Annotated in this window: 53 protein-coding genes, 1 rRNA gene and 1 other annotated feature (1 of these 55 running past the window's edge); of the genes, 51 read left to right on the top strand and 3 right to left on the bottom strand. The window is 50.1% G+C overall.

Translation table 11 applies throughout. From position 1 onward, the window contains the following. From rrf to AC0YNW_RS28445, 13 genes are all read left to right on the top strand, one after another. Nucleotides 1-98, top strand: a 5S ribosomal RNA gene (rrf, locus tag AC0YNW_RS28385); the annotation flags it as partial. A gap of 741 nt (nucleotides 99-839) precedes the next feature. Further along, nucleotides 840-1,586: a GntR family transcriptional regulator gene (locus AC0YNW_RS28390; RefSeq protein ID WP_475834740.1), complete on the top strand. Its 747-nt coding sequence runs from the start codon at nucleotides 840-842 to the stop codon at nucleotides 1,584-1,586. Between the two features lie 19 nt (nucleotides 1,587-1,605). Then, nucleotides 1,606-2,556: a sugar phosphate isomerase/epimerase family protein gene (locus tag AC0YNW_RS28395; protein ID WP_475834741.1), complete on the top strand. Its 951-nt coding sequence runs from the start codon at nucleotides 1,606-1,608 to the stop codon at nucleotides 2,554-2,556. Next, a complete protein-coding gene (locus AC0YNW_RS28400) occupies nucleotides 2,553-3,764 on the top strand; it encodes a M20 family metallopeptidase (RefSeq protein WP_475834742.1) in 1,212 nt (403 codons plus the stop codon). The genes AC0YNW_RS28395 and AC0YNW_RS28400 overlap by 4 nt, the downstream gene beginning before the upstream one ends. A 5-nt stretch (nucleotides 3,765-3,769) precedes the next feature. Then, nucleotides 3,770-4,966 carry a threonine synthase gene (locus AC0YNW_RS28405; RefSeq protein WP_475834743.1) on the top strand — a complete coding sequence of 399 codons (1,197 nt, stop codon included), beginning with the start codon at nucleotides 3,770-3,772 and terminating at the stop codon, nucleotides 4,964-4,966. After that, nucleotides 4,966-6,312 carry an ABC transporter substrate-binding protein gene (locus AC0YNW_RS28410; RefSeq protein ID WP_387479991.1) on the top strand — a complete coding sequence of 449 codons (1,347 nt, stop codon included), beginning with the start codon at nucleotides 4,966-4,968 and terminating at the stop codon, nucleotides 6,310-6,312. The genes AC0YNW_RS28405 and AC0YNW_RS28410 overlap by 1 nt, the downstream gene beginning before the upstream one ends. 84 nt (nucleotides 6,313-6,396) lie before the next feature. Beyond that, a complete protein-coding gene (locus tag AC0YNW_RS28415) occupies nucleotides 6,397-7,281 on the top strand; it encodes a carbohydrate ABC transporter permease (RefSeq protein WP_387480057.1) in 885 nt (294 codons plus the stop codon). A gap of 42 nt (nucleotides 7,282-7,323) precedes the next feature. Next, on the top strand, nucleotides 7,324-8,127 hold the full coding sequence (locus tag AC0YNW_RS28420; protein ID WP_387479992.1) for a carbohydrate ABC transporter permease: 804 nt from the start codon (nucleotides 7,324-7,326) through the stop codon (nucleotides 8,125-8,127). A 21-nt stretch (nucleotides 8,128-8,148) separates the two neighbouring features. Beyond that, nucleotides 8,149-9,204, top strand: coding sequence for a Gfo/Idh/MocA family protein (locus tag AC0YNW_RS28425; RefSeq protein ID WP_475834744.1), 1,056 nt, complete (start codon nucleotides 8,149-8,151; stop codon nucleotides 9,202-9,204). Between the two features lie 29 nt (nucleotides 9,205-9,233). Next, nucleotides 9,234-9,692 carry a RidA family protein gene (locus tag AC0YNW_RS28430; RefSeq protein ID WP_475834745.1) on the top strand — a complete coding sequence of 153 codons (459 nt, stop codon included), beginning with the start codon at nucleotides 9,234-9,236 and terminating at the stop codon, nucleotides 9,690-9,692. Nucleotide 9,693: 1 nt separating this feature from the next. Beyond that, nucleotides 9,694-10,437 carry an MBL fold metallo-hydrolase gene (locus AC0YNW_RS28435; protein ID WP_475834746.1) on the top strand — a complete coding sequence of 248 codons (744 nt, stop codon included), beginning with the start codon at nucleotides 9,694-9,696 and terminating at the stop codon, nucleotides 10,435-10,437. Between the two features lie 30 nt (nucleotides 10,438-10,467). Beyond that, on the top strand, nucleotides 10,468-11,199 hold the full coding sequence (locus AC0YNW_RS28440; protein WP_475834747.1) for a sugar isomerase domain-containing protein: 732 nt from the start codon (nucleotides 10,468-10,470) through the stop codon (nucleotides 11,197-11,199). A 39-nt stretch (nucleotides 11,200-11,238) separates the two neighbouring features. Then, nucleotides 11,239-12,747 carry a xylulokinase gene (locus AC0YNW_RS28445; protein WP_475834748.1) on the top strand — a complete coding sequence of 503 codons (1,509 nt, stop codon included), beginning with the start codon at nucleotides 11,239-11,241 and terminating at the stop codon, nucleotides 12,745-12,747. Nucleotides 12,748-12,869: 122 nt separating this feature from the next. Here AC0YNW_RS28445 and AC0YNW_RS28450 read toward each other — a convergent pair whose 3' ends face one another. Continuing rightward, a complete protein-coding gene (locus tag AC0YNW_RS28450; RefSeq protein WP_387479998.1) occupies nucleotides 12,870-13,514 on the bottom strand; it encodes a YitT family protein in 645 nt (214 codons plus the stop codon). Nucleotides 13,515-13,668: 154 nt separating this feature from the next. Here AC0YNW_RS28450 and AC0YNW_RS28455 point away from each other — a divergent pair, with 154 nt between their 5' ends. The 6 genes from AC0YNW_RS28455 (at nucleotide 13,669) to clpC (ending at nucleotide 19,484) form a co-directional block, all read left to right on the top strand. Continuing rightward, the gene (locus tag AC0YNW_RS28455; protein WP_475834749.1) at nucleotides 13,669-14,106 is read left to right on the top strand and encodes an Lrp/AsnC family transcriptional regulator; all 438 of its coding nucleotides are present in this window, start codon (nucleotides 13,669-13,671) and stop codon (nucleotides 14,104-14,106) included. An 85-nt stretch (nucleotides 14,107-14,191) separates the two neighbouring features. Next, nucleotides 14,192-14,566, top strand: a complete 375-nt coding sequence (locus AC0YNW_RS28460; protein ID WP_475834750.1) for a DUF3221 domain-containing protein — start codon at nucleotides 14,192-14,194, stop codon at nucleotides 14,564-14,566. A 347-nt stretch (nucleotides 14,567-14,913) separates the two neighbouring features. Next, nucleotides 14,914-15,375 (top strand): CtsR family transcriptional regulator, encoded by a 462-nt coding sequence (locus AC0YNW_RS28465; protein ID WP_387480001.1) that lies wholly within the window; start codon nucleotides 14,914-14,916, stop codon nucleotides 15,373-15,375. A gap of 15 nt (nucleotides 15,376-15,390) precedes the next feature. Next, nucleotides 15,391-15,909, top strand: coding sequence for a UvrB/UvrC motif-containing protein (locus AC0YNW_RS28470; protein WP_387480002.1), 519 nt, complete (start codon nucleotides 15,391-15,393; stop codon nucleotides 15,907-15,909). Nucleotides 15,910-15,939: 30 nt separating this feature from the next. Then, nucleotides 15,940-17,025, top strand: a complete 1,086-nt coding sequence (locus tag AC0YNW_RS28475) for a protein arginine kinase (protein WP_387480003.1) — start codon at nucleotides 15,940-15,942, stop codon at nucleotides 17,023-17,025. Further along, the gene (clpC, locus tag AC0YNW_RS28480) at nucleotides 17,022-19,484 is read left to right on the top strand and encodes an ATP-dependent protease ATP-binding subunit ClpC (protein WP_475834751.1); all 2,463 of its coding nucleotides are present in this window, start codon (nucleotides 17,022-17,024) and stop codon (nucleotides 19,482-19,484) included. Before AC0YNW_RS28475 ends, clpC begins: the two co-directional genes overlap by 4 nt. Before the next feature lie 62 nt (nucleotides 19,485-19,546). Here the strand turns inward: clpC and AC0YNW_RS28485 are convergent, their stop codons facing one another. Beyond that, nucleotides 19,547-21,904: a fibronectin type III domain-containing protein gene (locus tag AC0YNW_RS28485; protein WP_475834752.1), complete on the bottom strand. Its 2,358-nt coding sequence runs from the start codon at nucleotides 21,902-21,904 to the stop codon at nucleotides 19,547-19,549. Nucleotides 21,905-22,257: 353 nt separating this feature from the next. Between AC0YNW_RS28485 and radA the strand changes: the two genes are divergently transcribed. The 3 genes from radA (at nucleotide 22,258) to pssA (ending at nucleotide 25,548) form a co-directional block, all read left to right on the top strand. Continuing rightward, complete coding sequence (radA, locus tag AC0YNW_RS28490; protein ID WP_387480005.1) at nucleotides 22,258-23,625, top strand: DNA repair protein RadA; 1,368 nt, start codon at nucleotides 22,258-22,260, stop codon at nucleotides 23,623-23,625. A gap of 12 nt (nucleotides 23,626-23,637) precedes the next feature. Further along, nucleotides 23,638-24,714 (top strand): DNA integrity scanning diadenylate cyclase DisA, encoded by a 1,077-nt coding sequence (gene disA, locus AC0YNW_RS28495; protein WP_475834753.1) that lies wholly within the window; start codon nucleotides 23,638-23,640, stop codon nucleotides 24,712-24,714. 87 nt (nucleotides 24,715-24,801) lie between these two features. Continuing rightward, on the top strand, nucleotides 24,802-25,548 hold the full coding sequence (pssA, locus tag AC0YNW_RS28500; RefSeq protein ID WP_387480007.1) for a CDP-diacylglycerol--serine O-phosphatidyltransferase: 747 nt from the start codon (nucleotides 24,802-24,804) through the stop codon (nucleotides 25,546-25,548). Between the two features lie 95 nt (nucleotides 25,549-25,643). On the opposite strand, the gene AC0YNW_RS28505 is transcribed toward pssA, so the two are convergent. After that, the gene (locus AC0YNW_RS28505) at nucleotides 25,644-26,039 is read right to left on the bottom strand and encodes a nucleoside triphosphate pyrophosphohydrolase family protein (protein WP_387480008.1); all 396 of its coding nucleotides are present in this window, start codon (nucleotides 26,037-26,039) and stop codon (nucleotides 25,644-25,646) included. A 163-nt stretch (nucleotides 26,040-26,202) separates the two neighbouring features. On the opposite strand from AC0YNW_RS28505, the gene AC0YNW_RS28510 reads away from it, so the two are divergent. From AC0YNW_RS28510 to AC0YNW_RS28650, 29 genes are all read left to right on the top strand, one after another. After that, the gene (locus AC0YNW_RS28510) at nucleotides 26,203-27,300 is read left to right on the top strand and encodes a PIN/TRAM domain-containing protein (protein ID WP_475834754.1); all 1,098 of its coding nucleotides are present in this window, start codon (nucleotides 26,203-26,205) and stop codon (nucleotides 27,298-27,300) included. Nucleotides 27,301-27,447: 147 nt separating this feature from the next. After that, nucleotides 27,448-28,152, top strand: a complete 705-nt coding sequence (gene ispD, locus AC0YNW_RS28515; protein ID WP_475834755.1) for a 2-C-methyl-D-erythritol 4-phosphate cytidylyltransferase — start codon at nucleotides 27,448-27,450, stop codon at nucleotides 28,150-28,152. A gap of 1 nt (nucleotide 28,153) precedes the next feature. Beyond that, a complete protein-coding gene (gene ispF, locus AC0YNW_RS28520; protein WP_387480011.1) occupies nucleotides 28,154-28,630 on the top strand; it encodes a 2-C-methyl-D-erythritol 2,4-cyclodiphosphate synthase in 477 nt (158 codons plus the stop codon). Between the two features lie 731 nt (nucleotides 28,631-29,361). After that, the gene (gene gltX / locus AC0YNW_RS28525; RefSeq protein ID WP_475834756.1) at nucleotides 29,362-30,822 is read left to right on the top strand and encodes a glutamate--tRNA ligase; all 1,461 of its coding nucleotides are present in this window, start codon (nucleotides 29,362-29,364) and stop codon (nucleotides 30,820-30,822) included. A 473-nt stretch (nucleotides 30,823-31,295) separates the two neighbouring features. Next, nucleotides 31,296-31,958 (top strand): serine O-acetyltransferase, encoded by a 663-nt coding sequence (gene cysE / locus AC0YNW_RS28530; RefSeq protein WP_387480013.1) that lies wholly within the window; start codon nucleotides 31,296-31,298, stop codon nucleotides 31,956-31,958. Continuing rightward, on the top strand, nucleotides 31,955-33,373 hold the full coding sequence (gene cysS, locus AC0YNW_RS28535) for a cysteine--tRNA ligase (protein ID WP_475834757.1): 1,419 nt from the start codon (nucleotides 31,955-31,957) through the stop codon (nucleotides 33,371-33,373). Before cysE ends, cysS begins: the two co-directional genes overlap by 4 nt. Further along, the gene (locus tag AC0YNW_RS28540; protein WP_475834758.1) at nucleotides 33,370-33,954 is read left to right on the top strand and encodes a Mini-ribonuclease 3; all 585 of its coding nucleotides are present in this window, start codon (nucleotides 33,370-33,372) and stop codon (nucleotides 33,952-33,954) included. The genes cysS and AC0YNW_RS28540 overlap by 4 nt, the downstream gene beginning before the upstream one ends. A gap of 560 nt (nucleotides 33,955-34,514) precedes the next feature. Beyond that, complete coding sequence (rlmB, locus tag AC0YNW_RS28545) at nucleotides 34,515-35,270, top strand: 23S rRNA (guanosine(2251)-2'-O)-methyltransferase RlmB (protein WP_387480016.1); 756 nt, start codon at nucleotides 34,515-34,517, stop codon at nucleotides 35,268-35,270. Between the two features lie 2 nt (nucleotides 35,271-35,272). Next, on the top strand, nucleotides 35,273-35,797 hold the full coding sequence (locus tag AC0YNW_RS28550; protein ID WP_475834759.1) for an NYN domain-containing protein: 525 nt from the start codon (nucleotides 35,273-35,275) through the stop codon (nucleotides 35,795-35,797). A gap of 180 nt (nucleotides 35,798-35,977) precedes the next feature. After that, nucleotides 35,978-36,631, top strand: a complete 654-nt coding sequence (gene sigH / locus AC0YNW_RS28555; protein WP_387480018.1) for an RNA polymerase sporulation sigma factor SigH — start codon at nucleotides 35,978-35,980, stop codon at nucleotides 36,629-36,631. 298 nt (nucleotides 36,632-36,929) lie between these two features. Further along, on the top strand, nucleotides 36,930-37,079 hold the full coding sequence (gene rpmG, locus AC0YNW_RS28560; protein WP_082967189.1) for a 50S ribosomal protein L33: 150 nt from the start codon (nucleotides 36,930-36,932) through the stop codon (nucleotides 37,077-37,079). Nucleotides 37,080-37,097: 18 nt separating this feature from the next. Then, nucleotides 37,098-37,307 carry a preprotein translocase subunit SecE gene (gene secE, locus AC0YNW_RS28565; RefSeq protein WP_116050280.1) on the top strand — a complete coding sequence of 70 codons (210 nt, stop codon included), beginning with the start codon at nucleotides 37,098-37,100 and terminating at the stop codon, nucleotides 37,305-37,307. Between the two features lie 24 nt (nucleotides 37,308-37,331). Then, nucleotides 37,332-37,865 (top strand): transcription termination/antitermination protein NusG, encoded by a 534-nt coding sequence (gene nusG / locus AC0YNW_RS28570; protein WP_028609672.1) that lies wholly within the window; start codon nucleotides 37,332-37,334, stop codon nucleotides 37,863-37,865. 58 nt (nucleotides 37,866-37,923) lie between these two features. Continuing rightward, nucleotides 37,924-38,349: a 50S ribosomal protein L11 gene (gene rplK, locus AC0YNW_RS28575; RefSeq protein WP_387480019.1), complete on the top strand. Its 426-nt coding sequence runs from the start codon at nucleotides 37,924-37,926 to the stop codon at nucleotides 38,347-38,349. A gap of 126 nt (nucleotides 38,350-38,475) precedes the next feature. Next, the gene (gene rplA / locus AC0YNW_RS28580) at nucleotides 38,476-39,168 is read left to right on the top strand and encodes a 50S ribosomal protein L1 (RefSeq protein ID WP_387480020.1); all 693 of its coding nucleotides are present in this window, start codon (nucleotides 38,476-38,478) and stop codon (nucleotides 39,166-39,168) included. 20 nt (nucleotides 39,169-39,188) lie between these two features. Beyond that, nucleotides 39,189-39,349 (top strand) — a sequence feature (ribosomal protein L10 leader region). A 57-nt stretch (nucleotides 39,350-39,406) separates the two neighbouring features. Beyond that, the gene (gene rplJ, locus AC0YNW_RS28585) at nucleotides 39,407-39,910 is read left to right on the top strand and encodes a 50S ribosomal protein L10 (protein ID WP_387480021.1); all 504 of its coding nucleotides are present in this window, start codon (nucleotides 39,407-39,409) and stop codon (nucleotides 39,908-39,910) included. Nucleotides 39,911-39,999: 89 nt separating this feature from the next. Next, on the top strand, nucleotides 40,000-40,362 hold the full coding sequence (rplL, locus tag AC0YNW_RS28590) for a 50S ribosomal protein L7/L12 (protein WP_387480022.1): 363 nt from the start codon (nucleotides 40,000-40,002) through the stop codon (nucleotides 40,360-40,362). Between the two features lie 346 nt (nucleotides 40,363-40,708). After that, nucleotides 40,709-41,305 (top strand): class I SAM-dependent methyltransferase, encoded by a 597-nt coding sequence (locus tag AC0YNW_RS28595; RefSeq protein WP_475834760.1) that lies wholly within the window; start codon nucleotides 40,709-40,711, stop codon nucleotides 41,303-41,305. 347 nt (nucleotides 41,306-41,652) lie between these two features. After that, a complete protein-coding gene (gene rpoB / locus AC0YNW_RS28600; RefSeq protein ID WP_387480024.1) occupies nucleotides 41,653-45,198 on the top strand; it encodes a DNA-directed RNA polymerase subunit beta in 3,546 nt (1,181 codons plus the stop codon). Nucleotides 45,199-45,298: 100 nt separating this feature from the next. Further along, nucleotides 45,299-48,925, top strand: coding sequence for a DNA-directed RNA polymerase subunit beta' (gene rpoC / locus AC0YNW_RS28605; RefSeq protein WP_387480025.1), 3,627 nt, complete (start codon nucleotides 45,299-45,301; stop codon nucleotides 48,923-48,925). 246 nt (nucleotides 48,926-49,171) lie between these two features. Beyond that, nucleotides 49,172-49,408 (top strand): hypothetical protein, encoded by a 237-nt coding sequence (locus AC0YNW_RS28610; RefSeq protein WP_475834761.1) that lies wholly within the window; start codon nucleotides 49,172-49,174, stop codon nucleotides 49,406-49,408. Between the two features lie 87 nt (nucleotides 49,409-49,495). Then, entirely contained in the window at nucleotides 49,496-50,599 is a 1,104-nt protein-coding gene (locus tag AC0YNW_RS28615) for a hypothetical protein (RefSeq protein WP_475834762.1), read from the top strand. 18 nt (nucleotides 50,600-50,617) lie between these two features. Further along, nucleotides 50,618-51,406, top strand: a complete 789-nt coding sequence (locus tag AC0YNW_RS28620; protein WP_475834763.1) for a hypothetical protein — start codon at nucleotides 50,618-50,620, stop codon at nucleotides 51,404-51,406. A 218-nt stretch (nucleotides 51,407-51,624) separates the two neighbouring features. Further along, nucleotides 51,625-52,044 (top strand): 30S ribosomal protein S12, encoded by a 420-nt coding sequence (gene rpsL / locus AC0YNW_RS28625; RefSeq protein WP_387480029.1) that lies wholly within the window; start codon nucleotides 51,625-51,627, stop codon nucleotides 52,042-52,044. A 69-nt stretch (nucleotides 52,045-52,113) separates the two neighbouring features. Continuing rightward, the gene (rpsG, locus tag AC0YNW_RS28630) at nucleotides 52,114-52,584 is read left to right on the top strand and encodes a 30S ribosomal protein S7 (RefSeq protein WP_116050258.1); all 471 of its coding nucleotides are present in this window, start codon (nucleotides 52,114-52,116) and stop codon (nucleotides 52,582-52,584) included. 29 nt (nucleotides 52,585-52,613) lie between these two features. Then, nucleotides 52,614-54,692, top strand: coding sequence for an elongation factor G (gene fusA, locus AC0YNW_RS28635; protein WP_387480030.1), 2,079 nt, complete (start codon nucleotides 52,614-52,616; stop codon nucleotides 54,690-54,692). 120 nt (nucleotides 54,693-54,812) lie between these two features. Beyond that, a complete protein-coding gene (tuf, locus tag AC0YNW_RS28640) occupies nucleotides 54,813-56,003 on the top strand; it encodes an elongation factor Tu (RefSeq protein WP_387480031.1) in 1,191 nt (396 codons plus the stop codon). A gap of 297 nt (nucleotides 56,004-56,300) precedes the next feature. Continuing rightward, nucleotides 56,301-57,314 carry an ABC transporter substrate-binding protein gene (locus AC0YNW_RS28645; protein WP_387480032.1) on the top strand — a complete coding sequence of 338 codons (1,014 nt, stop codon included), beginning with the start codon at nucleotides 56,301-56,303 and terminating at the stop codon, nucleotides 57,312-57,314. A 95-nt stretch (nucleotides 57,315-57,409) separates the two neighbouring features. Next, nucleotides 57,410-57,671, top strand: partial view of an ABC transporter permease gene (locus AC0YNW_RS28650; RefSeq protein WP_387480033.1) — the 5' end (the start) only. Its footprint extends 650 nt past the window's final position; the window shows 262 of its 912 coding nt (coding positions 1-262); its start codon is at nucleotides 57,410-57,412; its stop codon lies beyond the right edge, outside the window.

The following is a 57,671-nucleotide window of genomic DNA, read 5'->3' on the forward strand; positions in this document are numbered from 1 at the left end:
GGGAACCACGCGTTCCCATACCGAACACGACCGTTAAGCCCTTCAGCGCCGATGGTACTTGGACCGCAGGGTCCTGGGAGAGTAGGACGTCGCCAAGCACAAAATGGCCTGTCGCAGATGACTGCGGCAGGTTTTTTGTGCGTTCGGGACTTTGGGTTCGGCGAAGCCCTTGATCCCAAAGTCCACGGCGACGTTCCTCTCCCTGGCTGGGAGAGTGTCCGAACCTCTTCATCGAAGCAACTCGGTGATGTGGGCCCGGCCTTAGAGGTAGGTTCAGACGCCGACCGTGATGTGATAGCTGCGAAGCCTATTCATCCGGTGCGGAATGGACGTCGCCAAGCACAGAAGCCTACCGTAATGGACGGGTAGGCTAATTATTTATTAGGTCAAAAACTAAAGATAAATCAAAAACCTAAGGTCAAAATACCATTCTCCACAGGAGAATGTGAAATACCATAGACTATACTCCTAATCGGCACCTATACGATGCCTCATATAGCTATGAAGAGCATAAATTCAATGAAATAAATCACCTGTAGCAGCTTCCAGCTACAGGTTTTTTCGTTGAAAAGAATGTTATTCTACATCTTTTAAAACAAGAAGATTCAGCTATATCTACGAGAAATACAATAAAATGCATATAAATTTCATTGAATTATTAGAATATTTTAATGATTTAAAGCTATTTGAGCAGTAAGATTGTGCAAATTTAAAATGATTCTGAATATTCGCCATTGAAAAATGATATTGACAAATGTGTGAAGGTTGAAATATATTATTCTCAACAACTGGTATAGACGACTACTTCACTATACGACATTTGAAATCGAGGTGATGCCATGAAAGACTTGAAGGGCTTTATCGATCGTAATAGCGTTCTCCCGCTTTACTTTCAAGTGAAGGAGTATTTGCGCAGTCAGATTCAATCAGGTCATTATAAGCCAGATGAATTGATTCCTTCTGAGCGTGAGCTGTCGGAGGAATTTGAGATTAATCGTTTGACAGTCAGGCAGGCAATTAACGAGCTGGTACAGGAAGGTTTGTTGTATCGTCAGCGTGGAGTCGGAACATTCGTGTCCACGCCGAAAATTGAACAACCGCTTACGAAGTTGACAAATTTCAGCACGGATATGCAGAATCGCGGCGCTGTGCCGGGAGCACAGGTCGTGTCCATACAAGTTATTCCTTCTGCGAAGCAAGTTGCCGCGCAGCTTCGCTTGGAGACAGGCGAGGAAGTGCTGGAGATCGTACGGGTGCGTACGGCAGATGGTGAACCAATGGCGCTTGAACGCTCATACCTTGTGTACGAACTGGCAAGACCGCTGCATGGCATGGATATGGAAAATGTATCGTTATACGAAATGCTGGAGAGGTATTGCGGACTTAAACTTGTGAAAGCGGTTCAAACGATAGAGGTTGCTGCCGTATATCCGGAGGAAGCCGGCATTCTCGAGATAGGACAACATGATGCTGCGATGCTGATCGAGAGGACGACCTACGCGGAAGGCTTAGATCGGCCGGTGGAATATGTAAGATCGCTGTATAGAGGAGATCGCTACAAGTTTACAATCGAAATGAACGTCTAGACATCTGAGGAGGAACACTATGAGTAATCATTTGAAGCTGTCGTTCGAGATTTGGCCAAACATGCCGTGGGGAAGACTGGAGATCGCAGGTCCTGCCTGGAACTCCTGGGGAGACAAATCACTAGAGTGGTGCATAAGACAAATCGCTTCCTATGGCTATGAAGGCTTCGATGTCATCTATCCGAAGATACAAGAAATATTGCCTCATGAATATGACGATACGGTCAAAAAGGTACGCAAGGCGATGGACGAAACAGGACTTGCCTTCTCCTCTATCGGCTGTCATACGACGTTTGTAACACCGCGGTACTTCGACCGCGATGCCGGTATTGCGAAGTTCAAAAGAGCGATTGACGCCGCATCCGATATGGGCGCTGGCACAGTCGTGACGCTAATTGGAGACGGTTACTATGATCCGCCGCTATACAACCTGATGACACGGAAAGAAGCTTGGCATCAAGTCGTCACAGCGACACAAGAGGTTGCGGATTACGCCAAAACAAAAGGAATCGACGTCAGCATCGAGCTGATCCAGGGTACGATCATCAACAACATCGACGATATGCTGAAGCTGTTTGAACTGGTTGATCGCCCGAATGTATATGCTTGTGTGGATGTCGGAACGTTCTACACGACCGTTAAGCCTCGTATGCCGATCAAGGAAGCGATTCGCAAGCTGGGCGACCGAATCCGCGTAACACATGTGAAAGACGAAGTCGGTTTCCCGAACATTATGCAATCCCAGCACGTATGGTTTGGCGCTGGTTTTGTCGATTTCCGCGAAATGGCGGAAGCGCTTAAAGAAGTCAATTTCCAGGGCTACAACTCAGTCGAGTGGGAAGGCTTCCAGACAGGCGGCCTATACGGTGTCGGCGATCCTTCAGGCGTAAGCATGACAGACTTCGACAGAGTGGCTGAAGAATCGAAGGAATATCTTGAAGAATTCGGCTGGGGAAAACAAGACAAATGAACAAGGTAATCGCCGCTTCAGTCTCTGGGGAGATCGAAGATCTATTAGCACAACTTATTGCCATTGAGAGCCATAGCGAGGTACCTGAACAGGAGATGCGGTTAGCCGTATATATGCAACAATGGTTTCAAGACCAGGGGATCGAATGCGAGCTGAAAGAGGCGATCCCCGGTCGTCCCAACCTGATTGCACGGATCGTTGGGAGTGGAGGAGGCAAGTCCTTGCTCCTCAACGGTCATCTTGATACAGTTCCCCCCTATAGTATGCATAATCCATTTAAAGCAACTCTAATCGGAGATCGGCTATATGGCAGAGGAAGCGTAGATATGAAAGGCGCGCTTGCGGCGATGATGATGACCCTGGTGTCTATCCACCGCAGCGGAGTCAGCTTGGCTGGCGATGTGATCTTCGCAGGAACAGCAGGAGAAGAAATGTATAGTCCTGGTGCCTACCGCCTGGCACGCAGCGGTTTCCGGGCTGATTACGCCGTTGTCGGTGAGCCGACAGGGATGAGAGTCGGCATTGCGCATAAAGGGGTAGCCTGGTTCGAAGCGGACTTTGTAGGCCGCTCCGTTCATGGAAGCGTACCCGAGCAAGGCGTCAACGCAATCTACCGGGCCTCGCGTTGGATCAACTACATTCAGGATCATTATTTGCCGGAATTGAAGCTTCGCACTCATCCACTACTTGGCTCTCCATCTCTGAATATCGGAATGATTCAGGGAGGCGAAAGACCGGTAATCGTTCCGAACCACTGCGCGATCGGCTTCGAGCGGCGATTGCTGCCCGGAGAGTCGGCTGAATCGGCTCTGGCAGAGCTGGAATTGACACTAGCCGCCGTTCGTGAAGAGTATCCTGACTTTGAAGGGAAAATTCGCGTCTCGGACAATTTCCACGGTGTACCACATGGTCCAATGGGGACGAGCGCAGACAGCTTGCTGGTAAAAACGATGCTGGAAGCTTATCAAACAGAGTTTGCAACTGAGGCCTTGGAAGGGGCAGAGCCGATAGGCCTGCAATTCTGGACAGACGGAGCGCTTCTGCAAGAGGCATGTCCTGAAATTATCGTCTGTGGTCCCGGCAACATTGAACAAGCCCATTCCAACGAAGAATATATCGAGCTTGGGCAGCTCCACAGCGCTTATCGCATGTATGTGCAAGCCGCACTGGCGATTGCGGGACATGCTGCATTGGAAGAGGAGGCGTAGCACCTATGAATAGGTTCTGGCCCGTATGCTGGTATTGCGGCGAAACCTACGAGATAGAGCCTATCTATACTTGCAGACATTGCAAAGGCACTATGGATATTCACTATGAGTATAAGGAAATATTCAGCAAAGCCTACTTCGAGCCATTATCGAACGCAGCGGGGAGCGACATCTGGAGATTTCGAGAGCTGCTTCCGATATGGCCGGAACGGAGTACGGTCACGCTTGGCGAAGGCGGAACACCGCTTATCCGCACTAACAATATACTGAATATTGTGAATAATCAATCTTTATGGTTGAAGCTGGAATCGGTTAATCCGACATTGGCATTCAAGGACAGGCCGCTCGCGGTAGCCATGACAGCAGCTGCGCAATTTGGTCTGAAAGAGGTTGTATGCGCTTCAACTGGAAACACCGGTGTAGCTGCCGCAGCTTATGCGGCAAGAGCCGGCTTGCGTTGTACGATTTATGTGCCGGAAGGCACGCCAGAGGAGAAGCGGTCTGCGATGGAGCAGTACGGAGCGGTGCTGCATACCGTGGCAGGCCACTATAGCGATGCTTACAAAGTGGCGGAAGAGATGGCGCTTGAACGACAAGCTTTTAATCTGACCTCCACCTACATGAACCCTTATGCAGTAGAAGGCAACAAGACGGTTGCCTATGAGCTGGCTTTCCAGCTTGGCAAAGTTCCGGATTGGATTATCGTGCCGATTGGGGCAGGACCCTTATTATCCGGAATCTACAAAGGCTTTAAAGAAATGCGGCTCGCCGGGTTTACGGACAAGCTGCCGCGTATGGCAGGCGTACAGGCCGAGGGATGCGCACCGATTGTGAAAGCGTTCCAAGCTGGCGAGGCTGACGTACAGCCTTGGAGCGGTCCGGCTCAGACGATCGCTTCAGGGATTGCTGATCCCTTGCTGACTTATCCTGCGGATGGAACCCGCACCTTGTCAGTCATCCGAGAATCCGAAGGAATGGCGCTGGCTATAGCGGATGCAGAATTGATTCGCTATCGCAGGCTGCTGGCGGAGCGCGAAGGCGTGCTCGCCGAGCTGTCATCCGTGACGGCTGTTGCGGCAGCGGCGCATATGCAGCAGACTGGCTTGCTTGAGCAGAATGCTACCGTCGTATCGATTGTAACCGGGCATGGCCTTAAGGATATGTCCGCTGCAATAAATCATACAAAAGGGAGTGTCTTGTAATGAAGAGTAAAAAATTTCTGCTGCTGATCGCACTGGTTATCGTGCTTCAAACCGTGCTGGCGGCATGCTCGTCGAACAGCGGCGGCTCGGAGGGCAATAAGGACAAAAACACCAATACGGGCGGAAGCAACGGCAAAGTTACAGAAATTACGCTGTGGCATATGGAGGAGCCGCCGAACCGAGTGAAGCGATTCCAGGAAATTACGGATGCCTTCAACAAAGCAAACCCGGATATCAAAGTGACGCCGCAAGTACAGAGCTGGGGCGATGCATACTCGAAATTCCCGGCGTCCATTATGTCAGGCACGGGGCCGGACCTGCTCTTTACAATCCCGGACTACACGACGCTGATCAAAGAGCTGGGTGTTGTTCAGCCGGTTGATGACATCATCGCGTCACTGGACAGCAAGCATGGCTTCCTGGATACCGCTCTGGAGCCATACAAGTATGACGGCCAGACATGGGCAGTTCCGATCTTCGGCATGGTTCAAGTGCTATGGTACCGCAGTGATTTGCTGCAAGCAGCCAATGTAGAGCCGCCTAAGACATGGGCAGAGCTGAAAACGGCAGCCGAGAAGCTGACTTCCGGCAGCCAGTACGGCATTGCGCTTCCGGGATCGAAGTCGATGGCAACTGACCAGGTGCTGTACAGCTTCCTCGTATCTGGCGGAGCCAAGCATGTCATCAATGGCAACAACGAGATCACCTTCGACAATGAAAAGACCGTTGCAGCTTATCAAATGTATACCGATCTGATGAAGTTTTCTCCACCGGACAGCAATACGTATCAATGGGGCGAGCCGCAAGCGCTGTTCAACTCCGGCAGCGTCGCGATGGCGATCGAGAAGGGCCAATACCTGTCGACCTTTGAAGCGGAATCCGGACGTCCGGCCTCCGATCTGGGTGTCGTGCCAATGCCGGTAGGCGAAGGCGGGGAAGAAGGCAGCATCTACTATTCCAACGGCATCATGGTTCTGACAGACGATGCTGCGAAGAAAGAAGCCATTACGAAGTTCTTTGAATTCCTGTTCGAGCCAGAGACGTACGGCAGCTTTGTCAATGCGGAGCCGGGTCTGTTCCTTCCGGTTACGGAAGACGGCAGCAAGGCCGAGAGCTTCTGGAATGATCCGGTCATTAGTAAATACAAGGAGCAAGTAGAGGTATTGATAGAAGCTTCCAGCAAAGGCGCACTGTTTGGCTTCACAGACGGCGTAGCGACCAAGATCGGCCAGATTGCAGGACCGAACTACATGGCCCAAACGCTCGAGAATATCATCATCGCTGGGAAGTCAATTGAGGAATCAGTCAAATGGGGACAAGCCCAAATGGAAACTGCTGTGAAATAATTGGACGAGGGGTTTGATGGGCAGGGGTGTGCGTTGGATACCATACCCCTTCTCGTCCCTCCAGGGGAGTGAACAAGCTTGGAGATGTTAGGCAAAGGCAAAAGGTTCAACAAACTGCTGCCCTATCTGCTAGTTGCGCCTATTGTAATTTGGATTGTGGTGACCATATTTATTCCTTTATTTAGCGTAATCAAGGAAAGCTTCTACAGCACAGGGTTTATCGGTACAAAAGGCACGTTCGTCGGGTTGGATCAGTACAAAGCCACATTAACATCAAGCGCTTACTGGACAGCTTGGAAGAAGAGCTTAATATGGGTATTTGGCAATGGCTTGATGCAGACTGTGCTTGCCTTCAGCGTAGCGTTATTGCTCAACAAAGCATCGCGTATGACGAATTTTGCACGTAACTGGATGATCATTCCTTGGATTATACCGACGATTGTCGTCGCTATCTTTTGGCAATGGATATTTAACGGATCCTACGGTATTTTTAACCACGTGCTTCAAGCGCTTCATCTTATTGATAAACCGATTAATTTGCTGGGTGACAGCTTCTGGTCGTTCCCGATTGTCATCTTCATCAACACCTGGCATTGGTTCCCGTTCATGGCTGTTATCGTATTGGCGGGTCTATCTACCATTTCACAAGACATTTATGAGGCCGCCGATGTGGATGGCGCGAACAAATGGCAGCAATTCTGGAGCATTACGTTCCCTTCGCTGGGAAAAATCACGTTCGCGCTTGGACTTGTCGGCACATTATGGTCGTTCAATATATTCGATACGATTTACATTCTAACCGGCGGCGGTCCTGCAGGAGCTTCTACGACTGTACCGGTCATGATCTATCAGCAGGCATTCGAGCAGTTCAAGATCGGACAAGCTTCGGCAACCTCGATTATCACGGCCGTATTCTTGAGCATATTCGCCTTCTTCTTCCTCAAATATGCAGGGCCTAAGGAAGATTAACAACAAGCTTATCTCATCGCTACCGGAAAGTTGGTGACTGTCGTGAAAATATTCCGATACATCATCGGTATATTGCTGACCTTTTTAATAGTCTTTCCCTTCTACTGGGTCATCGTCTCTTCGTTCAAGCCGGCTGATCAAATCCTGAAGCCGGATCTGTTCCCGAAGGCCTTTACCCTTGTTCATTATCAAGAGCTGATCGAACAGACATCGTATTTGACGAACTTGTCCAACAGCATCATCGTCTCCATCGGCACGATGGCCATATCCGTACTCATCGTTATCCCGGCGAGCTTTGCACTGTACCGGATGAAGTTCAAGGGACGCAAGTTTGTAAGCCGCCTTATATTGGCTACGTATGTGTTCCCGGGGATTCTGCTGCTGGTTCCCGTCTATCAACTCATGGCGGATCTGCATCTGGTCAACTCTTTGCTTGGCCTAATGGTCATCAACGTAACATTCGCCGCGCCGTTCTCCGTATGGCTGATGCAGGGCTTCTTCGACAATGTGCCGATTGCGCTTGACGAATCTGCCGCCATAGACGGTGCTGGCCGGATGCGGACATTGTTCCAGATTATCTTGCCGCTTATTGGACCGGGCATCGCTACGATATCCATTTATGCGTTCATTATGGCTTGGACGGAGTTTGCATTCTCGTCAGTTCTGATCAACAGCGATTCATTGCGTACACTCCCAATCGGTCTTAACGCCATTATGGGCCAATACACGGTCCGCTGGGGCTGGACGACAGCTGGTGCGGTGCTTGCCTTGCTGCCGGTTGTCATCTTCTTCGCTTTCGTCGGTAAGTACTTCGTGAAGGGACTTACAGCTGGTGCGGTCAAATAATCGATTCATGGAGGTGTCGCCATGGAGAAGCTGCGTATCGGATTAATCGGAACGGGACGATTCGGCAGGCTGCACTTGCGGGTGCTGCGCCAATTGGCCCATGTGGAAGTAGCCGCGATTGCGGATGTCTATGATCCCGCTCTTCAGGCAGCGGCGTCGGAGTTCGGTATAAGGAGCGAGGACTGCTATGGGGATCCTCTGGAGCTGATTAAGCGAGAGGATCTGGATGCCGTAGATATCGTGTCCGACGAGAAGTCTCATGGTCCGCTTGTCATTGCGGCGTTGCAATACGGCAAGCATGTCATTGTAGAGAAGCCGTTAGCCGTTACGAGTGAGGAGGCTCAGGCGATCCAATATCTTCAGGCCGAGTCGAACCGCCAGGTCATGGTCGGCAATATCTCGCGCTTCAGCCAGCCATATTACGCAATCAAACGAAGCATAGACAATGGCTTGCTGGGGAATGTCGCTGCCATTCGTTCCAAACGGAATTTCAGTCGGTCATGGTTCCATTCCTTCGGCAATCGCGTACACCCCGTTTATGAATCCGGGGTGCATGAGCTGGATTTGATCGTCTGGTACGCAGGCTGCCGCTGCGTCAAGGTATCCGCTTTCGAGCGGAATATGAGCGGATATGTTCATCCTGATCTGTTCTCCGCGGTCCTGGTATTCGAGAGTGGATTGGTTGCTTCACTTGACTCCAGCTGGATGGTACCCTCCGGCGGTCCGCAAAATTTGGTCGAGACGCTGGAGCTGGACGGCACAATCGATGCTGAGATTGAAGTGATCGGGGACAAAGGGACAGCGAAATTCGGACTTGCACATCCCGGATTTACGATCTGGACGGATAGCGGCTTGCAGCATCCCGAGACGACGTTATGGCCCACGGGACCAGAGGGAATTGGCGGTGCGATACTGATAGAGCTGACTCATTTTGTAAATCAGATTGTGAAGGGCCAGGCATCGCCGGTTATGCCGCTTTCCCATTCGGTTCATGTAATGGAAATCGCGGAAGCCATCGTAGATGCGGCAAGAACAGGTGAAGTTGTGAAGCTTGCCGGAAGCGGCATTGGAAAGTAAGAAGATAGAGGGAAGGAGTGGATGAAGAGATGTCCATCGAGAATCGCTTACAGCAGCTAGGCATCACGATTCCTCATGTTCCGCCCCGTTTTAATTTTATCCCCGGGGTCCAGATCGGAGATTTGTTGTTTATCTCAGGCGCAACTCCAGAGATTGACGGGGTGATGCAGCAGCCGGGCCGGCTTGGCGCGGACATTGATATCGAGACGGGACAGAAGCTGGCCAGGCTGGCTGCCTTGAATGGTCTGGGTGAGATCCAGATGGTGCTTGGTTCGCTGGATCGAGTAAAGCGTATCGTACGGATGATGGGTTATGTGCGATCCGCTGCCGACTTTGGGGACCAGCCGCTGGTTATCAATGGCGCATCCGATCTGCTGGTTGATGTGTTCGGCGAAGCAGGACGGCATGCGAGAGCCGCGCTGGGAACAAGCGAGCTGCCGTCAGGAGCAGCTGTCGAACTCGAAATGATTGTGCAGGTCAAAGATTGAGATGAAGCTAAGCAGAGATATTTATTTGATAGGAAGCGGTAAGCTGGGCTTCGACTGGACACATCCGGCCGATTGCAATGTGTATGCGGTGGATACAGGAGAAGGATTAACGTTGATTGATAGCGGAACAGGTTTGTCCGTGGATGAGATGGCCAGCAATCTGGCAGAGCATCATTGCAGCATGGCCGATGTGACACATATTCTGCTTACCCATCTGCATGCCGATCATTCCGGTGGGGCAGCTGAGATTGCCCGTCTTACCGGTGCGCAGGTAGTCCTGCTGGATGAGGCGGCCCCTGTTCTTGAAGCGGGAGATGAGGCGGCAATCGACCTTCCTCAGGCCAAATTGGCCGGCTTCTATCCAGTGGACTACAACTGGACGCCTTGCAAAGCGGGCATTCGGCTTCGAGACGGGGAGATGTTCACGATTGGCCGATATTCTTTTAGCGCGATGCATACGCCTGGACATTCACGTTACGACACTTGTTACTTGATGGAGACGGCGAACGGACGGTCCGTTCTGTTCAGCGGAGACACGATTTTGTACGGAGGGAAAATCTCGATGCTCAGTACACATGATTTTTCGATCAGCACTCTTGCTTTAAGTATAGAGCGGCTCGCGGCTTTGGAGCCGGAGATGCTGCTGCCGGGCCACGGACAGCCAGCCTTGTCCCGGGCAGCGGAGCATATACGCACAGCCTCTCGAATCTTTGGCACACTGGGCATTCCGCCAACTATCGGTTAACGGGGTTGGCCATCAGGAAGGGGTATTCATATGCTTGCTAGCAAATTTGTTCATGAAATTATTGGTCATATTCATTTGGTGGAGAAAGAAGAGCGCCATTCTATTATGCAGGCAGCCGACTGGATTGCGGATTCTGTAGCTCGTGACGGGCTGGTCCATTTGTTTGGATGCGGTCACTCTCATCTGCTGGTAGAGGACTTTTTCTATAGAGCCGGGGGCATAGTGCCGGTAAATGCGATATTGGAGACAAGCATCATGCTTCATGAAGGAGCGGTCAAAAGCTCGAAGATTGAGCGGATGACGGGATATGCTCCGGTTATTCTCGATAACTACAACGTGATGGCGGGCGAAGTCATGATTGTGATATCCAACTCCGGAATTAACAGCCTGCCTGTAGAGATGGCCCAATCGGCCAAGGAACGAGGTCTGAAGGTGGTGGCCATTTGTTCGTCGGCTTACTTCAATGACGAAACCCGCCATCCATCAGGTCAACGCTTGCGTGATATTGCAGATTTAGTTATCGATAATCATATGCCGCATGGCGATGCCCTGGTAGAAATCCCGGACTTCTCTATGAAGATGGCGTCCGGCTCTACGGTTATCGGCAGCGTCATTCTGAATATGATCATGACCAGCGTGGCAGAGAAACTGGTCGAACAGGGAATAGAGCCGCCCGTCTATGTGAGCGGCAACATACCGGGCGGCTTCGAGAGAAACCAAGTCTATATCGATAAATACAGGCAACGGATCAAGCATCTATAAGAAGGCTGCAGAGTATTTTTGTGAAAGCGGGGAGTGGAGATGAAGGACGCATCTTTGGTACTCAGCATCGATATCGGCTCCACAGCAGTCAAAGTCATTGCGATGACAAAGGAAGGCGAGATCGCAGCTTCCGAATCGGGTCATTATCCAACGAGCTCTCCCCATCCGGGATGGGTGGAGCAAAGCCCGGAATCCTGGTGGGAGGCGGCCTCCACTGCGATAAAAGGATGTTTGGAGAAGGTTGGACCAGCCGCGATTGGAGCCGTATCCTTCTCCGGTCATATGAGTGCGCCTGTTCTGTTGGACCCGGACGGGAGACCCGTCATGCCAAGCATCCTGATTGCCGATTCACGCTCTTATGAGGAGACGGCATTGCTTAGAGCCCGCTATAAGGGAGCATTCCTCCAATTAACAGGCAATGAACCGATCGACGCTTTCACCGTATCGAAGTTGCTGTGGATCAAGAGAAAGCATCCTGAAGTGTTGGAGCGCGCTTGTACCTTGCTATTTCCTAAGGACTATATTCGGTACAAGTTAACGGGGCGACTCGGAACGGATCAGACGGATGCGGGCAACAGCTTGCTCTACGATCATAGCAAAGGCGAATGGGCGATGGATCTCATTCAAGAACTAGGGCTGCCTGTCCATCTCTTCCCGCAGATCCATGCTTCGTCCGACATCGTCGGCTATGCAACCCAGGATGCTTCAACAGCTACTGGGCTTATGGAAGGTACTCCAATCATAGCCGGTGCTGCGGATATGGCCTGCAGCCAGCTTGGGACAGGCGCCGTCCGCACTGGCACGCTGGCCATTACATTAAGCACGTCGGCTCAGGTCGTGATGAGAGTCGATTCTATGTCCTCCTCCAGTGCAGGCAAAGTAACCTATCATCCTTCCGCTATTCCGGGAACCTTGTATGCGATGGGGTCTGTCTTTACCGGAGGGCTGGGAATCGACTGGGCTTATCGTCTATTAACCGGGAAGAAGAAGCTGGCTGCGGAGGATTACGCGGCTATTAATGGGCTATGTGAGGGTATGAGGGCCATTCCTCCCGGCAGCGCTAATGTGATGTTTCTTCCTTTTCTGGTGGGAAGCGGGACGCCTCACTTCGACGCATACGATAGAGCGACGTGGATCGGGTTATCAACGGGTCAGTCACCGGAGCTGCTTATGCATTCCGTGATGGAGGGCATTACGTTTAATATTCGTGAAAGCATGGAAGTATTCGAGGCGGATGGCCATGTAATTGATCAGGTTCATCTGGGTGGAGGCGGCAGCCGAAATGCCGTGTGGCGCAACATGATTGGCGATGTTCTGGGCAAAAACCTCTCTCTCCTGAACAATCGGGACGCATCAGCAATCGGAGCGGCTATGCTGGCTGGTATAGGGATAGGCATGTGTACGATGGAAGATATCATTACACAGAAGCTTGTAAGCTTCTCTGATTCGATGACGTATTCAGCGGACCGGCATCGGTCCTACGATTCCATCTACGCCAGATATCTCAAAGCCTATCGGGCGCTGAATGAATGGTACCGGCAAGAGTGAGCTTGCTAACATAATGGATGCGGCCTATGAGGGGCAAGGACATGTTCCGCAACGTCATTTAAAAAGGAATCCTATGACATGGTACTCATGCAGGGATTCCTTTTTCGTTTGCATTTGTAGACTTAATTAACCGATGCGATATGAACGGGCCTGGCTTCTTCCGGCTTAACGGTTGTAAGCTTACGTTTAAATAAGGCTAGGACAGTAGAGGTGACTGCGATCGATAGCACGGAGATGAGTCCGCTTGTAAGCGAGTAAGCAAAGAGGCTGGATGCAATGACGATAAAGTCGAAGATGAAGTTACTTTTGCCGGGATTAATGCCATGCTTACGATGAAGATACAACGCCAGAATCGTAGCTCCGCCCAGCGATGCGCCGTTGCGGAATAATCCAATCAGTCCAACTCCGATAAAGGCCCCGCCAATGATCGCGCCAGGCAGCGCCGGGATGGTGAATGCGGGCAGCACGCTGTCCAGCGAGCTCAGTCCCGTGAGCATGGTAATGGCGATCATTGTTGTGAATGTAAAGGATCTGCCCATATAAAAGTATGAAAAAAGAAAGAATGGCAAGTTGAGTAAGGCGAACAAGTAATGGAACGGAATGTTCAGCATGGGAGATAAGCTAAGGGCCAGCCCTGCTGTCCCTCCTGTGACGACACCGGAATGCTTTAAGAGGAGAAGTCCGCCGGCTGTAACGAAGCAGCCTATTGCAATATGAAGCCATTTCCACACAGATGCCTTCACTTTGTAGCCTGATAATAGCAACATTTTGCATGCACCACCTGCATAAGGTTTATATAAATTAGAATACAGCAGGATTAAATAAGGTTATATGTTAATCTGAACGATTTTCATGTTAATATAGATAACATTGAATCTTATTTGCAGGAATGCCAAGCAAAGTGAAAGGTGGCTTACAAAGATGGACCATTTGAACCGAACGCTCTTGAAATTGTTGCAAGAAGATGGGCGCATGACGGTAAGCGAGCTTTCCAAAAAATTGGCGCTGAGCCGGCCCAGCGTGTCGGAGAGGCTTCTTCGGCTGCAAGAGAAAGGGGCCATTACCGGTTTCGCGGCCAGGGTGTCGCCAGCTGCTTTAGGAAGGAATATTCAGGTCATTATTCAAATTAGCGAGCTGAAAGTATCGCCGAATGAATTCGATAAGCGAATTGTGCATGACGGAGATATCTTGGAATGCCATCGTGTCACAGGGACGGTAAGTTATATATTGAAAGCGGCCGTTACCGGTATGGATGAGCTTAGCTTGTTGGTAGAGCGCCTAATGCCGTATGGCAATGTGAACACGTCGGTCATTCTCTCTTCGCCGGTTATGAATCCTGTTGTGCTCCCCAAAGATTAGACAAGAAGCAACCCTTGTTTCTGAATGGAGCAAAAAGGGTAATCCGGGGTAGCTGCATAAACGCAGCTTTCAAGGAGGGATGTCCATGAAGGTAAAAGCGGTTATGACACTGGTTTTGCTGGCTGCCGTTGTTACGCTAGTGGGATGCGGTTCTGACAAGAAGCAGGAGGCAGCCTGGGACTATCAAGCAGGCCGTGTCATTGCGATTCAGGATGATCAGCTATTGGTTGTGCAGAGCAAGGATGTGACAGAGATCGAATTAAAGCCGGAGCTGGAGTCGGTGGATGAAATTCTAACGGTGCTGCGCCCTCAGGCGATCTGGTTGACCGTCACCGACGAGACGGACATGGCCGGAGTTGAGGTGGGCGATGATGTGCGTGTCGAGATCGAAGGAGCAGTGGCCGAGTCTTATCCGGCGCAGGCCACAGCCAGCAAGATTGAGAAGGTACAGTCCAAGTAAGGAGAGCTCCATTACCGGAGCGGCATGTGACTTCTGGACGGAGCAACGGATACGATGCGCAATTATAAGTCTAAAAGCAGTGGTAAAGTGGCCTGTGGATACAACGAATGCCATCAATCGCCGTTATATACAGGTATAAACCAAGCTTCGGCGCATCAAGCTAGATAGTAGCGATGTGCCGATTTTTGCATCTGTATAAATGTTCAGAAAATTTAAACTCCATTGTATTGACCTGCGGTAATTTTTGCGTATAATAAAGTTAAAGTCAAAGAAAGTCAAAGTCAGTTGAGGTGCAATTTCCTCATTGTCGGGCTTTTATTTGGCGCAAGATCAGGGAGGTTGGTGGTTTGCGTAACATTTCCGATCTCATTGAACAGTACTTGAAGCATATGCTGGATGACAGCAATGAAAGCGCCGTTGAGATTCAACGCAACGAGCTTGCGGATAAGTTTTCATGCGTGCCTTCGCAAATCAATTATGTGATCAGTACCCGGTTCACGCTGGAGAAGGGATACATGGTTGAGAGCAAGCGCGGGGGCGGAGGCTATATCCGAATTCAGCGTGTAGATCTGCCGGCGCTGAAGACGATCCAGTACCACATTGAGCAGACCGTAGGGAATAGTGTCGATCAGGGCGCTGCGGAAGGGCTGATTTATCAGCTGCATGAAGCGGGACTGATTACGAAGCGGGAGGCGAATTTGCTTGGGGCGGCCATCCATCGCGATACGATTGCCCTGATGCTGCCTATGCGTGACGAGATGCGGGCAAGACTGCTGCGTTCGATGCTTATTTCATTACTGGTCAAATAGGAAGGGGGACGTGTTTTGTTCTGCCAAGAATGCGGCAAGAGGCCGGCTACGCTTCATTTTACGAAAATTGTGAATGGCGAAAAGACGGAGTTCCATATTTGCGAAAGCTGCGCCCGCGAGAAGGGCGAAGGCATTCCAGGCACACCGAACAGCTTCTCCATTCATAGTCTTCTCTCCGGATTGCTTGACTTCAATTCGCCGGGAACCACAACGCCTCAGTCAGCGCCGCAGACGGTACGCTGTGAGGAGTGCGGACTGACGTATGCGCAGTTCAGCAAGATTGGCCGCTTCGGCTGCAGCTCATGCTACAGCGCGTTCGCCGACCGGCTTGATCCGCTGCTCAAGCGCGTGCACAGCAGCACGACACATAGCGGCAAGATTCCGAAGCGATCCGGCGGGCAGATTCAATGCAAGCGGGAGATTGAGCAGCTCAGGAAGGATATGCAGACTTATATTGAACAAGAGGAATTCGAGAACGCGGCAGAGCTTCGGGATCGCATACGCGAGCTGGAGCGGAAGATAGCGGAACTGTAGACATAGCTAAGACGTAAAGGAGTGAGCCTGTTGACGAAGCATCGATTCTCAGAAGATGCGCTCAGCGATTGGATGAGGGGCGCAGGTCCCGATTCTGACGTGGTCATTAGCAGCAGAGTGCGTGTTGCGCGCAACTTGCGGCATCAGCCGTTTCCGATGCTGGCGACGAGTGAGCAAGCGACGGAAGTGCTGAATCAGCTTGCCGAAGTAAGCCAAACCGGGCAACTGGACGCGTACGGCCGCTTCGATACAATACTGCTCTCCGATCTTAGCGAGCTGGATAAGCGAGTGCTCGTCGAGAAACATCTCATCAGTCCGAATCTGGCTAATGAGTCGCGCGGAGGCGCCGTCATCCTGAGTGAGGACGAAGCGGTGAGCATCATGATTAACGAAGAAGACCATTTGCGCATCCAATGTTTGTATCCCGGATTTCAGATCGGCGAGGCATGGACGTTGGCGAGCGGAATTGACGATATATTCGAGGAAGCGGCAGATTACGCGTTCGATGAGAAGCGCGGCTATCTAACAACTTGTCCGACTAACGTCGGCACAGGCATACGTGCATCCGTCATGATGCATCTGCCGGCATTAGTATTGACGCAGCATATTAACCGGATCCTGACGGCGGTTACGCAGGTCGGGTTGGCGGTTAGAGGGTTGTATGGGGAAGGCAGCGAGGCGCTGGGCAATCTGTTCCAAATCTCCAATCAGACGACGCTAGGGCAGTCTGAGGATGAGATCATCGAGAACCTGCATGGTGTCGCGAAGCAAATTATCGAGCATGAGCGTGCAGCGCGGAAGCGGCTGTTGGAGGAATCGCGAATCAGGATTGAAGACCGTGTGAGAAGATCGTACGGCATTCTGTCCCACGCAGCGATTATGGATTCCAAGGAAGCTGCGCAGCGTCTGTCGGATGTCAGGCTCGGAGCAGATCTCGGTCTGCTGAAGGATGTAACGCCGCAGGTGCTCAATGAGCTGCTTGTAATGACCCAGCCCGGTTTTCTCCAGCAGGCTTTCAACGAGAAGATGAATGCTGAGCAGCGGGATTACCGCAGAGCGGAGCTTATACGAAGCCAATTAAGCGGCAAAAATGATCATGGGGGTGTAGAACAATGATGTTTGGAAGATTCACGGAACGTGCGCAGAAAGTACTGGCACTGGCACAAGAAGAAGCGGTTCGTCTTGGACATAACAATATCGGTACGGAGCATATCTTGCTGGGCTTGATTCGCGAAGGGGAAGGCATTGCAGCCAAGGCGCTGACGGGACTTGGTCTTGGACTGGAGAAGATTCAGGATGAAGTCGAGGCGCTGATCGGACGCGGACAGGAACAGCCGAACAATATCGCTTACACGCCAAGAGCGAAGAAGGTCATCGAGCTGTCGATGGACGAAGCAAGAAAGCTTGGCCATACCTATGTTGGCACAGAGCATATTCTGCTTGGTCTCATCCGTGAAGGCGAAGGTGTGGCGGCGCGTGTGCTGAACAATCTTGGCATCAGCTTGAACAAAGCCCGCCAGCAAGTCCTTCAATTGCTGGGCAGCAGCGAGGCGGTATCAAGCAATCACGGTTCGCAAGCGAATGTAAGCACGCCTACGCTGGATGGACTCGCGAGAGACCTGACAGCTTACGCGAAGGAAGGCAATCTCGATCCGGTTATCGGACGCAGCAAAGAAATCGAGCGTGTAATTCAGGTGTTGAGCCGCCGGACAAAAAACAACCCGGTACTCATCGGTGAACCTGGCGTTGGTAAAACAGCGATTGCGGAAGGATTGGCCCAGAAGATTATCAACAATGAAATTCCGGAGACGCTGCGCGACAAACGCGTCATGACGCTGGATATGGGTTCTGTCGTTGCTGGTACGAAGTATCGCGGCGAGTTCGAGGACCGTCTCAAAAAAATCATGGATGAAATTCGTCAAGCAGGCAACATCATCCTATTCATCGACGAACTGCATACGCTGATCGGCGCAGGCGGAGCAGAAGGTGCAATCGACGCCTCCAATATTCTGAAGCCGTCGCTTGCACGCGGCGAGCTGCAGTGCATCGGTGCGACAACGCTGGATGAATACCGCAAATATATCGAGAAGGATGCCGCGCTGGAACGTCGTTTCCAACCGATTACGGTAGACCAGCCGTCTGTCGAAGAAGCCATTCAAATATTGCATGGTCTTCGCGATCGCTATGAAGCGCATCACCGCGTGAAAATTACGGATGAGTCTATCGAGCAAGCTGTGAAGTTGTCCGACCGCTACATTACGGATCGCTTCCTTCCCGACAAAGCCATTGATTTGATCGACGAAGCCAGCTCTAAAGTAAGATTGAACTCGTATACCGTTCCGCCTAACCTGAAGCAGCTGGAGAATCGCCTGGAGGATATCCGCAAGGAGAAGGACGCGGCGGTTCAAAGCCAGGAATTCGAGAAAGCGGCAGCGCTTCGCGATACGGAGCAGAAGATCAGGGAAGAGCTGGATGTAACCAAGAATCAGTGGAAAGAGAAGCAGGGCCGTACCGACTCCGAGGTTACACCGGAGGATATCGCTCAGGTCGTAGCGAGCTGGACCGGAATTCCGGTTAGCAAGCTGGCGGAAGAGGAGACGGAGCGTCTGCTGAAGATGGAATCCATTCTTCATGACCGCGTTATCGGTCAAGAAGAAGCGGTGAAATCTGTATCCCGTGCGATCAGACGCGCCAGAGCGGGTCTGAAAGATCCGAAGCGTCCAATCGGTTCCTTTATCTTCCTTGGCCCGACGGGCGTAGGTAAGACGGAGCTGGCTCGTGCGCTCGCGGAAGCGATGTTTGGCGACGAGAATGCGGTTATTCGTATCGATATGTCGGAATACATGGAGAAACATTCGACGTCCAGACTCGTAGGCGCTCCTCCGGGATATGTCGGCTACGAAGAAGGCGGCCAGTTGACCGAGAAGGTTCGCCGCAAGCCTTACTCTGTGGTGCTGCTCGATGAGATTGAGAAGGCGCATCCGGAAGTATTCAACATCCTGCTGCAAGTGCTGGAGGACGGCCGATTGACCGATTCCAAAGGCCGTGTCGTAGACTTCCGCAATACGCTGATCATTATGACGTCGAACGTCGGCGCTGATCAGATCAAGAAGAATTCGTCCTTGGGCTTCACAGCCGTACAGGATGCAGGCCGCGACTTCGCAGTTATGAAAGACAAAGTCATGGCTGAGCTGAAGAAAAGCTTCCGTCCGGAGTTCCTGAACCGGATCGACGAGACGATCGTCTTCCATTCGCTGGGCGAAGAGCATATTGCTCAGATCGTAACGCTGATGTCCGACGAGCTTCGCAAGCGTCTGCGCGAGCAGGAAGTGGACTTCTCGCTCACCGATACGGCGAAGGCATTCCTCGCGAAGGAAGGCTACGATCCGCAATACGGCGCGCGTCCGCTGCGCCGGGCAATCCAGAAGCATATCGAGGACCGTCTGTCCGAGGATCTGCTGATGGGACTGATTCAGAAGGGAGACTCCTTCGTGATCGACTTGAAGGATGGCGGGCTTGTCGTCAACAAGTCGCAGAAGGAGCCTGCTCAAGAGGAAGAGTCGGCTGCGAAGTAATATCGAGAAAACGTGTAATAAGCGAAATATCCGGTCAGCTTAAGCTGACCGGATATTTTTATTTAGACATTGGAATTGCTATTGTTATTGCTTACATTGTAGGCATTAACTTCAAAAGTAATGATTTTATCAAAAATAATATAATCTTTCCGATTTGCGAAAGGACCGATATTATTGCTGGACTTGTCTATTGCGAAAGTAATTGGACCAGCTCCAGTTGCACGAAGTTCATACCATTCAATAAAGCTGTTGACAACAGCGATGGAAACATCGTACTCCTTAACTTCTCCCGTCATAAGCATGATACGCAGTAAAGCGCGGGAGCTGTTATTTTCTCCAGGAGGCACTTCAGAGCTGTATGGAGTAGCAGATGCTTCATTCGAATGAGCGCTCGACCCTAAAGAGTTTTCAGCTGTAACAACATAATAATAGGTAATGCCATTTGTTACGGCTGAATCCGTATAGGTGGCAGTTCCAGCCTGGATGTTCGTCAGTTCGGTGTAAGGCCCCCCAGGTGTAGTTGACCGCTTAATGGTATAGCTTGTTGCATTACTAACAGCATTCCAATTCAAAGTCACTTTTGTATTGCCGGCTGTTGCTGTTAAATTCAAAGGTATGGCAGGCAAGGTTTCCTGATCCTCGCCAAACAAGTTCCATTCTCTAATAATAGAATGTTTATTCGTTGTCGTGTTATATCTCAGAACTACTGTTTTAACGTTAGTAACTGGTGCAGGCAAAGTTTCTATAACCTCACTTGCAACTGGTGTATATGACAAGAGAATAGAATTGTTTTGATCATAGAACTCCAATACAGGCGCGCTATTAGTGAAGCTTGTGATAACGGAATGAATATCTTTGTTGCTTGAGAATGTATAAAAAAGCTTGTCTGTATTACTACGAACATACACATTAGTGCTTGTATTGTTATCTGTAACTTCACGTTTAATGGTTACAGGTGGATCTGCCACAGTTGCACCGTATCCAATTGGTTTCCGATCTAATAGTCCGCCTGTAAACGAGGTTTTACTCGGAGCAACAGACTTCTCTTGTGAATTTGCACTTTCTCCTGCTTCATTAACGGATGACACAACATAATAGTAGGTAGTTCCGTTGCTTACCGTTAAGTCCGTGTAGAATGGGTCCGTCACACCGCTGGCAATCGTTGTATAAGGGCCGCCTGCAGTTGTCGCTCTTTTGATCGTATAGGACTTTGCGCCGTTATGGTTCCAGAATAAATCGACAGACTTGTCATGGCCTTGAATAAAATCAATCACCGGTACTGCTGGAGCGGCTGAAGGGCTTCCAAATACATTCCATTCCGAAACTTTTGTTGGATTAGCATTTAATTTCAAAGCAACCATAGAAACATTGTTTAACGTATTAGGCAATGATTCTACATTCCCGCTGCCTATTGGATAATACCTCAATAATAAATCACCGTTGTCATTGTAAAACTCCATAATTGGCGTATCACCAAATGAAGCAATAACCGAATTTATTGATTGTGGATTTGAGAATTTATAGTAAACGAGAGTATTGCTTGTAGTACGCATAAAAAACGTAGCGCTTTCTGAATTATCGGTCAGCAATCTTGTAGTTTCGGTGGCATTCGTAAATGACATTCCTACATTCAGCTCGACCCGGTCCAATAAACCGCCCGTATATTTAGTTTTAGCAGGCTGTATTCCTCTTGCTGGTGAGTCAGAGCTTTCTCCTGCTTCATTTACTGCTGAAACCACGTAATAATAGGTGGTTCCATTTGTAACAGAGGTATCACTAAATGAAGTGTCTGTTAGATTGGGGGCGATCGTAACAAACGGTCCATTAGCTGAAGTGGAGCGTTTGACATTGTATGATTGAGCAGCTGTGCTATTCCAGAATAGATCAACTACGGAATCATGACCTTGAATCCAAGAAATTGCTGGTGGTTGCGGAGCAACTGGGGGTGCTTGAAAAATATTGATTTCAGAAATATGGCTTGGTTTTGAATTCGTGACTGGTTTTACAACAATTAAGGATACATTGTTAACGATAGCCGGGAGTGTTTCAACTCCATCATTGGTTACAGGGCTGTATTCAAAAATGAGAACATTGTTTATATCGTAGAAAGAAATTTTTGGAGCAACATAATTAGCCGACCCATTGTATTTCATGATGACTGAATTTATAGATTGCGCTGAAGAGAATGTTGTCCAAGTCGACTGTCCTGCTTGCAAAATTTTTCCTGTTGTTTCATTTCCATCCGTCCAAAGGGTTTCAGTGCCAGTAGCCGTTCCGACAGTTGTCCCAACTTGCATAGGTACATTGTCCAGAAGGCCTCCTGTGTATTTGCCGGATGCATAAGCGGGTTGAGACGTGAAGAGAAGGCATGAAACGATTAATAGCAGAAATGCGATTTTTACAATATTACTTTTTGACATTTAAAAGCCTCCTATGTATTTGTTTATAACCATGATTCATTATATATGTAAATAAATTGATGTCAATATGATAAAAAAATTATTATTTATAGTTTTGAAAGGTGACTCTATTTATTTAGTGTAAAAATAAAGAATGATTTTAATAATGAAGGAAATCGAGCGGCGTAAATTCACGTCTCTCGCTCGCTCGGATCGAAGTAAAAGTTGGTTGGTAATTATCCGATAATGATGGCAATGGAGTGGCGAGGGGTTATAATAGAGTAGATCCAATTTTTTTCTTGAATAATGTACCTTTATAGGATGGGAATATAATGGTAAACTTCAATTATGAGAATTGTTAAAAGGAGTTCGGGATGGCCAAAATAAAACTGAAGTTCGTATGCACCGAATGCGGCACCGAATCACCGAAGTGGCTGGGGAAATGTCCGGGCTGCCAAGCCTGGAACACCATGGTGGAGGAGAAGGAGACCGTCGTTAAGACGAAAGGCGTCGGCTTATCGTCGATCCATACGAAAGAAAAACCTCAATCCATCATACATATAGAGAGTGGGCAAGAACCGCGGATCGAGACGCGCATGTTGGAGCTGAATCGTGTGCTTGGAGGCGGGGTTGTGCCTGGCTCGCTTATTCTCGTCGGCGGAGACCCAGGCATCGGCAAGTCCACGCTGCTGCTTCAGACTTCGCATGCGCTTGCGGTGAAGGGACTGAAGGTTCTCTACATATCTGGAGAGGAATCCGTACGGCAGACAAAGCTGCGTGCCGATCGGCTTGGTGCGCTTACGGAAACGCTTTATGTATTGTGCGAGACGAATATGGAGCAAGTTAACGATGCTATCGAATCGGTTCAGCCCGACTTCCTGGTCATCGACTCCATTCAGACGGTCTATGATCCCAGAGTGGAATCCGCTCCAGGCAGCGTCTCGCAGGTGCGTGAATGTACCGCCCACTTCATGCGTGTTGCCAAGATTAAGGGGATTGCGACTGTGCTGGTGGGACACGTAACGAAGGAAGGCGCTATTGCCGGACCAAGGCTTCTGGAGCATATGGTTGACTGCGTCTTATACTTTGAGGGTGAGCGGCATCATACGTACCGTCTGCTGCGCGCGGTTAAGAACCGGTTCGGCTCGACGAACGAAATTGGCATCTTCGAGATGGGAGAGGAAGGGCTGCGGGAAGTATCGAATCCTTCGGAACTCTTCTTGTCGGAGAGGCCGCTTGGCGTATCCGGCTCCACTGTAGTCGCGAGCATGGAAGGAACCAGACCGGTGCTGGTGGAGCTGCAAGCACTTGTGGCTACGACGAATTTCCCTTCGCCACGGCGGATGTCGACGGGCATCGACCATCATCGGATGGCCTTGATTATTGCGGTACTGGAGAAACGGAACGGGATGTTTCTTCAGACGCAGGACGCTTACCTGAATGTAGCGGGAGGCGTCAAACTTGATGAACCGGCGGTAGATCTCGCAGCAGCGGTTAGTCTGGCATCCAGCTTCCGGGATGCGCCGACGAAGCCGTATGATGTCATCTTCGGTGAAGTAGGCTTGACTGGCGAGGTCAGAGCCGTGTCCCGTGCGGAACAGCGGGTGAAAGAGGCCGAGAAGCTCGGCTTCAAACGAGTCATTATGCCGGAGAAAAGCCTGAAGGGCTGGAAAGCTCCGAACGGCATCGAAATTATCGGAGTTGGCACGGTAGCGGAAGCACTTAAGGCAGCGCTTGGATAGGGGGGGCATCACATGAAAGAACCGACACAGCAGGAAGTCATGAATCAGCTTTTGCAATTAGTTGCGCCAGGCACCCCTTTTCGTGAAGGGTTAGAGAATGTGCTCAGAGCCAAAACAGGCGCTCTAATCGTGGTAGGATACAGTCCCGAAGTCATGGAAGTCGTCGATGGCGGCTTCTCCATCAATTGCGATTTTTCACCCAACTATCTATACGAGCTTGCGAAGATGGACGGCGCAATCATTATGAGCGAGGATATGAGACGCATTTTGTACGCCAACACCCAGCTCATTCCGAACAGCTCTATCCCGTCCATTGAGACGGGAATCCGTCACCGGACAGCGGAGCGGGTCGCGAAGCAGACGGGCAAGCTGGTCGTATCCATCTCACAACGACGCAATATTATTACGTTGTACCAGGGTAATCTGCGTTATTCACTGAAGGATATAGGCGTTATTCTGACGAAAGCGAATCAGGCGATTCAAACATTGGAGAAATACAAGGCTGTTTTGACGCAGTCCTTTACGAATCTGTCTGCACTGGAGTTCGAGGAGCTCGTTACCTTGCAGGAAGTGGCCCACGTCATTCAGCGCGTGGAGATGGTGCTGCGCATTAAGATGGAAATCAATCGTTATGTGAATGAACTTGGCACGGAAGGCCGTCTGATCAGCATGCAGATGGATGAGCTGGTTGGCGGAGTTGAAGAAGATGGCTGGTTCTTATTGAAGGATTATGCGAAAGATAACTCGGACGAGAAAATTCGCGAAATCCGCAACGGATTGAAGAAGCTCAGCTCGGAGGAACTCCTCGATGCGACGCCGATCGTGCGTCTGATTGGTTATCCGCACACGAATAATATGGCCGATGAATCGGTATCGCCTCGCGGCTACAGATTGCTTAATAAAATTCCGAGACTGCCATTTATTATTATGAATAATTTGGTTGAACGCTTCCAGAGACTGCCTCATATTCTGATGGCTACCATCGAGGAGCTGGACGAAGTGGACGGAATTGGAGAGGTACGGGCGCGGGCGATTAAGGACGGACTGCGCCGTATCCAAGAGCAGATGTTTATTGACAGGCAAATTTAAATCCCATACAATTGATAGAATGTGTTCCAAACTTTATTGAGCTGTGCAGCTTCATAATTGGGGCATAGTAGAGAAGAGGTGGAATAGATGATCGCAAAATCGATACCGAGCCTTCTCACGGTTGGTAACTTATTTCTTGGCGTCATCGCCATTATTCTGGTATTCAACGAGAAACCTGCGTTGGCCGCGATGATGGTATTAATCGCTATGCTGCTTGACGGCGTGGACGGACGGGTCGCGCGAGCACTAAATGCCCAAAGCGAATTCGGCAAAGAGCTGGATTCTTTGTCAGATGTCATCTCTTTCGGAGTGGCGCCGGCTTTTATTATGTATGTTGTCGCTTTTCAGGACTTAAGTCCTGCGCTTGCTTGGACCGCAACCGCATTATTCCCGATCTGCGGAGCGCTGCGCTTAGCGCGGTTTAATGTCATTACAAGCAATACCGGCTATTTCATCGGACTTCCGATTCCTGCAGCCGGAGGCGTACTGGCGACTTTGGCCTTATTCAAAGAAGATATTCCGATTTCTGTCTTGCTTACGAGCACACTCGTTCTGGCCCTCTTGATGGTCAGCACGATTCGATATCCGAATTTCAAGAAAGTAGGCATTCCGCGCAGCGCCGTATGGGTCGTTCCGATCATCGTGGTCGTATCCGTTATTCTGGGGCTGCTGTTCGAGAGCCAATTATCCAAGATCCTGTTCATTCCGCTCTTGCTGTATGCACTCTACGGTCTAAAAAAAAACGTTGACCGTCGTCTGCCGAAACGGTTCCGCAAGCGCGACAAGGCACAGGAGCCAACCGAAGAACCGGTTAAATCCGAAAAGCCGGCTTAGTCCGGCACCTATGAAAAAGAACGTTCCGCAGTCCTTCTTGGGCGGGAACGTTCTTTTTCTTTGTTATGTCGAAGTCATATGTTCTCTTGGAGTGTCTAAGTAAGATTGAACAGGCCAAGCGTCGAGCACTTGTCGTATTCGTCGGCGACTACTTCGTCGAGCTGGATCTGAAGCAGATTACACAGAGCGGTCATATAAAACAAGTTTCGTCCAAGCTCGCTCTTCAGCACCTCGTTGCAATGTTCGCACAGCGAACCCGCCAAATGACTCTCCAGCGTTTCTTTCGCATCTTGCAAATTCGATTCATCGGAATACTGCTGCTTGCGGGCATTCAATTCGATACAACCACAGTCCGTTACGGCTTTCGTAACCGCGCGGTTTACGGATGCGCCGGATTGTCCTAGCTTGGACAACACGTCCAGCAAGCTGCGATGTCGCAGAAGGAGCTCTGATACTTGCTGCTGGAACTGATCCAATGTTGGAGCATTCATGGATTCCACCTCATTCACCCACCTTGAGTAGAAGTAATCTCTTTACCTATTATAAACCTCCGGGACATTGTTTTCCACAAGACATAAGATATTGAACATTTTGCCTACTGCCACGATTAGGTCGTGCAAGATTTGATCATAATTGTAATGGAGGTGAACCATTATGGTTAGACGAATGATACAGTTAATCGGGTTATTGTTTGGCGGAATGGCTGGTAGTGAGGTTTACAAATGGGTGAATGGCTCGGCCGTGTGGACAAGCTCTTCATTTGGCATGCTGCAGCAATCCGGCACTTATTACATGAATGTAGGAATAGGAGCCTTGTTCGGCGTAATCGCTGCAACGATTCTAGCGCGTCCGGCCATCCGGTATATGCAGAGGGGTGTCGAGCTGACATCAGAGATGCCACTAAGACAGCTGTTTGCCGGAGCGGGAGGCTTGCTGAGCGGGTTGCTGCTGGCCGTGCTGCTTTATCCGGCGGTATCAGGCTTCGAGAGCGTAGGCGCATTGCTGCCAGCGATGATGGCGCTGGTATTCGGATACTTGGGCTTGCGCATCGGTCTATCTAAGCAAGAAGAGATTGCCGAGGGTTTCCAGCAGCTTGCCGAAAGCCGCCGCGCGGTTCCAGTGCAGGATCAGTCGGGAACGTATGAGGAGCATAAAATCCTGGATACAAGCGTCATTATTGACGGCCGGATTGCGGATATTTGCAAAACAGGCTTTATCGAGGGAACGCTGGTCATACCGGAGTTCGTGCTGGAAGAGCTGCAGCATATTGCGGATTCTTCGGACCTGCTGAAGCGTAACCGCGGCCGCAGAGGTCTCGATATTCTGAATAAGATTCAGAAGGAGCTCGACGTGAAGGTGCTGATCTACGAAGGAGATTTCGAAGAGATCGGTGAGGTGGACAGCAAGCTTGTGAAGCTGGCGAAAGCGCTCAGCGGCAAGGTTGTGACCAATGACTTTAATTTGAACAAAGTGTGTGAATTGCAGGGTGTCTCCGTTCTGAACATCAACGATCTTGCCAATGCCGTCAAGCCGGTCGTATTGCCGGGTGAAGAAATTATCGTTCAAGTGATCAAGGATGGCAAGGAGCACGGGCAGGGCGTTGCGTATCTGGATGACGGCACGATGATCGTTGTAGAAGGCGGCCGTGATTACATCGGAACGACGATGGAGGTGCTCGTGACGAGTGTGCTGCAGACGTCTGCGGGCCGAATGATATTTGCCAAGCCGAAGCTGTTGGAAAAAGCGCTGTAACGAGGTATGATAGTACTATTGTACTTGGGATGAGCTAGTATGCGCAGGTGCGCGACAGAGCTGATCCAGCAGCGCGTATCGAACGGATGCCGGGTGAGAGATGGCAGGGCCGTCTGCGCCTGACAACAGTTCAAGGCGGGTTGAAGCATGGAAGAGAAGTGGGGTGTCGTCATCGTAGCGGCCGGACGCGGCACTCGCATGGGGACGAGCGAAAGTAAACAATATTTGCACTTGGCGAACAAGCCAATTCTGGTTCATACGCTGGAGCTGTTCCAGCGGCTGAGCTTTGTGAATGAAATTTCCTTAGTTGTAGGAGCCGATGATATCGAACGATGCCAGTCGTGGGTGCGTGAATATGGCATCTCCAAGGTGACCGCCGTGCTTGGCGGGGGACAGGAGAGACAGCATTCCGTTCTGCGCGGTCTCGAGCAGCTGACGTCGGACTGGGTGATGGTGCATGACGGCGTGCGTCCTCTTGTAACGGAGGCCGCGGTGGAGAACTGCTGCAGAACCGCGCTTGAGGGCGGAGCAGCCGTTCTTGCCGTGCCGGTGAAGGATACCATCAAGCAGGTGGACCAAGGCGGCGTCATCGTCTCGACACCGGATCGCAGAAGCTTGTGGGCGATACAAACCCCGCAGGCTTTTCGGCGTGTATTGCTGCTGGAGGCTCATAGGCGGGCTTCGGAGGAAGGTTTTCTAGGCACTGACGATGCTATGGTCGTGGAGCGAATGGGCGCTCCCGTTACCGTGGCAGAAGGGGATTACACGAATATTAAGATTACGACGCCTGACGATTTGCCGTATGCGGAGTTTCTGCTGGGGCAGCGAAGGACGGAGAGAGGGGAAGCATGACATGATTCGAATTGGACAAGGGTTTGACGTACATCAATTGGTGGAAGGCCGCCCGTGCATTATAGGAGGCGTAACCATTCCATATGAGAAAGGGCTGCTCGGTCATTCCGATGCGGACGTATTGCTGCACGCGATCTCCGATGCGATATTGGGGGCGCTTGGACTTGGCGATATCGGCAAGCATTTTCCCGATACGGATGAGGCTTATAAGGATGCGGATAGCCTGAAGCTGCTGGAACGGGTATGGGAGCTGGTGAAGGAACGCGGCTATAAGCTGGGCAATATCGACTCTACGATCATCGCGCAGCGTCCGAAGATGCTGCCTTACATTCCACAGATGGCGGAGGTTATCGCCAAGGCGCTGGAAGCCGACATCTCGCAGGTGAACGTCAAAGCGACGACAACCGAGCAGCTTGGCTTCGCCGGCCGCGGCGAAGGCATTGCCGCACAATCGGCTGTGCTGTTGGTGAAGGCATAGACGTTGGTAGCCTCTTGCATCGCGCAGATGTACTCCCGAGTGAAAGCGTCTTTAGGTGATCTGGTCGAGGGGATGATCAGCGTTGCGAGAAACGGGTGAATCGCGAAAACGATGTCGCAGGACGGATTAGTGTTGGGTCGCACGCCTAAATGGCCGATGCGGTTAAATAGAGCGAAATAGCGTTTTGAGAAACAACTAAATCACGAAAATGACGTCTCAGGACAGATTAGTGGTGCGTAACACGCCTAAATGGCTGATGCGGTTAAATAGAGCGAAATAGTGTTGCGAGAAACGGCTAAATCGCGAAAACGACTTCGCAGGACGGATTAGTGTTGCGTGACACGCTTAAATGGCTGATGCAGTTAAATAGGGCGAAATAGCGTTGCGAGGAACGGCTAAATCGCGAAAACGACTTCGCAGGACGGATTAGTGTTGCCAGAAACTCTTAATCGACCAGTTGCAGCTAAATGGAGCCAAATCGTGTTGTATAGAACGCCTAAATCACTCAATCTGCGACATAGCCTGCTATAGCGCTGCCTAGCATATAGAAAGTAGATTGGAAGTAGTGAATGCAGAGTAGTATTATTGAAAAAACGTTTAGCTCATTGCGAAGAGAAACGGTGACCTTATCATACTTTCATACAAGATGAATCTTGCATCCATATTATCTGGATGGAGCCAGTAACTGTTAGAGTAATCGTTAACGTGCTATAACTTAAGGAGGAAAAACGATGACAGCAGAAGTACGCGTTCGTTACGCGCCGTCGCCAACGGGTCATTTGCATATCGGCAATGCCAGAACGGCCTTATTCAACTATCTGTTCGCCAGAAATCAGGGCGGTAAATTTATTATCCGCATTGAGGATACCGATGTGAAACGCAATGTAGCAGGTGGTGAAGAGAACCAGCTGACTTACCTGAAGTGGCTCGGTATCGATTGGGATGAAAGCATCGACGTGGGCGGAGGTTACGGTCCTTACCGCCAGACGGAACGTCTGGATATTTACCGCGAGTACTGGCAGGAGCTGCTTGATCGCGGTCTTGCGTACCGTTGCTACTGCACGGAAGAAGAGCTGGAGAAAGAGCGTGAGGAGCAGACTGAGCGCGGCGAGACTCCGCGTTACTCCGGCAAGCACCGCAATCTGACGCCTGAGCAGCAGCAGGCTTTCGAAGCGGAAGGCCGTGTGGCCAGCGTTCGTTTCCGTGTGCCGGAAGGCAAAACATACGCTTTTGACGATATGGTGAAGGGCTCGATCAGCTTCGATACAACGGAGATGGGCGACTTTGTCATCGTGAAGAAGGATGGGATCCCGACATATAACTTTGCCGTGGTGCTGGATGATCATTTGATGAAAATCAGCCATGTGCTGCGAGGTGAAGACCATATCTCCAACACGCCGCGCCAGCTTATGATCTATGAAGCTTTCGGCTGGGAACCGCCGGTATTCGCACATATGACCCTGATTGTAAACGAAAATAAGAAAAAGCTGAGCAAGCGCGACGAATCCATCATCCAGTTCATTGAGCAGTACGATGATCTTGGTTATTTGCCTGAAGCGCTGTTCAATTTCATTACGCTGCTGGGCTGGTCGCCGGAGGGCGAGCAAGAGATGTTCACCCGCGACGAGCTGGTGGCTGTGTTTAACTCCAATCGTCTGAGCAAAAGCCCAGCCGTATTCGATACGCAGAAGCTTAGCTGGATGAACGGCGAATATATGAAAAAAGCGGATCTGGCCCGCGTCGTTGACCTCTGCCTGCCTCATCTGCAACAAGCAGGCTGCATTCCAGATACGCTGGATGCAGAGGGAAGGGAATGGGTCACAGCGCTGGTGGCGCTTCACCAGGACAAGCTCCGCTTTGCAGCGGACATCGTTCCGGTAACGGAGCTGTTCTTCCGCGAGACGGTAGCGGACGAGGAAGAAGCTGCTGTGGTGCTGGCGGAAGAGCAAGTTCCAACGGTTTTGAGCCAATTTCTGGCGTTGTTGGAGGCTAAAGCTGCTCCATTCACTGCGGACGGCATCAAAGAAATGATCAAGACGGTCCAAAAGGAAACGGGCTTCAAAGGCAAGGCGTTGTTCATGCCGATCCGCGCGGCTTTGACAGGCCAGACGCATGGTCCGGATCTGAACCAATCCATTGCGCTGCTGGGTGAGCCGAAAGTAATCGCTAGATTGAAGGCACGTCTGGGCTAATTATAATCAAGTGTGCCTGTCGCGGGCTGAACTTTTGCATGGAATGCTTGCACTTTTTTCGCGATTCGGTATACTATGACTATCAATAAGATGAATCGGCCATGAACAGGAAAAGTACGTTAGCTGTGGATTCGCAGAGAGGACAACCGTCATTCGAATCACTCATTTAGAGATTGGAATGGGGCTGAAAGTTGTCTAGTCCGCTTGAACGGAAATATGCACCTGGGAGCCTTGTTCCGAGCTGTTGTCTCATCGGTACTCACCGACGGATGGCAGGGTAGGCGACAACGTAAAGTCTGCGTTAAAGACGTGAAGATGTGCAGCCGTCGGCTATATAGCCGATCGTGTTGTTCAAGCAGAGTGGAACCGCGAGACGACGCCTCTGCAGCTTAATGCTGCAGGGGCTTTTTATTATTTTGCGGTAGAGAGATAGCAAGGGATAGGTTTGGCAGCTTTGAAGGGAGAGGTCATCCATGTTTCGCCATTTTCGCTCAGACGTGCAGACGGTTTTCGAAAACGACCCCGCCGCACGCAGCCGGTTTGAAGTCATTTTTACGTATTCGGGCGTCCATGCCATATGGGCCCACCGCATCGCGCATTCACTCTACAGAAGGAGATGGTTCACGCTTGCGCGTGTGATCTCCCAGGTCAGCCGGTTCATGACCGGCATCGAGATTCATCCCGGCGCCAGAATCGGGAATCGTTTGTTCATCGACCATGGAATGGGCGTTGTTATCGGCGAAACTTGCGAGATTGGAGATGACGTTGTCATCTACCAAGGGGTAACTCTTGGCGGAACGGGGAAGGAAAAAGGTAAGCGGCATCCTACAATTGGCAATAATGTGGTTATCGGCTCCGGGGCGAAGGTGCTTGGCTCTTTCACAGTCGGGGACAATTCCAGCATTGGCTCCAATGCGGTCGTGCTAAGGGAAGTGCCGGATAATTGCACGGTCGTCGGCAATCCGGGACGTGTGGTTCGGCGCAACGGCGAACGGGTGGGCGACCGCCTCGATCATACGCAGCTGCCTGACCCGGTGATCGAGATGTTCCGGGCGATGCAGAAAGAAATGGATGGGCTCAAATCCGAGCTCGATGAAATGAAGCTTACGAAAGCGGGAGGAGAAGTCAAGTCATGACAGTTTCCATCTATAATTCGCTCACACGTTCGAAAGAGGGCTTCCAGCCAATCGAACAGGGCAAGGTCAATATGTATGTGTGCGGACCAACGGTCTATGACTATATTCATATCGGGAATGCAAGACCAATCATTTTCTTTGACGTTGTACGTCGATATTTGGAGGATACCGGACTTGAAGTGCAGTATGTCGTGAACTTTACGGATGTGGATGATAAGTTGATCCGCAAAGCCGACGAGCTTGGTGCGACCGTACCGGAAGTAGCGGAGAAATTCATTGGCGCGTTCTATGAGGACATTGAGGCGCTGGGCGTTCGCAAGGCGACGCTTAATCCGCGTGTAACGGAACATATTCCGGAGATCATAGCGTTTATTGCCGGCTTGGTGGAGAAAGGCTATGCTTATGCAAGTGAAGGCGATGTGTACTTCCGGACGGCTTCGTTCGAGGATTACGGCAAGCTTTCGCATCAGAATATCGATGAGCTACAGTTCGGCATACGCGTAGAGCTTGGAGACCGCAAGGAAAATCAGGGCGATTTCGTCCTGTGGAAAGGCGCAAAACCGGGCGAGATCAAATGGGATAGCCCCTGGGGACCGGGTCGTCCGGGCTGGCATATTGAGTGCTCGGCGATGGCGCGCAAATATTTGGGTGATACACTCGACATTCATGGCGGCGGTCATGATCTGCAGTTCCCGCATCATGAGTGCGAAGTGGCGCAATCGGAAGCGCTGACGGGCAAGCCGTTCGCGAACTACTGGATGCATAACGGTTTCGTTCATATCAATAATGAGAAAATGTCCAAGTCGCTGGGCAATGGCATTACGGTCAAAGAGATTGTTAAACAGGTGAAGCCGCAAGCGATTCGCTACTTCATGCTGGCTACCCACTACCGCAGCCCGCTGAATTTCAGCGATGATACGATTGCCCAAGCGGAGAACAGCATTGAGCGAATCGCGAATTGCTACGACAATTTGAAGCATAGGCTGGATGCAGCTGACGGCGCAGAAGCTGCTTCTACAGCGGATGTGCTTGATGCATTACGCTCCAAGCTTGCGAGCATTCAGGCGCAATTCCATGCGAAGATGGAAGATGATTTCGGCACTCCGGATGCGATCACGGCTTTGTTCGAGCTGGTCACAGAGGCGAACGTGTATATGCAGGATCAGCATGCGCCGGTTGAAGGCATCAAGCTGCTGGTTGAAGCGTTCGACAAGCTGGACAATGTGCTGGGGCTTCTGCCTGTTGCGTCTGGTGATGATTTGTTGGACGAAGAAATCGAAGGGCTGATTGTGGAGAGAACGGAAGCGCGCAAGTCGAAAAACTGGGCACGCGCCGATGAAATCCGCGATTTGCTGAATGAGAAAAACATCGTGCTAGAGGATACGCCTCAAGGCATCCGTTGGCGGCGCAAATGATGCGCCCCTTGGAGGAAGACGCGGGCAAGACGTTTGCGAGTGAAGAAGAAGTCGGTTCGGAGCGTACGGCAACTGAGTCGGACGCAATCCCGAATCGAGTTGCAGAGGAGCAGAGTGCTGCATCAGACGGGGTAGCTTCGGCTTCGGAGAGCAAGGCTGGCTTGGAGCTAGCGTCGTTCAACCCGTTGGCATTGCACAAGCCTTCGGTGAAGACCGGACTTGTGAACCCCGTCGTTCTGGCTTATATGGGAGACGCGGTGTTCGAGCTGCTGGTGCGTCAATATTTGATTTCATTGCCGAACAACAAGTCGCATCATCTTCACAAAGAAGCGACTAAGCTGGTATCGGCTAAAGCCCAAAGGGAGTTGCTGGAGCGTTGGCAGCCTCATCTAAGCGAAGAAGAAGCGGATATCGTTCGCCGCGGACGCAACACCAAGTCCGGCGCTCCGCCGAAAAATGCGGACCCCGCCGATTACCGGCATGCAACCGCGCTGGAATGTCTGGTCGGTTACCTCTATTTTGAGGGACGGCTGGATCGGCTCGGGGAATTGTTCCATATTGCTCTGTCGGAGCGGGAATAGTCTAGAACTTGGCGCTAGCTTGTATGAGGTTGGAGCAGGATGGCGTTTGGCGGCGCGGAGTTTAAGCCGATGAAGCCGGATTTGCTGGAGGGATATGATAGGTCGAACAAACCGACTTAAATGAGTCGAAAGGGTGCTGAGTGGCGCGGTAGGTCGATCAAACCGACTTAAATGAGTCGAAAGTGTGTTGAGTGGCGCACTAGGTCGATCAAACCGACTTAAAAGAGTCGAAAGTGTGCTGAGTGGTACGCTAGGTCGAATAAACCAACTTAAAAGAGTCGAAAGTGTGCTGAGTGGCGCACTAGGTCGATCAAACCGACTTAAATGAGTCGAAAGTGTGCTGCGTGGGCGCAGTAAGTCGATCAAATCGACTTAATCCCGTACCAAGCCCCCAATTCGCCCATGAGTCGGCAAAACCAACATCTCATGATGCAAGAACCAGCAGGATGGGTAATCATTAAGATAAACAATGACTCATATGGCCTACTTGCGGGCGATGCATCATCGCTCTTGATTAGGTTCGCATACATCAAAGAACGTACAATGACAGGAGGGCAATTATGTCCGTAGAAGTGAATCAGGATGAGCTTATTGCCGGCAAGCATCCGGTGCTTGAGGCTCTGCGCTCCGGGCGCGAAATCAACAAAATATGGATCGCTGAGGGCTCGCAAAAAAGCGTAACACAGTCAATCACAGCTGAAGCCAAGAAGCAGGGTATTGTCGTCCAGTTCGTGGACAAGCGCAAGCTCGACAGCATGGCGCAAGGCGTGGCGCATCAAGGCGTTATCGCGCAAGCAGCAGCCTTTGCTTATGTGGAAGTCGAGGAGCTGCTGGAGATCGCGAAGAGCAAGGACGAGACACCGTTCCTGCTCCTGCTCGATGAGATCGAAGACCCGCATAACCTGGGCTCCATTCTCCGTACGGCGGAATGCACTGGCGTCCATGGCGTGATCATTCCGAAGCGCCGGGCAGCGGGATTGACGGCAACGGTGCTGAAGACGTCCGCAGGCGCGGCTGAGCATGTGCCGGTCGCTCGTGTGACTAACCTGGCGCAGACGATCGAGAAGCTGAAGGAAGCGGGCGTCTGGATTGCAGGAACTGACGTAAGTGCGAAGCAGGACGTCTACAAAACAAAATTCGATATGCCGCTGGCGATCGTTATTGGCAACGAAAGCAAGGGCATGGGACGTCTGATCAAAGAGAAATGTGACTTTCTCGTGAAGCTTCCTATGCTGGGACAGCTCAACTCCTTGAACGCGTCTGTTGCCGCGGGCGTGCTTATGTATGAGGTTGTCAGGCAGCGCCGGAGTGAATAGGCATGAATCGGCGCAATGACGTCCTGCTTGTGGACGGCTATAATATCATTGGAGCTTGGCCGGAGCTGGAGAAGCTGAAGGAGCTTGATCTGGAAGACGCCAGGGACAAGCTCCTTGATATGCTGGCGGACTATCAGGGCTTCACGGGCATGCAAGTGTATGTTGTCTTTGATGCTCATCAGGTTCCGGGACTCGGATCGACATTCAAGCAGCATAAGCTGACTATTGTCTATACCAAGGAGAAGGAGACGGCGGACGAATGCATCGAGAGGCTGTGTAACGAGCTGATTGCACGGCGGCGCAACCTCTATGTTGCTACGTCCGATTTGTTGGAGCAGCATGTCGCCTTCGGCAAAGGCGCGCTCCGTATATCCGCCAGGGAACTCCTGATTGATATTGGTCAGAACCGGAAAGCCATCGAGCAGTCCATTCGGGAAGAGAAGCCTCAGAAGCGCAACTCGGTGGATCAGAATATAAGTCTCGATGTGTGGAGCAAGCTCGAACGATTGCGAAGAGGCGAAAAATAATAAAAACCAGGTATTGGTGAACCGCTTTCATAGAGTGCCACATTGTTACATTTTTGCTATAAAATCGATAGTTTTCGGGGCTCTCCTTGGTTGACGGTGTAAGGTTACATAATGTATACTGACTCTATATTTCCTAAGAATCTAGCGCGGTGTACGCCTGGCAGGCCGGAGGGATAGTGTGTGAGTATCGACCTCAAAGAATGGAGTACGCTCGAATATGAAAGCAGTACGGACGAAGATATCGTAGAGGCGGTCCGTAACGGCGACAGCGTAGCGCTGGAATATCTGATTAACAAGTATAAGAATTTTGTGAGAGCCAAGGCCCGTTCGTACTTCTTGATCGGCGCCGACCGCGAAGATATCGTGCAAGAAGGCATGATTGGCCTGTACAAGGCCATTCGGGATTTCAAGGGCGACAAGCTTGCGAGCTTCAAGGCCTTTGCCGAATTGTGCATCACGAGGCAGATCATTACCGCGATTAAGACCGCGACACGCCAGAAGCATATTCCTCTCAATTCTTATGTTTCGCTGGACAAGCCTATCTACGACGAAGATTCCGACCGGACTTTGCTTGATGTGATATGCGGCACGCGAGTGTCCGATCCTGAGGAGCTTATCATTAACCAAGAGGAATTCGTAGGGCTGGAGGACAAGATGTCCGAGATTCTAAGCGATCTCGAACGGAAGGTTCTTATGCTTTATCTGGACGGACGATCCTATCAAGAGATTGCGGTCGATCTCGATAGACATGTGAAGTCGATCGACAACGCTTTGCAGCGCGTGAAGCGCAAGCTTGAGCGATACCTGGAAGTGCGGGATATCGGCGGGGTATAAGATGCATCTGACAACGGACTGTCTTTTCTGTCTGACGTTTTTCAGGCAGTGAAGACAGTCCATTGGTTTTAAAAGAAAAGGTTTCGACTATACTGGTAGAATCCAATTTCGAACCAAGATGCCAATTATTCGCATGCCGAACGGCTCCCTTCTTTCGTTGACACGAGGTATGCCTTGTGATAAAGTGTTTAGGTAGGCCTAAATTCGAGGTTTTTTTCGTATTGGCGATTGGAATCAATGAACTTACTATATAGCTTCAATGATTCGTATTTTTAAGCAGTTCGGGAGGTGTAATTCAATGCGGGTAATCATCACGTTGGCATGCACAAACTGCAAACAGAGAAACTATGCTACGACCAAGAACAAGCGCAATCACCCCGACCGCATCGAGTTGAAGAAGTTTTGCAAGTTCTGTAACGAGCAGACTCCTCATCGCGAGACGCGATAGCCCATTGGAGGTGTAACAATGGCTTTTTTGACGAAGGTGAAGCAGGGCTTTGGTACGACGTTTAGTTTTTTTGCCGACAGCTGGGCGGAACTGAAGAAGGTTCGCTGGCCGAATCGTAAAGAGTTGACAAGCTATTCCCTGATCGTTCTGTTCACGGTAATAGTTGTGACGATTTACTTCTGGCTTCTTGACATCGGGATCTCGGAATTGGTTCAGCTGATTGTCTAAGAAGGGACCAAAGGTGGATTATTGATGGAAAAAAGATGGTATGTCGTGCATACTTACTCTGGCTATGAGAACAAGGTGAAAGCCAATCTGGAGCGCAGGGTTGAGTCCATGGGCATGGAAGACAAGATCTTCCGCGTGCTCGTTCCAATGGAGGACGAAGTGGTGGAGAAGGACGGGAAGAAGAAAACCGTCCAGCGCAAGGTCTACCCCGGCTACGTTCTTGTGGAAATGGTTCAAACCGACGATTCATGGTACGTTGTTCGGAATACGCCAGGTGTAACGGGATTCGTAGGATCGACAGGATCCGGCTCCAAACCGACTCCTTTGCTGCCTGATGAAGTGGAACAAATTCTCAAGCACATGGGTATGGAAGAGCCGAAGCCGAAGATCGAATTCGAACTCAAAGAAACTGTTCGCGTCAAGGTAGGTCCTTTTGCGGACTTTGTCGGGTCAGTGGAAGAAATTCTGCTGGACAAAGCGAAGCTTAAGGTTCATGTCAACATGTTTGGCAGGGAAACCCCGCTTGAGCTGGATTACACTCAAGTGGAGAAGATATAACAATCCGGTTTCCGGAGCAGGCAATGCGCTTGTATATCAAGGCAAGGAGGTGTGAGTCATGGCAAAAAAGGTCATCAAGATGGTCAAACTGCAAGTTCCAGCAGGTAAAGCAAACCCAGCGCCACCAATCGGTCCGGCACTAGGTCAAGCAGGCGTTAACATTATGGCGTTCTGTAAAGAGTTCAACGCTCGTACTGCGGATCAGGCAGGTCTGATTATTCCAGTCGTGATCACTGTATTCGAAGACCGTTCCTTCACATTCGAGACGAAAACTCCGCCGGCAGCAGTATTGCTCCGCGTAGCAGCAGGTATCGAGAAGGGTTCGGGCGAACCGAACAAGAAGAAAGTCGCAACGGTAAAACGCGATAAAGTTCGCGAAATCGCTGAGACAAAAATGCAAGACCTTAACGCAGCTACCGTAGAGGCAGCAATGCGTATGGTTGAAGGTACTGCTCGCAGCATGGGCGTAACCATCGTTGACTAATTTCGCTGTCTATTAGACAAGCGATTGGATGTCTTCGGACATCTCGCTTTGCGAAGCGTCGCTTCGCAAGTGGGAGGGTCATCCCTAGGAGGATGAGCCGTTATAACCACAAAGGAGGAACTTACAATGGCTAAACATGGCAAGAAATATGTAGAAGCTGCCAAGCTGATTGACAGCGAAGCAACTTACGAGCCTTCCGAAGCAATTGATCTTGTGAAGAAGGCGGCAACAGCTAAGTTTGACGAGTCCGTCGAAGTAGCGGTTCGCTTGGGCGTTGACCCACGTAAACAAGACCAAGCGGTTCGCGGCGTAGTCGTACTTCCGCATGGCACAGGTAAAACAAAACGCGTTCTCGTTTTCGCAAAAGGCGAAAAAGTGAAAGAAGCGGAAGCTGCTGGCGCTGACTTTGTTGGCGACGCAGACATGATCAACAAAATCCAACAAGGCTGGTTCGACTTCGACGTTTGCGTAGCAACGCCGGACATGATGGCTGAAGTTGGTAAGCTCGGCCGTATCCTGGGCGGTAAAGGCCTCATGCCTAACCCGAAAGCAGGTACTGTAACGTTTGACGTTGCAAAAGCCGTTCAAGAAATTAAAGCAGGTAAGATCGAGTACCGTCTGGACAAAGCGGGTCAAATCCACGCTCCAATCGGCAAAGTATCGTTCGACGCTGAGAAGCTGAACGAGAACCTGAAAGCTCTGATCGACGCTCTTCTTCGTGCGAAGCCAGCTTCGTCGAAAGGCGTTTACCTGAAAAACATTGCTGTTTCCTCCACAATGGGTCCTGGCGCTCGCGTCTCGACTGCAACGTTCCGCTAATCCGGATAGGAAACGCTACTAACATTCGAATACGCATACCGTAGACAGTAGGTGCCCGAAGGGCTTAATTTCCTACCGAGGTGTTATGATAAAACGTTTGGGAATGCGGCAGGTTAGCCTGCATGCAATCAACGACATCATGGCCTTCGCATCGTCTGCGAGGGCCTTTCTCATGCACCAGTGGAAAGGGATATCCGTCGTAATCACGGGATGTATAATATTACGGGAGGTGTACAGTTTGGCTAACGCAAAGATCATCCAAGAGAAACAAGAAGCGGTTGCTGTGATTCAATCGAAGTTGACTTCGAGCTCCAGCACGGTTATTGCCGACTATCGCGGATTGAACGTTGCGCAAGTTACTGAACTTCGTAAGCAGCTCCGCGAGGCGGGCGTTGATTTCCAAGTTCTGAAAAACTCGCTCGTTCGCCGCGCTACTGAAGGTACAGAATTTACGGCGCTTAATGATATTCTGACAGGACCTACTGCTGTTGCATTCAGCGGCGACGACGCTATTGCTCCAGCAAAAATCCTGAATGACTTCGCTAAGAAGAACGACGCTTTGAAATTGAAAGGCGGCGTTGTTGAAGGTAAAGTCGTAGATCAGGAACAAATCAAGGCTCTTGCAGAGCTTCCTTCTCGCGAAGGTTTGCTCTCCATGCTCCTCAGCGTGCTTCAAGCTCCAGTTCGCAACTTCGCCCTTGCGGTTAAAGCGGTTGGAGAGAAACAAGAAGCAGGCGCTTAATCACTTTTGTGGTATGACCGGGGTCGAACTTGCTTCGGCTTCGTAACTTGCATCAAACAAAAACTAAACCAATTTCGGAGGTATATACCATGTCTAAAGAGCAAATCTTGGAAGCAATTAAAGGTATGACTGTTCTTGAACTGAACGATCTTGTTAAAGCAATCGAAGAAGAATTCGGCGTAACTGCTGCAGCTCCAGTTGCAGCAGCAGCTGGCGGCGGCGCTGCTGAAGCTGCTGCTCAAACTGAGTTCGACGTTATCTTGACAAGCGCTGGCGCTTCCAAAATCAACGTTATCAAAGTGGTTCGCGAAATCACTGGTCTTGGCCTGAAAGAAGCTAAAGATCTGGTTGACGGCGCTCCTAAGGCAATCAAAGAAAAAGTTGGCGAAGAAGAAGCTAACGGCGTGAAAGCTAAGCTTGAAGAAGCTGGCGCTTCCGTTGAAGTTAAGTAATTTGACTTTACAACATGTCAGCATAGTTGGCTGATTGGCGAGCTTTGCTGAGGAACCCCTTAGAACCGCATGGTTTTAAGGGGTTCGTTGTATGTTATAGAGGTTGTTCAAAAAGTCCGCTTTTGATTACGAAGGGGATCAGGAAGCCTACTCGACATTAAATATGGCATTCAGCCGGAACTTCCGGTGCTCACGTAGCTTCCACTACGCTCCTCATTTCCTGGCTTCATCCCATCTTCTGCGGCGTTTTGAAAAAACGCATCATCGGAAGCATAAGCTCATGTGCTGAAAATCGGACTTTTTGAACTCACACTTATAGGGATTTATGCGTAAAGGAGGCGGAAGAATGTCTGGCCATTATTACTCCAAGACGCCAGAGGTGAATCATAACAGGCAGACTCATGCCGATTCGCTCAGAGGTTATCCGATGAAATTCGTCACGGATGCCGGTGTATTCTCCAAAACAGGTGTCGATTACGGGAGCAGAGTGCTAGTGGAGACCATGCAGCTGCAAGAAGGCGACCTTGTGCTTGATGTAGGCTGCGGCTATGGTCCTATTGGACTAACGGCAGCCAAGCTGGTTGGCTCCGGGCATGTGACTATGATTGATATCAATGAACGCGCCGTCGAACTAGCCAAAGAAAATGCGATATTGAATAAGATTACGAATGTGACTGCTATTCAAAGCGACCTGTTCGAAGCGGTCAAGTCTGAGCGTTTCAAAGTCATATTGACGAACCCTCCGATCAGGGCAGGGAAAGCGGTCGTTCATCAAATCTTTGAAGAAGGTTATCAATTATTGAAGGAAGGCGGCAGCATGTGGGTCGTCATTCAGAAGAAGCAAGGCGCACCATCCGCTATGGATAAGCTGGAAGAGATATTCGGAGAAGTGGAAGAAGTGACGAAGGACAAGGGCTATTGGATTCTGCGAGCGCAGAAATAAGCCCAAAAAAGATTTGACTTGACATTTTGAATATGGTAGTATTATAAAATGTCAGCATAAAATTGCTTGAAATCTCTTTAGTCAACTAAAATGTCAAGTGCAAATTTTTAGCGCGGAATGCATACTTTTGCATCATTTGACGTATAATGTTTACATTTTGGGCAAAATTACTTGATATGACACCATCGCACCCGCGCTGCGGATGGTAGCTGCCGGAAACATGCTCTTTTTTCGAACTATATTCGATAAGGGCTTTTCTTTATTTATCTATATAGGCGGGTGATGCCGTCTAGGGTAACGCAGCGAAGTATCGATGCTGTGAGACAGACATGAGGGGTGAGGTTAAGTTGGCAGGACAACTTGTTCAGTATGGTCGGCGGACGCGGAGAAGCTACGCTCGGATCAACGAGGTGCTGGAAGTCCCGAACCTGATTGAAATCCAACAAAAATCGTACGAGAAGTTCTTGGAGACCGATTTGATCGAGCTGTTCCAAGATATCTCGCCGATTTCGGACTTTACGGGTAATCTATCGCTTGAGTTTATCGATTATAGCTTGGGCGAGCCGAAATATTCGGTGGATGAATCAAAAGAGCGCGACGTGACGTATGCGGCACCGCTGCGCGTGAAGGTTCGTCTGTTCAATAAGGAAACGGGCGAGGTTAAGGAACAAGAAGTGTTCATGGGTGATTTCCCGCTGATGACGGAGACAGGCACGTTTATCATTAACGGTGCCGAGCGCGTTATCGTCAGCCAATTGGTTCGCTCCCCAAGTGTGTACTTCAGCACGAAGGTTGATAAGAACGGGAAGAAGACGTACACGGCGACAGTTATTCCGAACCGTGGAGCTTGGCTGGAGCTGGAGACAGATGCCAAGGACATTATTTACGTTCGTATTGACCGGACCCGGAAAATACCGGTAACGGTGCTTTTGCGTTCACTAGGCTTTGGCACAGACGCGGAAATTTTGGATTTGCTCGGCCATGACGAGTATATTCGCAACACGCTGGACAAGGATAGCACGGATTCCACGGAGAAAGCGCTGATCGAGATCTACGAGCGTCTTCGTCCGGGCGAGCCTCCTACCTTGGACAATGCGAAGAGTCTCTTGGTTGCGCGTTTCTTTGACCCGAAACGATATGACCTGGCCAATGTCGGCCGTTATAAAATAAACAAGAAGCTGCATATCAAGAACCGTTTGTTCAATCAGCGTCTTGCCGAGAATCTGGTTGATCCGTCCACGGGCGAGATCATTGCAGAATCGGGTCAGATGATTGACCGTCGTTTGCTTGATGAAATTCTCGAAAAGCTTGAGACAGATGTAGGCTTCAAGACATACCATGTGGCTAACGGCGTGCTGGATGCTGATAGTATTCCACTACAAGCGATCAGTGTATTCTCGCCGCTGGACGATAACAAAGTAATTAAGGTTATCGCCAATGGCATCATTGACAAATCCGTCAAGCATATTACGCCTGCGGACATCATTTCGTCGATCAACTATTTCATCAACCTGCTGCATGGCGTTGGCAGCACGGACGATATTGACCATCTGGGCAACCGTCGTCTGCGCTCTGTCGGCGAATTGCTGCAGAACCAATTCCGTATCGGTCTATCGCGTATGGAACGCGTCGTACGCGAGCGGATGTCCATTCAGGACGCGAATGCGATCACGCCTCAAGCATTGATCAACATTCGTCCCGTTATCGCATCGATCAAAGAGTTCTTTGGTTCATCCCAGCTGTCCCAGTTCATGGATCAGACGAACCCGCTAGCGGAACTTACGCATAAGCGCCGTCTGTCCGCACTCGGACCTGGCGGTCTGACGCGTGAGCGCGCAGGCTTCGAAGTTCGTGACGTCCATCACTCTCACTATGGCCGCATGTGTCCAATTGAGACGCCAGAGGGTCCGAACATCGGTCTGATCAACTCCTTGTCTACGTTCGCCCGTATTAATGAATATGGCTTTATCGAAGCGCCGTATCGTTGGGTTGATCCGAAAACAGGAATTGTAACCGAGCAGATTGCTTATCTGACGGCAGATGAAGAAGACAACTACGTTATCGCTCAGGCGAATGCTCAGTTGACTGCTGACGCAAGGTTCGCAGAAGAGCAGACGATTGTCCGTTATAATAAACAGGCTGACAACATCCTCACCATGCCTAGCGACCGTGTTGACTACATGGACGTATCGCCTAAGCAGGTTGTATCGGTTGCAACGGCGCTCATTCCGTTTCTTGAGAATGACGACTCCAACCGTGCCCTGATGGGATCGAACATGCAGCGGCAGGCCGTTCCGCTTCTTATTCCGAAAGCGCCGTTCGTAGGCACAGGAATGGAGCATAAGGCGGCGAAGGATTCCGGCGTATGTATCGTCTCCAAGTATGACGGCGTCATTGAGCGCGCGTCTGCGAACGAGATCTGGCTGCGCCGCGTCGAGACGATCGACGGCAAGCAAGTAACCGGCGATCTGATCAAGCACAAGCTGCATAAGTTCATGCGTTCCAACCAAGGAACATGCATCAACCAACGTCCGCTTGTCCGCAAGGGCGATGTCATTAAGAAAGGCGACATTATGGCAGACGGTCCATCCACAGAGATGGGCGAATTGGCACTGGGACGCAACGTCGTCGTAGCCTTCATGACTTGGGAAGGTTACAACTACGAGGATGCCATCTTGCTTAGCGAGAAATTGGTGAAGGAAGATGTCTACACTTCCATTCACATTGAAGAATATGAATCCGAAGCCCGCGATACAAAGCTGGGACCTGAGGAAATTACACGCGATATCCCGAACGTGGGCGAAGAAGCGCTCCGCAATCTCGACGAACGCGGCATTATCCGTGTCGGCGCCGAGATTAGCGCAGGGGACATTCTGGTTGGTAAAGTTACGCCGAAGGGTGTAACGGAGCTGACGGCTGAAGAGAGATTGCTCCATGCGATCTTCGGCGAGAAGGCTCGCGAAGTTCGCGATACGTCGCTGCGCGTACCGCATGGTACGGACGGCATCGTCGTAGACGTGAAGGTATTCACACGCGAGAATGGCGATGAGTTGCCTCCTGGCGTGAATCAACTGGTCCGCGCTTATATCGCTCAGAAGCGTAAAATCTCTGAAGGCGATAAAATGGCCGGACGTCACGGCAACAAGGGTGTTATTGCCCGTATCATGCCAGAAGAAGATATGCCGTTCCTGCCGGACGGAACGCCTGTTGAAGTCGTTCTGAACCCGCTGGGTGTACCTTCCCGGATGAATATCGGCCAGGCGCTCGAAGTTCACCTTGGCATGGCGTGCAAACACCTGGGCCTACATGCTGCAACTCCTGTATTTGACGGCGCTCGCGAGAACGACGTATTCGATACGATGGAAGAAGCAGGCATGCAGCGTAACGGTAAGACGGTTCTGTATGACGGACGTACAGGCGAGTCCTTCGAACGTGAAGTAACCGTCGGCGTCATGTACATGATCAAACTTGCCCACATGGTTGATGACAAAATCCATGCCCGTTCGACAGGTCCTTACTCGCTCGTTACGCAGCAGCCACTCGGCGGTAAAGCCCAGTTCGGCGGACAGCGCTTCGGTGAGATGGAGGTATGGGCGCTCGAGGCCTACGGTGCAGCTTACACGCTGCAAGAGATTCTTACGGTCAAATCCGACGACGTGGTCGGCCGTGTGAAGACGTATGAATCGATCGTGAAAGGCGAGAACGTTCCGGAGCCTGGCGTTCCAGAGTCGTTCAAAGTATTGATCAAAGAGCTTCAAAGCTTGGGCATGGACGTGAAGATCCTGACCGAGAATGAAGAAGAGATCGAGATGAAAGAAATCGACGATGAAGATGAGGCAACTGGAGATAAGCTCAACCTCAACCTAGAAGGCGCAGAAGCAGGCGTTGAATAACACGATGACTGAGCTTCAATCGGGAGCTGCTGCGGCGGCTCGCGATTGAAGTTCAGCTTCTGATAAGACACAGTCATACATGACGAAGGAGGGTTGCTCCTTGTTGGACGTGAACAACTTCGAGTATATGAAAATTGGTCTGGCTTCGCCGGATAAAATTCGCTCGTGGTCCCGCGGAGAAGTCAAGAAGCCGGAAACCATTAACTACAGAACGCTTAAGCCCGAGAAGGAAGGTCTCTTCTGTGAGAAGATTTTTGGACCGACCAAGGATTGGGAATGTCATTGCGGTAAGTACAAACGCGTACGCTACAAAGGCGTAGTCTGCGATCGCTGCGGAGTGGAAGTAACCCGCGCGAAAGTACGCCGTGAACGTATGGGCCACATCGAGCTTGCAGCTCCTGTATCCCACATCTGGTACTTCAAAGGCATTCCAAGCCGCATGGGTCTTGCACTGGATATGTCCCCTCGTTCCCTGGAGGAGATCATCTATTTTGCATCTTATGTCGTGACGGACCCAGGAGATACGCCGCTTGAGAAAAAACAGCTCCTGTCCGAGAAGGAATACCGCAGCTATCGTGAGAAGTACGGCTACGGCTTCCAAGCTGGCATGGGTGCAGAGGCTGTTAAGAAGCTGCTTCAAGACATCGACGTTGAGCGCGAGCTTGAGACGTTGAAGGAAGAGCTTCGCACGGCACAAGGCCAACGCCGCAACCGCGCGATTAAGCGACTTGAAGTTATAGAAGCATTCCGTAATTCCGGCAATCAGCCGGAGTGGATGATTCTTGACGTGCTGCCGGTTATTCCGCCGGAGCTTCGTCCGATGGTTCAGCTGGACGGCGGCCGTTTCGCGACCTCCGACCTCAACGATCTGTACCGCCGCGTAATTAACCGGAACAATCGTCTGAAACGCCTGCTTGATCTGGGCGCTCCGGACATTATCGTACAAAACGAGAAACGTATGCTTCAGGAAGCGGTTGACGCCCTGATCGACAACGGTCGTCGCGGCCGTCCGGTTACAGGACCAGGCAATCGTCCACTGAAATCCCTCAGCCATATGCTGAAGGGTAAGCAAGGCCGTTTCCGTCAGAACTTGCTCGGTAAACGTGTCGACTACTCTGGTCGTTCCGTTATCGTCGTAGGTCCTAACCTGAAAATGTTCCAATGCGGTCTTCCGAAGGAAATGGCGCTGGAGCTGTTCAAGCCTTTCGTCATGAAAGAGCTTGTGAACAAAGGTCTCGCTCACAACATCAAGAGCGCAAAACGTAAAGTCGAGCGCGTAAGTCCTGAAGTATGGGACGTTCTTGAAGAAGTCATCAAGGAGCATCCGGTTCTCTTGAACCGTGCACCGACGCTTCACAGACTCGGTATTCAAGCATTTGAACCGATTCTGGTTGAAGGCCGCGCCATCAAGCTGCATCCGCTCGTATGTACGGCTTACAACGCCGACTTCGACGGTGACCAGATGGCCGTTCACGTTCCGTTGTCCGCAGAAGCGCAAGCGGAAGCGCGCCTTCTGATGCTGGCATCGGGCAATATCTTGAACCCGAAAGACGGCAAGCCTGTTGTTACGCCTTCTCAGGATATGGTTCTCGGTAGTTACTACCTGACTATGGACAACAAGGAATCGAAAGGTTCCGGTTCCGTATTCGCAACAGTGAACGAAGCGATCTCCGCTTACCAACGCGGTATCGTATCGCTGCACGCACGCATTTTCATTCCGGTGAAAGTGTTGAAGAAAACAAACTTTACGGAGCAACAGCAAGCATCCTTGCTCGTTACGACGGTGGGTAAGGTCATCTTCAACGAAATCTTCCCTGAAGATTTCCCTTACATCAACGAAGCAACGAAGGTTAACCTGCTGCAAGGAACACCTGATAAGTATTTTGTTTACGAAAAAGGCGCAGACCTTCACAAGTTCACAGAAGATCTGGCTACGCCTGGCGCAGTAGGCAAAGACTATTTGGGTCAAATCATTGCAGAATGCTTCCGTCAATACCATACAACGCTGACTGCGGTTATCCTTGACCGCATCAAGCAACTTGGTTTCACGTATTCTACCAAAGCGGGTATTACGATCGGTGTTTCCGACGTTATTATTCCGAAGGAAAAAGCGGGAATCATGAAAGCCTCCGACGAGAAGGTTGCTACCGTTATGAATCAGTACCGTCGCGGTCTGATCACGAACGAAGAGCGTTATGACCGGATCATCAGCATCTGGAGCAAATGTAAGGACGAGATTACGGAAGTCCTCATGAAATCGATGGATCGTTACAACAACATCATGCTCATGGTGGATTCCAAAGCACGGGGTAACAAATCACAGATTACACAGCTTGGCGGTATGCGCGGTCTGATGGCGAATCCATCCGGTCGTATCATCGAGTTGCCAATCAAATCGAACTTCCGTGAAGGACTGACAGTCCTCGAGTACTTTATCTCGACGCACGGTGCGCGTAAAGGTCTTGCCGATACGGCGCTTCGTACAGCCGACTCCGGTTACCTGACTCGTCGTCTTGTAGACGTTGCGCAGGACGTAATCGTTCGTGAAGATGATTGCGGTACGGACAAAGGCTTCGCAGTTAGTAAGATCCAAGATGGCAAAGAGGTTATCGAGGATCTGTATGACCGTATCGAAGGCCGTTACGCATTCGAGACAATCCGTCATCCGAAGACGGGTGAAGTGATCGTCAACCGCAGCGAACTGATCGATTCGAACAAAGCCGATGCGATCATCGATGCTGGCGTAGAGCGTCTGCAAATTCGTTCTGTACTCAGCTGTCGTGCGCGTCATGGCGTTTGTAAGATCTGTTATGGACGTAACCTGGCGACTGGCAAGCATGTTGAGATCGGCGAAGCGGTAGGCATTATCGCGGCGCAATCGATCGGCGAGCCGGGTACACAGCTGACGATGCGTACATTCCATACAGGCGGCGTTGCCGGCGACGATATCACGCAAGGTCTTCCGCGTATTCAGGAGCTCTTCGAGGCTCGTAATCCGAAAGGCCAAGCGATCATCACTGAGCTTGACGGCGTCATCAAGGAAATCCGCGAAGCGAAAGACCGTCGCGAGATCGAGGTACAAGGCGAAGCCGAGTCCAAGGTCTATGCGGTCACTTACGGCTCGCGTATCCGCGTAGTGGAAGGCCAGCATATCGAAGCAGGCGACGAGCTGACAGATGGTTCGATCGATCCGAAGGATATGCTTCGCATCAAAGGCATTCGCGGCGTACAGAACTATATCCTGCAAGAGGTACAGCGCGTATACCGTAACCAAGGCGTTGAAATCAACGATAAGCACGTCGAGGTTATGATTAAGCAAATGCTGCGCAAAATCCGCATCGTCGAAGCCGGCGATACGACTCTGCTGCCAGGCGCATTCGTAGACATTCATGAATACGAGTCCGCTAACCGTGAAGCGATCTTCGCAGGCAAAGAGCCAGCGGTTGCGAAGCCGGTATTGCTTGGTATTACGAAAGCGTCCCTCGAGACGGATTCCTTCTTGTCCGCAGCATCCTTCCAGGAGACGACTCGTGTCCTGACAGATGCAGCGATCAAAGGCAAGGTTGACCAGCTTCTTGGTCTGAAAGAGAATGTTATCATCGGTAAGCTGATCCCGGCTGGTACGGGCATGCAGCGCTACCGCAACATTCGCTTCGCAGGCCTCGAAGAAGAAGTGGTCGAAGGCGCCGAACAGGGTGAAGCTGCTGAACCATTGGCAGTAGAATAACTTTTATCGCCTAACCAGGCGATTCTATAGAGCGACACATGGTTCCCGCACATTGTGAGGACGATCCATGTGTCGCTTTTCTTTGTTTCAGGAGGAAACATAGCGGTGGGATGCGGAATATGCTGATAGTGATCCATCATGTCAAACGATTGGTATGAAGGAGCAACTTTGAAGCTGGTCTAAGCGTTCTATAGGATGAGAGCGCGTTGACAGCTTCTTTTAACAAAGCTAAGGGAGCTGAATGATGTGAAGTCTATCTCATTAAAGCTGCTTGTTCTGATTATGTTAATTGTGCTGGCGGTCATCTCTATATGGCTGGAGCGTAAAGCAGATAATAGAGCTACCAGCGGAGTGATCGGTGATCAGGTAGCTGCAGTTACCGATATGGAGGGTCAGAGCGTGTTGTATCAACCATCTGATGGGACCGTCAGTCCCCTAAACAATCTTCAGCTAGAAAGGCTTCGACCGAATGGAGATGGATAACTTATGGAATCTCGTGAGGATGGTTTAGGATTCATAAGATAGGTGTAAGGATATAAAGCGCATTTCGCAAGGAGGAGCAAAGGAGCGATGAAATTGAGATACAAACAATTCTACGTCATTCTATTTACTATAGCCGCATTTCTCCTGTTAGCCTCATTGTTATGGGAGCGCAAGGGAATTGAAGAGGTCATAGCCGAGCACGAGCTGGATATGGCCCTGTATTCGAACTATGACAATCTGTATGCGCTTGCAGAAAATGAAGAGCAGAAGGGTGATCTGAATTTTTTGAAAGCCAATGATATACTTGGTCCCGGCGTTTGGCTCCGCGAGGGACTTATCATTGTTGGTGAGCTCCCCCAGAATCAACAGCGGCTTACTCTGCAAGCAGTCAGAGACAAGCTGGAAGCCTATATAGATGACGAGACGCTAATGAAACAACTTAATCTCATTGCGGGAGCGCCAGATTGGCTGGGCGGCGGGGATGTTGGCCGGGTTATTTATCATCTGAATGATGAGGGGACGGAATCCGTTCATTTCTCCTATGGAGTGGTATCTTATGTTCATAAGGATAGCAACGGCATAGAACAGGTAGAGCTTCTGCACAAGCCGGATCAATATGAGCCAAAGACGTATGAGGTGATGCTGTCTACCCCGGATTTTGGCATTACAAAAGAGCTGACCGATATGGTGGAACAAGCTGGGTTTATCGTCGAAGGGCGTTATGAGAAGAAACTGGGAACGACTCAGCATAACGAACTGTATACGGATGAATACAGCTTCATTGTAGAAAACGTCCTATATGGTGATTTAGACGGAAGCCCAATCTCCATATCGATTCCGAGCTATGATATTCAAGCAAGACCGCATGATGACCGGACGTATGAAGCAAAAGGCGCTAGATTCTATTTTGAAAAGATTGAGCTGAGCAAGCCCTATATGTTGTTCTTGAGGAAGCAATCGGGATTCGAAGAATACTTTCCGTCAAGCATCCCGTTTCAGATTTTCTTTGATGAAGCTGGCATGGCCACACTTGATTATCGGAAAAGCGTGAGCGAGGATGTGAGGATTACACCTAATGGGGATACGCTGATTTTTACGCGAGAAGGTCTGGGCATTGAACATTCGGAGCAAATTAGCGGGATGAGCCGTGAGCAGATTGTAGAGCAGCTGCAAGCGGTATTGTCGAAGTAGTACCAGGGAGAGGAATCGATGACAGCGAGATACAAGATGGACGATCTGTTGGCGCACATAAGGGCGCGGCTTGGGATAGTTGAGGAGACGAATCTTTTTTACGGAAACATAGACGGTATACGGACAGAGTTCAAGAAGCTCAGCGAAGAACAATTGATGTTGCGAACCGAATGTATGGAGCTGGAGCTGCGTCCTGGTTATGTGAATGAAAACCATAATAAACTTATTCATATGCTCGAGCCAGTAGATACGGTGTATAAGGAGTTCAATTTAGATCATCCCGTGAAAATCATTTCAGGTTTTCTTAGTGAAGATATAGACAAGACCAAGAAGCCGACATCATTTCCGTTTAACTTTGTGCTGAAAGTTTATAAGAGCTTTCATGATATCGAGGATACGGCTGACAGATTCCAAATGAATTATGAGGGATCGGTTCTGGAATTGGAGAGTATGAGTGAGGATGAAATCGTCATTCGATGGGATGGAGGCGAAGTGTTCGCTCGTTCATTCTTACCTTATTCGGACAAGCTCTTGGCACAGAATAGCGAGTATTTTTACGAAAATATGACTCTATCAAATTATAGTAAGGTTGCCGTACTGGAGAGAGCGCATGCAGACGAGCAAACGGATCGTGATGGCCTGCTGGCTGCGTTAAAACTGATGTTAAGCTATTATCATGGCCTCTTAATTCGGATTGAACTTCCGACGGTAATGGAGATTGCGGAGAGATTGGCATATCGGCAAAATGATGTGGAAATCGACAATATCCGTTATGCCGTGTATCTGGAGCCAGGCTCAATGATGTAGCGTTGCATGAAACTTTTGTAAATCGTATCCAAGGACGAAAAATACCCCATCACACGCTTGACATGCATACGTGCGAAGTGATAATATATCGGAGTGTGCCTGACGACTAGGCTTAAGGAATACTAATGTTCAATTATGAACCGCCTGGCTCTGTGGGCTTAAAATTGGGTGAAATGTCTACCATCATAAAGACATGAATAAGGGGAGGGGGTGGCAACATGCCAACAATTAACCAGCTCGTTCGTAAAGGACGTCAAGCGAAGGTCGTTAAATCGAAATCGCCAGCCTTGCAAAAAGGCTTTAACGCTCTGAAACGTGAAGCAACTGACATCAACGCGCCTCAAAAACGCGGTGTGTGCACTCGTGTAGGTACGATGACTCCAAAGAAACCGAACTCCGCGCTTCGTAAGTATGCGCGTGTACGTCTGACTAACCGTGTTGAGGTTACAGCGTACATTCCAGGTATCGGTCATAACCTTCAAGAGCACAGTGTGGTTCTGATCCGCGGCGGTCGTGTAAAAGACCTTCCGGGTGTTCGTTACCACATCGTTCGTGGCGCATTGGATACAGCAGGTGTTAACAACCGTAACCAATCCCGTTCGAAATACGGTACTAAGCGTCCTAAAGTTAAGAAATAAGAAGTATAACACTATCTTGTTGATAACAAGCTAGAACAAGTTACTATTAGAAGAAAGGGGGACTTTCTCATGCCACGCAAAGGTCCTGTAACGAAACGTGATGTGCTTCCGGATCCGGTTTACAATAGCAAACTGGTTACCCGCCTAATCAACCGTATTATGATCGACGGTAAGAGAGGCACTGCACAAACACTGTTATACGATGCATTCAAACTGATCCAAGAGCGCTCGGGAAAAGATCCGATGGAAGTGTTCGAAGCAGCTTTGAAAAACATTATGCCGGTTCTTGAGGTTAAAGCTCGCCGTGTAGGCGGTTCTAACTACCAAGTACCTATCGAAGTTAAGCCTGAGCGCCGTACGGCTCTTGGTCTTCGTTGGCTCGTGAACTACTCGCGTAACCGCGGCGAGAAAACGATGACAGAACGTTTGGCTGCTGAAATTCTGGATGCTTCCAACAACACTGGCGCATCCGTTAAAAAGCGTGAAGACACGCACAAAATGGCAGAAGCGAACAAAGCATTCGCTCACTACCGCTGGTAGGATAACCATTTACGAGAGGAGACATATTTATGGCAAGAGAGTTCTCCTTGGAAAATACGCGTAATATCGGGATTATGGCGCATATTGACGCTGGTAAAACCACAACTACTGAACGGATCTTGTTTTTCACTGGCCGTACCCACAAAATCGGTGAGGTGCACGAAGGTGCAGCTACGATGGACTGGATGGAGCAGGAACAAGAGCGCGGCATTACGATTACGTCTGCCGCGACAACCGCTCAATGGAAGGGTAACCGCATTAATATCATCGATACCCCAGGTCACGTTGACTTCACAGTAGAAGTTGAACGTTCCCTACGCGTATTGGACGGGGCCGTTGGTGTTTTCAGTGCGAAAGAAGGCGTTGAGCCACAGTCTGAGACTGTATGGCGTCAAGCTGACCGTTACGGCGTTCCTCGGATCGCTTATGTTAACAAGATGGACATCATCGGCGCAGACTACCTGAATGTTGTTAAAGACATGCGTGAGCGTCTGCAAGCAAATGCCGTTGCAATTCAGTTGCCAATCGGCGCTGAGTCCGACTTCGTTGGCGTAATCGACATCATCGAGCGCGTAGCGTATACGTACAAAGACGATCTTGGTAAGGATCCGATCGAATCCGAGATCCCAGCTGAGTACAAAGAGCAAGTCGAAGAACTTCGTCTTGAGCTGGTAGAGAAAGTTGCTGAGCTGGATGAGGATCTGATGATGAAGTATCTGGAAGGCGAAGAAATTACGATTCCAGAACTGAAAGCAGTACTTCGCAAAGGTGTTTGTGAAGTTAAGATCTTCCCGGTTGTTGCAGGCTCCTCGTACCGTAACAAAGGTGTTCAATTGGTATTGAATGCAGTTGTTGATTACCTGCCAGCACCAGTTGACGTACCAGCAATCAAAGGTACGCTCGAAGACGGTGAAGAAGCAGTTCGTCTTTCATCTGATTCCGAGCCGTTCTCGGCTCTGGCATTCAAAATCATGACAGACCCTTACGTTGGTCGTCTGACGTTCTTCCGTGTATACTCGGGTATCCTGAAATCCGGTTCGTACGTTCTTAATGCAACTAAGAACAAGCGTGAGCGGATTGGCCGGATTCTGCAGATGCATGCGAACAGCCGTCAAGAGATCTCCGAAGTACACTCGGGCGATATTGCTGCTGCAGTAGGTCTGAAGGATACAACTACAGGTGATACGCTGTGTGACGAGAAGAACCCGATCGTTCTCGAATCGATGAACTTCCCTGAGCCAGTTATCCAAATCGCAATCGAGCCTAAGACGAAAGCAGACCAAGATAAACTTGGCGTTGCAATCTCCAAGCTCGCTGAGGAAGATCCTACATTCCGTGCTTATACAGACGAAGAAACGAACCAAACGATCATCGCAGGTATGGGTGAGCTTCACCTTGAGATCCTCGTTGACCGTATGCTTCGTGAATTCAAAGTAGAGACGAATGTTGGTAAACCTCAGGTTGCATACCGTGAAACCTTCCGTGTAGCGGCTAAGGTTGAAGGTAAATTCGTTCGTCAGTCCGGTGGTAAAGGTCAGTTCGGTCATTGTTGGGTTGAATTCGAACCTCAAGAGGCTGGTACAGGCTTTATCTTCGAAAGCAAAGTCGTGGGTGGATCGATTCCTCGTGAATATATCGCTCCGATCCAGGCTGGTATCGAAGAGTCGATGAAGAACGGCGTTATCGCTGGCTTCCCGCTCGTTGATATCAAAGCGACTGTTGTCGATGGTTCCTACCATGACGTCGACTCCTCGGAGATGGCGTTTAAGATCGCAGGTTCCCTGGCGCTTAAAGCTGCGAAAGAAAAATGTAAGCCTGTCCTTCTTGAGCCAATCATGAAGGTTGAAGTTACTGTTCCTGAAGAGTACATGGGCGACGTAATGGGCATGCTGAACTCCCGTCGTGGTCGCATCGAGGGTATGGATTCGCGCGGTGGCGCGCAAATTATCCGTGCTAAGGTGCCTCTCTCCGAGATGTTTGGTTACTCCACAACACTTCGTTCCGGTACACAAGGACGCGGCGTATTCTCGATGGAGCTTTCTCACTACGAAGAAGTTCCTAAGTCGATTGCCGAAGAGATTATCTCCAAGCATAAAGGCGGAGAGTAATTTTACTCGAAGTCCCACTGCAACAAATGTTTGTAATCGGCCGTCATCAGGTATGCTTGCACTCTCGGTGCCGGCCCACACATAAAAAATATCAAGTTATATTGAGGAGGACTCAGTTCAATGGCTAAGGCAAAATTTGAACGTAACAAACCGCATGTTAACATCGGTACAATCGGTCACGTTGACCATGGTAAAACAACACTGACTGCTGCGATCACAACTGTACTTTCCAAAAGATACGGCGGTGCGGCAATCGCATTCGACCAAATCGACAAAGCTCCAGAAGAGCGTGAGCGCGGTATTACAATTTCTACATCTCACGTTGAGTATGAGACTCCTAACCGTCACTATGCTCACGTTGACTGCCCAGGTCACGCCGACTATGTTAAAAACATGATCACTGGCGCGGCTCAAATGGACGGAGCGATCCTGGTTGTATCCGCATCTGACGGCCCAATGCCGCAAACGCGCGAGCACATCCTGCTCTCCCGCCAAGTAGGCGTTCCTTACATCGTTGTATTCCTGAACAAATGCGACATGGTTGAAGACGAAGAGCTTCTTGAACTGGTTGAGATGGAAGTTCGCGACCTTCTTTCCGAGTACGAGTTCCCAGGCGACGACACTCCAATCATCCGTGGCGCTGCTCGTGAAGCACTGGCTAACCCAGATGGTCCTTGGGCTGACAAAATCGTTGAGCTGTTCGAGCAAGTTGACACTTACATCCCAACTCCAGAGCGCGACACGGCTAAGCCTTTCCTTATGCCTGTCGAGGACGTATTCACAATCACAGGCCGTGGTACAGTTGCTACAGGTCGCGTAGAGCGTGGCGTTATCAAAGTTGGCGATGAGATCGAAATCATCGGTCTTCAAGAAGAAACTCGCAAATCCGTTGTTACGGGCGTTGAGATGTTCCGTAAATTGCTTGACTCCGCTCAAGCAGGCGACAACGTTGGCGCATTGCTTCGCGGTGTAGACCGTAAAGACATTGAGCGTGGTCAAGTATTGGCTAAGCCAGGTTCCGTTAAGCCACACACGAACTTCACAGCTCAAATCTACGTTCTGACTAAAGAAGAGGGTGGCCGTCATAAGCCTTTCTTCACTGGCTACCGTCCACAATTCTATTTCCGTACAACTGACGTAACAGGTATCATCAACCTGCCTGAAGGTACTGAAATGGTTATGCCTGGCGACAACATCACAGTTACTGTAGAACTGATCGCTCCAATCGCGGTTGAAGAAGGCACTCGCTTCTCCATCCGTGAAGGCGGCCGTACTGTAGGCGCTGGCGCTGTAGCTACAATCCAAAAATAATGCCATGCAGCGTAAGCTGCATCGTGTAAACTGCCTCGAGCTTAAGCTCGAGGCAGTTTTTTGTTGTGTTCTCATTTATTAATAGCTATTTCCTTAATATTAGGATTGACGCGGTGAAAATGCACCTTTAATATATGTATATAAATCGATGAAGTCGTCCCAATACTGCGACTTTATCACCAGTTATATCCATAGACTTTATTGGATTAATGCAACATTGCAACAATGTATTAATGCGGCAATTGTTTCTATCGGCAATGAAGGTAAATGGATGATAATGAGAGGGGTCATTAAAGTATGAAGAAAAAATTCTGGCTTGGATTGGCACTGGCGTCACTAATGGCTGTAACCGCTGCTTGTGGCAGTAATGGCGGAGGCAAAACAACGGAAGGCGGCAATTCGGAAGGCAAGGAATATACAGTAGCCATCTCGCAGATTGTTGAACATCCATCGCTTGACGCCACACGGGAAGGTTTTCTGAAAGCGCTTGAGGATGCTGGCTTGAAGGTGAAAGTGGATTACAATAATGCTCAAGGCGATCCAAACAACTTCAAGTCCATTGCGGAGAAAATTGCTTCCGGCAAATCTGATCTCGCATTAGGAATTGCTACAGCTACAAGCAGCGCATTGGTTGAAGCTGTCAAGGACAAGCCGGTATTGTTTGCGGCAGTAACAGATCCGCTGGGCGAGAAGCTTGTGCCGCAGTTACAAGCACCAGGCGGCAACGTTACAGGTGCATCGGATACGAATCCGGATGCGATTGTTCAATTGATGGATTTTATTGCGAAAGAATTCCCTGATGTTAAAAAGGTTGGCGTAGTCATTAATGAAGGTGAGCCTAATGCTGTCGTTATGACTAACATTGCTCAAGAAGCGCTAGCCAAGCATGGGATTGAAATCGTTAAAGCAGCAGTAGTGAACAGCTCTGACGTTCAGCAGGCAGCTCAGTCTCTCGTTGGCCGTGTTGACGCTGTTTATGTAACGCTGGATAACACGGTTGTTGAAGGCGTTGAATCCATTATCGATGTAGTTACCGAACATGATATTCCGTTCTTCTCAGCTGATCGTGATACCGTAGAAAAAGGCGCTTTCGCAACCGTAGGCTTTAAATACTTTGATCATGGATATGAAGTTGGCCAGATGGCTGTTGAAATTTTGAAAGACGGGAAGAAACCAGGGGATATGAATGTTAGAACCCCAGAGAAGCTGGACTTTATCCTTAACTTGTCCGCAGCAGAAGAATTAGGCATTACCGTTACAGATGCTATGAAGGCATATGTGAAAGATCCGGAAAACAACATCATCAAATAGTAAACTTTTTTTAAGCTATATAACAATGGCATGGGGTGATCGGGCTTCTGATTGCCCCATTGCTATTACTTACAGGAGAGGAGGACGCATCATACATGCTAGTTTCTTTACAAGGCGCAATTGAAAGCGGATTGCTTTATGCGCTTATGGCACTGGGTGTTTACATCACATTCCGGATTCTTGACTTCCCTGATCTAACGGTTGATGGAAGTTTTACAACGGGAGCCGCTATTGGTACAGTCATGACCATTGCTGGTACGCCTCCATGGTTGGCGGTGATTTGTGCGTTTATGGGAGGGGCACTGGCGGGAACGTTAACCGGGTTGCTTCATACCAAAGGTAAGATAAATGGACTTT

The sequence above is a fragment of the Paenibacillus sp. J31R120 genome (genome assembly GCF_056269225.1).

Excerpts from the sequence above, each read along its gene's own strand:
- rpsL (WP_387480029.1), top strand. The coding sequence starts at position 51,625 with ATGCCAACAATTAACCAGCTCGTTCGTAAAGGACGTCAAGCGAAGGTC.
- AC0YNW_RS28595 (WP_475834760.1), top strand. The coding sequence starts at position 40,709 with ATGTCTGGCCATTATTACTCCAAGACGCCAGAGGTGAATCATAACAGG.
- ispF (WP_387480011.1), top strand. The coding sequence starts at position 28,154 with ATGATTCGAATTGGACAAGGGTTTGACGTACATCAATTGGTGGAAGGC.
- cysS (WP_475834757.1), top strand. The coding sequence starts at position 31,955 with ATGACAGTTTCCATCTATAATTCGCTCACACGTTCGAAAGAGGGCTTC.
- AC0YNW_RS28505 (WP_387480008.1), bottom strand. The coding sequence starts at position 26,039 with ATGAATGCTCCAACATTGGATCAGTTCCAGCAGCAAGTATCAGAGCTC.
- AC0YNW_RS28390 (WP_475834740.1), top strand. The coding sequence starts at position 840 with ATGAAAGACTTGAAGGGCTTTATCGATCGTAATAGCGTTCTCCCGCTT.
- AC0YNW_RS28400 (WP_475834742.1), top strand. The coding sequence starts at position 2,553 with ATGAACAAGGTAATCGCCGCTTCAGTCTCTGGGGAGATCGAAGATCTA.
- rplA (WP_387480020.1), top strand. The coding sequence starts at position 38,476 with ATGGCTAAACATGGCAAGAAATATGTAGAAGCTGCCAAGCTGATTGAC.
- AC0YNW_RS28510 (WP_475834754.1), top strand. The coding sequence starts at position 26,203 with ATGGTTAGACGAATGATACAGTTAATCGGGTTATTGTTTGGCGGAATG.
- rpmG (WP_082967189.1), top strand. The coding sequence starts at position 36,930 with ATGCGGGTAATCATCACGTTGGCATGCACAAACTGCAAACAGAGAAAC.
- AC0YNW_RS28395 (WP_475834741.1), top strand. The coding sequence starts at position 1,606 with ATGAGTAATCATTTGAAGCTGTCGTTCGAGATTTGGCCAAACATGCCG.
- rplL (WP_387480022.1), top strand. The coding sequence starts at position 40,000 with ATGTCTAAAGAGCAAATCTTGGAAGCAATTAAAGGTATGACTGTTCTT.
- AC0YNW_RS28485 (WP_475834752.1), bottom strand. The coding sequence starts at position 21,904 with ATGTCAAAAAGTAATATTGTAAAAATCGCATTTCTGCTATTAATCGTT.
- nusG (WP_028609672.1), top strand. The coding sequence starts at position 37,332 with ATGGAAAAAAGATGGTATGTCGTGCATACTTACTCTGGCTATGAGAAC.
- AC0YNW_RS28550 (WP_475834759.1), top strand. The coding sequence starts at position 35,273 with ATGAATCGGCGCAATGACGTCCTGCTTGTGGACGGCTATAATATCATT.
- AC0YNW_RS28615 (WP_475834762.1), top strand. The coding sequence starts at position 49,496 with ATGAAATTGAGATACAAACAATTCTACGTCATTCTATTTACTATAGCC.
- gltX (WP_475834756.1), top strand. The coding sequence starts at position 29,362 with ATGACAGCAGAAGTACGCGTTCGTTACGCGCCGTCGCCAACGGGTCAT.
- AC0YNW_RS28410 (WP_387479991.1), top strand. The coding sequence starts at position 4,966 with ATGAAGAGTAAAAAATTTCTGCTGCTGATCGCACTGGTTATCGTGCTT.
- AC0YNW_RS28435 (WP_475834746.1), top strand. The coding sequence starts at position 9,694 with ATGAAGCTAAGCAGAGATATTTATTTGATAGGAAGCGGTAAGCTGGGC.
- fusA (WP_387480030.1), top strand. The coding sequence starts at position 52,614 with ATGGCAAGAGAGTTCTCCTTGGAAAATACGCGTAATATCGGGATTATG.
- secE (WP_116050280.1), top strand. The coding sequence starts at position 37,098 with ATGGCTTTTTTGACGAAGGTGAAGCAGGGCTTTGGTACGACGTTTAGT.
- AC0YNW_RS28620 (WP_475834763.1), top strand. The coding sequence starts at position 50,618 with ATGACAGCGAGATACAAGATGGACGATCTGTTGGCGCACATAAGGGCG.
- AC0YNW_RS28405 (WP_475834743.1), top strand. The coding sequence starts at position 3,770 with ATGAATAGGTTCTGGCCCGTATGCTGGTATTGCGGCGAAACCTACGAG.
- AC0YNW_RS28425 (WP_475834744.1), top strand. The coding sequence starts at position 8,149 with ATGGAGAAGCTGCGTATCGGATTAATCGGAACGGGACGATTCGGCAGG.
- tuf (WP_387480031.1), top strand. The coding sequence starts at position 54,813 with ATGGCTAAGGCAAAATTTGAACGTAACAAACCGCATGTTAACATCGGT.
- AC0YNW_RS28415 (WP_387480057.1), top strand. The coding sequence starts at position 6,397 with ATGTTAGGCAAAGGCAAAAGGTTCAACAAACTGCTGCCCTATCTGCTA.
- AC0YNW_RS28440 (WP_475834747.1), top strand. The coding sequence starts at position 10,468 with ATGCTTGCTAGCAAATTTGTTCATGAAATTATTGGTCATATTCATTTG.
- radA (WP_387480005.1), top strand. The coding sequence starts at position 22,258 with ATGGCCAAAATAAAACTGAAGTTCGTATGCACCGAATGCGGCACCGAA.
- AC0YNW_RS28645 (WP_387480032.1), top strand. The coding sequence starts at position 56,301 with ATGAAGAAAAAATTCTGGCTTGGATTGGCACTGGCGTCACTAATGGCT.
- AC0YNW_RS28540 (WP_475834758.1), top strand. The coding sequence starts at position 33,370 with ATGATGCGCCCCTTGGAGGAAGACGCGGGCAAGACGTTTGCGAGTGAA.
- cysE (WP_387480013.1), top strand. The coding sequence starts at position 31,296 with ATGTTTCGCCATTTTCGCTCAGACGTGCAGACGGTTTTCGAAAACGAC.
- AC0YNW_RS28455 (WP_475834749.1), top strand. The coding sequence starts at position 13,669 with ATGGACCATTTGAACCGAACGCTCTTGAAATTGTTGCAAGAAGATGGG.
- clpC (WP_475834751.1), top strand. The coding sequence starts at position 17,022 with ATGATGTTTGGAAGATTCACGGAACGTGCGCAGAAAGTACTGGCACTG.
- rpsG (WP_116050258.1), top strand. The coding sequence starts at position 52,114 with ATGCCACGCAAAGGTCCTGTAACGAAACGTGATGTGCTTCCGGATCCG.
- AC0YNW_RS28450 (WP_387479998.1), bottom strand. The coding sequence starts at position 13,514 with ATGTTGCTATTATCAGGCTACAAAGTGAAGGCATCTGTGTGGAAATGG.
- pssA (WP_387480007.1), top strand. The coding sequence starts at position 24,802 with ATGATCGCAAAATCGATACCGAGCCTTCTCACGGTTGGTAACTTATTT.
- rplK (WP_387480019.1), top strand. The coding sequence starts at position 37,924 with ATGGCAAAAAAGGTCATCAAGATGGTCAAACTGCAAGTTCCAGCAGGT.
- ispD (WP_475834755.1), top strand. The coding sequence starts at position 27,448 with ATGGAAGAGAAGTGGGGTGTCGTCATCGTAGCGGCCGGACGCGGCACT.
- disA (WP_475834753.1), top strand. The coding sequence starts at position 23,638 with ATGAAAGAACCGACACAGCAGGAAGTCATGAATCAGCTTTTGCAATTA.
- AC0YNW_RS28460 (WP_475834750.1), top strand. The coding sequence starts at position 14,192 with ATGAAGGTAAAAGCGGTTATGACACTGGTTTTGCTGGCTGCCGTTGTT.
- rlmB (WP_387480016.1), top strand. The coding sequence starts at position 34,515 with ATGTCCGTAGAAGTGAATCAGGATGAGCTTATTGCCGGCAAGCATCCG.
- AC0YNW_RS28430 (WP_475834745.1), top strand. The coding sequence starts at position 9,234 with ATGTCCATCGAGAATCGCTTACAGCAGCTAGGCATCACGATTCCTCAT.
- AC0YNW_RS28445 (WP_475834748.1), top strand. The coding sequence starts at position 11,239 with ATGAAGGACGCATCTTTGGTACTCAGCATCGATATCGGCTCCACAGCA.